The organism is Burkholderia sp. IDO3, assembly GCF_003366075.1.
In the GTDB taxonomy this organism is placed as follows: Bacteria; Pseudomonadota; Gammaproteobacteria; order Burkholderiales; family Burkholderiaceae; genus Burkholderia; species Burkholderia anthina.
Window position 1 is genome coordinate 683,874 of record NZ_CP028963.1, and the last position, 57,671, is coordinate 741,544.

Here is a 57,671-nt window from a genome sequence, read left to right on the forward strand (position 1 = left end):
CGCGCAGGACGCCGCGCACGATGCGCGCGGCGTGCGACTTCCACGCGGGATTGCGGTCGAGCACATGGAGCAGATAGCGCAGCCGCGCGTGCGCCGGATACGCGCGCGTGTCGATGTCGCGTTCGGCAGGCGCATCCTGCGCGGCCTGCATCGCACCGTTGCGGCGCAGCCAGTGCGCGAGCTCGATCAGCCATTCGCTGCGCTCGGCGTACGACGCATCCGCGTCGGCGTGCGCGAGCAGGGCGTCGAGCTGGTGGCCCGCATTGCGCGACGCGCGCCACTTCTTGATCAGGGTCGTCAGGGAACGAAACATAAACGGAATAGCGAAAGCCCTGGACGGGCGGGTTCGGGATGCCGGCCGGGAATGCGGCGCGGCGCCGGGGAGAACGGATGAGGCTGGTCGGGCTGCCGGGCGATGCGCGGCAATCCGCGATGCGGCTGCCCCGATGCGGTGCATGCGGACACGCGTGCATCGCATCGGGAGACGCGACGATCGGACCGGACGCGGCCCGATTGCCGCTGGCTGACGCGCACGACCGACGGGCGGTGCGAGCCTGAAAGTGCGTAGGATCGTCAATCGGGCGCGAAAACGCAAGCCGACCGCGTTGCGTGGTGCCGGTTCCGGCGGATTTTGACAAACAATGCAAAGCGGCCATTCGGCCGATGCGTGCGCGTCGACGCCGGCCGTGTCGACGAGAACAGGGCGCTCGCGTGTGCGGCTGGCCGCGGATGCCGCGCGATGCCGATGCGTGTTATCGGATGCGCCGCCAGGCCCGGGCGGCCACACGGACGAACGCATCGCACGTTCGTCCGTGTCGTGCGCTTACGCGCCGGACTTGCCCGTCGCGCCCGCGTCGCTGCCGGCCGTCGGGTTGGCCGGGCACGGCACGCCGGGCGCCGTGGCCGTCTTGCTGCCGGATGCGGTTGGCGTACCGCGCCGTGCCGCCATCGCGCGCACGCCGGCCGCGGCCTGCGATGCAATCACGTCGAGCGCGCGCCGGTGGCCGGCGACGAGCGCGTCGTAACCGTCGGCGACGGGTTCCGCGACGCTCGTGCGGCACGTCATCACCGCCTGCGTGGCGAGCGAACGCACGCTCCACACCGCATCGATCGCCGCCCGCTTGCCGGGCCACGATTCGAAGCGCTGCACGTTCACGCTGATGCGATAGACGGGCACGCCGGGCGGGTACGCGGCGTTCGCGACGTCGATCGTGCCGAGCTGCGCGGCGAGATCGTCCGACAGCGCGCGGCGGATCTCGTCGGCGGGCGGCGCGGCCCAGCGCTCCTGTTCGAGCACGTCGACCTGCGCGGTGTTCTTCTGCACGACCAGCTGGTTCTTCGCGACCTGTTCGGGCACGCCGACGGACGGCACCTCGATCAGGAACGCCGGATTGGCGGGCGCGGTGCGTACGGCCGCCGTGGCGTCGGCCGGGCTCAGCGTATAGAACCGCGCGGGCGGCGAGCTGCATGCGGCGAGCGCGAGCGCGGCGCAGAGTGCCGCCGCGCCGCTCGCGAGCGCGTTCATGCGGGTCGTCGTCATTGTTGATCTCCTGGCTTGCCCTTGATCAGCGATTCGGGATGGCGCTCCAGATAGTCGGCGAGCGCGTTCAGCGATTGCAGCGTGCGCGTGAGTTCCTTCAGCGCGCCGCGCACGTCGGACTGCAGCGGCGAATCCTGCTGCAGCGTCGCTTCGGCGGTCGAGAAGGTCTGCTTCGCGGCCGACAGCGTGTCGCGCGCTTCCGGCGCGACCTGCGTGTCGAGTTGCTTGAACAGCTTGTCGGCGTTCGACAGAGCGCTGTTCAGGTTCGCGCCGATCTGGTCGAACGGCACCTTGTCGAGCTTCTTCGCGATGTCGGCGACCTGCAGCTGCAGCTCGTCGAGCGTGTTCGGCACGGTCGGCAGCTCGAGCGGCTGGCGCGTCGCGTCGATCTTGGCGGCCGGCGCCTTCGGGAAGAAGTCGAGCGCGACGTACAACTGGCTCGTCAGCAGGTTGCCGGTGCGCAGCTGGCCGCGCAGCCCGTGCTGGACGAGCCGCTCGACGATCTCGCGGCGGGCCGGTTCGCCCTTGCTCTCGATCGTTTCGCGGAAACGTCGGCCAAGCCGCTCCGGATACACGTTCATCGTCACCGGCATCAGGAAGTTCTTCGTCTTCGGATCGAATTCGATGCCGATGTTCGTGACCTCGCCGAGCACGATGCCGCGGAAGTCGACCGGCGCACCGACGCCGAGCCCGCGCAGCGACTGATTGAAGTTCATCACGACCTGCAGCGGCTGGCCGTCCGGGTCGCGCATCGCGTCGGTCTCGTCGGAGCCGAGGCGGAACGTCGTGTTGTTCGGCGCGATGGCGCCGCTGTCCTGGTTCGGCGGCGTCTGGAACGCAATGCCGCCGAGGATCACCGTCGCGAGCGACTGCGTGTTCAGCTTCAGCCCGCTCGAATCGAGCCGCAAGTCGACGCCGCTCGCCTGCCACCAGCGCGAGTTCACGCCGACGTACTGGTCGTACGGCGCATTGACGAACACGTTGAACGTGACGCCCGTGCCGTCCTTGTCGAGCGAGAAGCCGACCACCTGGCCGACCTGCACGCGGCGGTAGTAGATCGGCGAGCCGATATCGACCGAGCCGAGCGAATCGCCGCGCAGCACGTACTGCGTGCCCTTCTGGTCGCCCGTCACGGCCGGCGGTGTCTCGAGGCCGGTGAAGTCGGTCTGCGAATCCTGCCCGTGGCCGGCGTCGACGCCGATGTACGCGCCCGACAGCAGCGTGCCGAGCCCCGACACGCCGGTCGCGCCGACGCGCGGACGCACGATCCAGAAGCGCGAGCCCTTGACCGCGAAGTCCTCGGCTTCCTTCTTCAGCTGCACCTGGACGAGCACGCGCGACAGGTCTTTCGACAGCTTGATCGTCTTGACCATGCCGATCTCGACGTCCTTGTACTTGACCTGGGTTTTGCCCGGTTCGAGTCCTTCGGCGCTGTGGAAGCTGATCGAGATTTCCGGGCCGCGCTCGCGCACGGACTTGATCACGAGGCCGATGCCGATCAGTGCGGCGATCAGCGGCACGAGCCAGACGAGCGACGGCAGCCAGCCGCTTTTCGTCGAGATCGTCGGATCGGGCGGCCGGGACGCGTCGTTCTGCGGGCCTTGCGGACTATTCATGGTGTTTCCCTGAGGTTTCGACTGGATCCCAGATCAGGCGGGGATCGAACTGCATCGACGCGAGCATCGTCAGGATCACGACCGAGCCGAACGCGAGCGCGCCGGGGCCGGCCGTGATGACGGCGAGCGAACGGAAATGGACGAGCGCGACGGTGAGCGTCACGACGAAGATGTCGAGCATCGACCAGCGGCCGATGCGCTCGACGATCCGGTACAGCCGCGTGCGCTGCAGCGGCCGCCACGCGGTACGCCGCTGCGCGCTGATCACGAGGATCGTCAGCACGCCGAGCTTGAGCATCGGCACGAGGATACTGGCGACGAACACGACGACCGCGAGCGGCCAGTCGCCCGAGGACCAGAACAGCACGACGCCGCTCATGATCGTGTCCTCCTGCGAACCGACGATCGACGACGTGCGCATGATCGGCAGCAGGTTTGCCGGAATGTACAGGATCACGGCCGCGAGCAGCAGCGCCCACGTGCGCATCAGGCTGTTCGGCGTGCGGAAATGGAGTGCGGCGCCGCAGCGCGTGCAGTGCGCGTGCGGTGCGTCGACCGTCTGCACGAGCCCGCAGACATGGCAGCTGGCGTAGCCCTCGCGGGCGGCGGTGGGCGTCGTCATCGGCGGGCGGCTTCCGGCAGCGGCGCGGCATCGTCGGGCGCGGCGGGCGAGCGGCCGGCGCGCAGGTCGTCGGCGATGTCCCACAGCGTGCGCGGATCGAACATCAGCACGACGGCGATCATCAGCGTGAGCGCGCCGAACGCGAACAGCGCGGCTTCCGGCACGACGCGCGCGAGGCTCACCATCTTCACGATGGTCACGAGGATGCCGAGCATGAACACCTCGATCATCCCCCACGGGCGCACGAGCTGGATCGCGCGCAGCACGGCATTGAAGCCGGGCGGCACGACGCCGCGGCGCATCGGCAGCAGCAGGTACAGCAGCGCGGCCATCTCGACGAGCGGAAACAGCACGGTCGAGCAGAACACCATCACGCCGACGATCGCCATGTCCTGGCGCCACAGCGAATCGATTGCGCCGATCAGCGTCGTCTGCACGCGATTGCCGTTCACGTCCATTTCGAGGATCGGAAACGTCTGCGCGATGACGAACGTGATCAGTGCGGCGAGTGCAAGTGCGCAGATGCGCTCGAGTTGCGCGGCGCTGTTGCGGTAAAGCAGCGCGTCGCAGCGCGGACAGCGCGCGATTTCACGGCCGGTGAGACGCGGTTTATGCAACAGTGCGTCGCATTCGTGACAGGCAATCAGGTCGTATCGTTGCATGGGAGAAGCGGTTGTGCGACGGGCGGGGGGACGCGTCGACGGGGCCGGAACCCGCGCCAATCTTACCAAAACGCCTTTTTCGGCGTGTCAACGTTCGGTTACCGGGTGACTGGTCGGTAACATGGCGTAAACATGGCGGCCCGCTGACCTGCCTGTTCTCAGAGTCCGCGCCCTTCAAAAGGTTGCGGTAGCATGGCGCCCTTGACAAGCGTCGGACGAATTTGCCGGCGCAGCCGTTCGCTCAACTGAGGAATCCAAGATGGCACCGAATCCGCTGTCGGCCAAGCCGGCACGTTACACGCAGACCGCGATCGCGTTGCACTGGCTGATCGCGCTGCTGATCGTCTGCGGCTTCGCGCTCGGCTGGGTGATGACGGACATTCCCGGTTTCACGCCGACGAAGCTGAAGTACTTCTCGTGGCACAAGTGGATCGGCGTGACGGCGTTCGCGCTGGCCGTCGTGCGCGTGCTGTGGCGCGCGACGCACGCGGCGCCGCCGCTGCCGGGCAGTACGCCGGCGTGGCAGCGTGCGGTGTCGCACGGCGTGCACATCCTGCTGTACGTGCTGATGCTCGTGATTCCGGTCACCGGTTACCTGTACAGCTCGGCATCGAACATCCCGGTCGTCTACCTCGGCATCGTGCCGCTGCCGCGCCTGATCGATCCCGATCCGGTGCTGAAGGAAACCTTCAAGACACTTCACGTGTCTTTGAATTACATTTTGCTTGCGCTCGTCTCGTTGCACGTGCTCGCGGCGATCAAGCACCAGCTGTTGGACCGCGACGGCCTGCTGTCGCGAATGCTTCCCTTTGCCAAATGAAGGATCTCATGAAAGTGTCTTTCTCCCGCTCCATGCTGACCGCGTTCGCCGCGGTGTCACTTGTCGCGTCGGCCGCGGCGCACGCCGACGTCGATCTCGCGAAGAGCAAGGTGTCCGCCGTGTCGAAGCAGATGAACGTGCCGACCGAAGGCGCGTTCAAGAAATTCTCCGCGCAGGTGAAGTTCGACCCGGCGAAGGCCGCGCAGGGCAGCGCGCAAATGACGATCGACGTGGCCAGCTACGACCTCGGCGACAAGATGTACAACGATCAGGTCGCGGGCAAGGACTGGTTCGACGCGAAGACGTATCCGCAGGCGACCTTCGTGTCGTCGGCGATCGCGCCGGCGGGCGGCAACAAGTACAACGTGACCGGCAAGCTGACGATCAAGGGCAAGGCCGAGACCGTCACGGTGCCCGTCACCGTCACGCAGAACGGCGCGACGCAGACCTTCGACGGCGTGCTGCCGATCAAGCGTTCGACGTTCAACGTCGGCACCGGCGAGTGGAAGGACACGTCGGTCGTCGCGGACGAAGTGCAGATCAAGTTCCATCTCGTCGCCACGAAGTAAGCGACGGGGTGCCGCATGACCCGAATGCCGCGCGAGGGCGCGGCACCGTTCCAAGGAGAAAGAGTTGAAAAAGCATCTGATCATCGCCGCGGGCGCGCTGGCCGCTTCGCTGTCGTTCTCGGCCTTCGCGGAGAGCGCGACGTACCAGTTCGATCCAAGCCACACGTACCCGAGCTTCGAGGCCGACCACTTCGGCGGCCTGTCGGTCTGGCGCGGCAAGTTCGACAAGTCGAGCGGCACCGTGACGCTCGACCGCGCGGCCAAGACCGGCACGGTCGACGTGACGACCGACATCGCATCGATCCACACCGGTAGCGCGAAGCTCGACGAGCACCTGCAGACGCCCGACTTCTTCGACGCGGCCAAGTACCCGCAGGCGAACTACAAGGGCACGATCAAGTTCGACGGCGACAAGCCGGTGGCGGTGGTCGGCAACCTGACGCTGCACGGCGTCACGAAGCCGCTGACGCTGAAGATCGATTCGCTCAAGTGCATGCCGCATCCGATGCTCAAGCGTGAAGTGTGCGGCGTCGACGCGGTTGGCGAATTCAGCCGCGACGATTTCGGCCTCGACTACGGCAAGCAGTACGGCTTCAAGATGAAGACGAAGCTGCTGATCACGGCAGAAGCGATCAAGCAGCAGTAACGCGCCCGGCCGGGCCGGCCGTTGCGTGGGTGCTTCGGTTCGTCGGCCCGTCGCGTGCCAGCCGCCGCGCTTCCTTTCAAGGAGCGCGGCGGCTTTTTTTTGCGCGCCTATAATCGTCGGCACAGTTCGCGGCGCGGCAACGGGCGCGTCGCACGGAACATACAACGACAAGGAGATCGCCGATGCACGCCGTCACGCAATCCAGCTCCGTTGCCTCGTCGCCGCGCGTGTGGCGCGCGGTGGTCGCCGCGTCGATCGGCAACGCGCTCGAGTGGTTCGATCTCGTCGTCTACGGCTTCTTCGCGGTCACGATCTCGAAGCTGTTCTTCCCGTCCGGCAACGACACCGTGTCGCTGCTGCTCACGCTCGGCACGTTCGGCGTGTCGTTCTTCATGCGCCCGCTCGGCGCGATCGTGCTCGGCGCGTATGCCGACCGCGCGGGCCGCAAGGCCGCGCTCACGCTGTCGATTTTGCTGATGATGGCCGGCACGCTGGTCATCGCGGTGCTGCCGACCTACGGGACGATCGGCGTCGCGGCGCCGTTGATCCTCGTCGTCGCGCGGCTGATGCAGGGCTTCTCGGCCGGCGGCGAGTTCGGCAGCGCGACCGCGTTCCTCGCCGAGCACGTGCCGGGCCGGCGCGGCTTCTTCGCGAGCTGGCAGGTCGCGAGCCAGGGGCTCACGACGCTGCTTGCCGCCGGCTTCGGCACCGTGCTGAACGCGCAGCTCACGGCCGACCAGATGGCCGCGTGGGGCTGGCGCGTGCCGTTCTTCTTCGGGCTGCTGCTCGGGCCCGTCGCGTACTACATCCGCTCGAAGGTCGACGAGACGCCCGAATTCCTCGCGGCCGAAAGCACCGCGAGCCCGCTGCGCGACACGTTCGCGTCGCACAAGGCGCGGCTCGTCGCCGCGATGGGCGTGGTGGTGCTCGGCACCGTCGCGACCTATCTCGTGCTGTTCATGCCGACCTACGGCGTGAAGCAGCTCGGCCTCGCGCCGTCCGCCGCGTTCGCGGCGATCCTCGTCGTCGGCGTGATCCAGATGGCGTTCGCGCCGCTCGTCGGCCACTGGTCCGATCGTTACGGCCGCGTGCGCGTGATGCTCGCGCCGGCGGTCGGCATTCTCGTGCTGATCTATCCGGCGTTCGCGTATCTGGTCGCGCATCCCGGCTTCGGCACGCTGATCGCGCTGCAGGTGCTGCTCGCGTTCCTGATGACCGGCTATTTCGCGGCGCTGCCGGGCTTGTTGTCCGAGGTGTTTCCGGTGCAGACGCGCACGACCGGGATGTCGCTCGCGTATAACGTCGCGGTGACGATCTTCGGCGGCTTCGGGCCGTTCATCATCGCGTGGCTGATCCGCGCGACCGGGATGAAGACCGCGCCGAGCTTCTACCTGATGTTCGCGGCCGTGCTGAGCCTCGCGGCGCTGATCGTGCTGCGCCGGCGGTTCGGATTCCGGTGAGCGGGCGCGCGGCGGCGCGTCAGCTGTCGCCGCGCTCGCAGACCGGCTGCGCCGGCATCAGTTGCGCGGGCGCGTCGATGGTCTGCACGGGCCCGCCGGCGAGTGCCGCGAGCGCCTGCCGCAACTGCCAGTCGGCGGCCGTGCCGAATTCGCGCTGCGGCAGCGCCGCGCTCTTCGACGTATCGACCTTCGCGCGCGTTCGCTCGTCGCGCAGCTTTTGCCGCGCCGTGCGCACCTGCGCGAACGGATCGGGCGCCAGCCGGTCCGCATACGGCGCGCGGGCGAGATCGACTTCCCGGTACCACAGCAGCACGCCGTCGACGTCCGCGTCGCGGCGCGGCGGCACGAGCCAGTCGGGTACGACACCGTAGCCGTCCATCGGGCAGCCGTTCGGCCGCAGGTTGCGCGCGAACGTGAAATTGAGCCGCGTGCCGTCGATCAGGTCGACGCCCGTCTGCGCCAGCCCCTTCCCGTAGGTCGGCATCCCGAGCAGCCGCGCGCGGCCGAGATCCTTCAGTGCGGCCGCGGTCGCTTCGGCGGCCGAGGCGCTCTGGCCGTCGACGAGCACGACGAGCGGCACGGTACGCCACCAGTCGTCGGCCTGCAGCGGCGCGAGCGGATCCTGGCCGTGCATTACCGGCAGCTCGTAGTCGGGCCAGTTGGTCGTGAAGCGGCGGCGTTTCGTCCCGTCGCGTTCGAGCGTCACCATCGCGGTACGGTCGCGTCCGGCGAACAGCGCGGTGATGCCGATCGCCGCATTCAGCGCGCCGCCGCCGTTGATGCGCAGGTCGAGGATCACGCCTTTCACCGGCGGCCCCGCGCGGCGCGCGGCCTGCACCGCGTCGATGTAGCTGCCGACCGCGGGCTCCGGGAAGCTCGACAGCCGCGTATAGAGGATATCGCCGTCGAGCCGCTTCGCGGTCGCCGGATGCGGCCTGACGATCGCGCGCACCGGCGCGAAGGTCAGCGTGGCAGCGTCCGGGCCGCGCCGGACCGTGAGCGTCAGCGGCACGCCCGCGTCGCCCTTCGCGAGCTTCACGACTTCGCTGCTGTCGATGCCGACCACGCTTCGGCCGTTCATCGCGACGACGAGATCGTCGGGCCGCACGCCGGCCTGCTCGGCGGGCGCATCGGGGATCACGTCGATGATGTGCAGTCCGTCGGGCCGCGTCTCGAACACGATGCCGATGCCCGGCGTGCCGTCGCGCGCGCGGCGCTCGTCTTCGCGCTGTTGCCGGTGCTCCTTGGCGTTGAAGAAGCGCGCGTACGGCAGCGTCTTGATCCCGTCGTGCACGGTGGCGTCGAGCAACGCGCCGATGTCGACGTCGGTCAGGTGCTGCTTCTTCAGCACCTCGACGGCGGCTTTCAGTTCGCAGAGCTGCGGTTCCCAGTCGGGCGGGCAGGGCGACGGTTGCGACGCGGCAGCAGGCGGGGAAGCGGGAGGCAGGGCGGCGGCGGGTGCGGACGCGGATTGCGCGCGGGCAGCCGATGCGCATGCAACGAACGCAGCCGCTGCGGCGGCACCGGTACTCCAGGCGACGATGCGACGAACGACACGTGTGGCAGGCATCATGAGGACCGCGGCTTCGACGGGTGGCGGGGCGGGAGGCTCATGCGATTGTAGCCGACGGCCCGTGCCGTCGCGCCCGGGGGGCAGCGGGCCGCGGCGCGCGCATGAAAAAAAGGCCGGTCCGCGAGGGACCGGCCTTGGGGTATCCGTCGAAACGGCGCGGCGCTTAAACCTGCGCGCCCGCGTTCGGATCGTCCGGATCGTGCGCGGCCTTCTTTTCCTTGAGCAGGTCTTCGCGCTTGATGCCGAGCCACATCGCGAGCGAGCCCGCGACGAACACCGACGAGTAGATACCGAACATGATGCCGACCGTCAGCGCGAGTGCGAAGTAGTGCAGCGTCGGGCCGCCGAAGAAGAACATCGACAGCACCATCATTTCCGTCGACGTGTGCGTGATGATCGTACGCGACATCGTGGTCGTGATCGCGTGGTTGATCACTTCCTGCACGTTCATCTTGCGTTCGCGGCGGAACGTTTCGCGGATCCGGTCGAAGATGACGACCGACTCGTTGACCGAGTAGCCGAGCACCGCGAGGACCGCCGCGAGCACCGCCAGCGAGAACTCCCACTGGAAGAACGCGAAGAAGCCGAGAATGATCACGACGTCGTGCAGGTTGGCGATCACGCCGGCGACCGCGTACTTCCATTCGAAGCGGAACGACAGGTAGATCACGATGCCGATCACGACGCACGCGAGCGCGAGCAGGCCGTCGGTCGCGAGTTCACGGCCGACCTGCGGGCCGACGAACTCGACGCGCTGCAGCGTGACGTCCGGGCTCTGCGCCTTCAGCGCGCTCATCACCTGGTCGCTCTGCTGCGCGGACGTGAGGCCCTGCTTCAGCTGCAGGCGGATCAGCACGTTGCGCGACGTGCCGAAGCTCTGCACCTGCGCATCGGCGTAGCCGAGCTTGCCGAGCGTATCGCGCACGGGTTCGAGCTGCGCGGCCTGCGGGTACTGCACCTCGATCACCGTACCGCCGGTGAATTCGACGGACAGGTGCAGCCCGCGGTGGAACAGGAAGAACACGGCGGCGAGGAACGTGACCAGCGAGATCACGTTGAACACCAGCGCGTGCCGCATGAACGGAATGTCTTTACGGATGCGGAAAAATTCCATGGCTTGTTCTCCGGGGCCTTATTGGGTCGAGCCCGGTTTCTTCGGCGACACGCCTTGCTGCGCACGGTTGCGCAGCTGCGGCTTGCCGGCGCGCGGCGCGTTGCCCTTCGCCGGAGCGGCGAGCTTCGCGGCGCGTGCCGTGTCGGTCGATTCGTCCGCCGCGGCGAACGATGCGCCGGCGGCGGCGCCTTCCGGCTTCCACACCTGGCCGATCGCGAGCGACTTCAGCTTCTTGCGGCCGCCGTACCAGAGGTTGATGATCCCGCGCGAGAAGAACACGGCGGAGAACATCGACGTCAGGATGCCGAGGCAGTGCACGATCGCGAACGCGCGAACCGGGCCCGAGCCGAATGCGAGCAGCGCGAGGCCGGCGATCAGCGTCGTGACGTTCGAGTCGAGAATCGTCGCCCACGCATGCGCGTAGCCGGCCTGGATCGCGAGCTGCGGCGGCTGGCCCGCGCGCAGTTCCTCGCGCACGCGCTCGTTGATCAGCACGTTCGAGTCGATCGCCATACCGAGCGCGAGCGCGATTGCCGCGATACCCGGCAGCGTCAGCGTCGCCTGCATCAGCGACAGCACCGCGACGAGCAGCAGCAGGTTCACCGACAGGCCGATCACCGAGACCACGCCGAACAGCATGTAGTACGCGATCATGAACACGGCGATCGCGCAGAAGCCCCAGATCACCGAGTGGACGCCCATCTTGATGTTGTCCGCGCCGAGGCTCGGGCCGATCGTGCGTTCCTCGATGATGTCCATCGGCGCGGCGAGCGAACCGGCGCGCAGCAGCAGCGCGAGGTCGGCGGCGGCCTGCGGCGTCGGCTGGCCCGTGATCTGGAAGCGGTCGCCGAGTTCGGACTGGATCGTCGCGACCGTCAGCACTTCGCCCTTGCCCTTCTCGAACAGCACCATCGCCATCGGCTTGCCGATGTTGTCGCGCGACACCGAGCGCACGGCGCGGCCGCCGGCCGAGTCGAGGCGGATGTTGACCGACGGACGCTGGTGTTCGTCGAAGCCGGCCGACGCATCGATGATGCGGTCGCCGGTGAAGATTACGTCCTTCTTCAGCAGCACGGGCACCTGGTTGCCCTGCGTGAACAGCTCGTCGCCCGGCGGCACCGGGTCGTTCGGGTTCGGGTGGGTGTTGAGCGGGTCGGCGAGACGCGCTTCGAGCGTGGCCGTACGGCCGATGATGTCCTTCGCCTTCGCGGTGTCCTGCACGCCCGGCAGTTCGACGACGATGCGGTCGTTGCCTTGCTGCTGCAGGATCGGCTCGGACACGCCGAGTTCGTTCACGCGGTTGTGGAGCGTCGTCAGGTTCTGCTTGAGCGCGGCGTCTTCGACGGCTTTCTGCACGGCCGGCGTGAACGTGCCGACGACTTGCGTGCCGCCGCCGCCGGGCTGCGTCGCCCATTGGAGTTCGGTGACCGATGCGGCGAGCACCTTGCGGGCGTCGTCAGCCGTTTGCGGGTCGCTGAAGTTGACGACGACGGACTGGTCGACGCGGCTCACGCCGCCGTCGCGGATGTTCTTGTCACGCAGCAGCGTGCGGGCGTCGGACGCGTCGGAGTCGAGCTTCTTCGTGAGCGCGCCCGTCATGTCGACCTGGAGCAGGAAGTGCACACCGCCGCGCAGGTCGAGGCCGAGATACATCGGCAGCGCGTGCAGTGCGGTCAGCCAGCGCGGCGACGCGCTCTGCAGGTTCAGTGCGACGACGTACTGCGGATCGTTCGGGTCGGCGTTCAGCGCTTTCTGCAGCAGATCCTTGACGCGCATCTGCGTATCGGTGTCCTTCACGCGCACGCGGATGTTCGCGTTGGACGCGGTGTTCTCGAAGGTGATGTCGTCCGGCTTGATCTGCCCGGATGCGAGCGCGGATTCGACCTGGGTCAGCGTGGTCGAGTCGAGCTTGACCGTGGCCTTGCCGCTCGACACCTGCACCGCCGGCGCTTCGCCGAAGAAGTTGGGCAATGTGTACAGAAAGCCGATGGCGAGCGCCACGACCATCACGACATATTTCCAGAGTGGGTAACGATTCATGAGGGGGCCGAACGGGTGGTTGGCGTGAAAGCGTCGCGTCCGGCGCCGCGGCGGCCTGCTCTCTCAGGCAGACACGGCGCGGGGAGCCGGACGCTCGGTGAAAGCCTTACAGCGACTTGATCGTGCCCTTCGGCAGAATGGTCGTGACGGCAGCCTTCTGCACGGTGATTTCGGTGCCTTCGGCGATTTCGACGCCGATGTAGCCTTCGGTGACCTTCGTCACCTTGCCGACGAGGCCGCCGCTCGTGACGACTTCGTCGCCCTTCGCCATGGCCGCGAGCATGTTGCGGTGTTCCTTCTGGCGCTTCATCTGCGGACGAATCATGATGAAGTACAGCACCGCGAACATCAGGATGAGCGGCAGGAAGCTCATCAGGCTCGATTCGGCGCCACCGGCACCTTGCGCGAAGGCATTGGAAATGAACGGCACGTTGGTCTCTCCGTAGGGGAAGATCGAAAAATAAGCCGGTTATTCTACCACCGGCCCCATGTGCAAACGGCGTGGCAAATGCGCTTTCGGATCAAGCTGTTAAAGCGCGAACCGGCACCGTCGCGACGCGTTTGGAAAGGCAATTGTAATATTTGGCGGTCGTGACCGGCACGTGGAACGCATTATTTAGTACGCGTCCTATGTGGCGGACCGCCGCGCGAGCCGCGGGCAGCCGGCCCGTCAGTCGACCCCTCTTGCGCGATCCTCCGCGAAGCGCTGGCGGAACGCGTCGAACGTGTGGGTTTCGATCGCGTCGCGCATGTCGCTCATCAGCTGCAGGTAGTAGTGCAGGTTGTGGATCGTGTTCAGCTGCGCGCCCAGGATTTCGCCGACGCGGTGCAGGTGGTGCAGGTAGCCGCGCGAGAAGTTCTGGCACGTGTAGCACGTGCAGGTGGAATCGAGCGGCTTCAGCGAGTTCTTGTGCGTCGCGTTGCGGATCTTCACGTCGCCGAAGCGCGTGAACAGCCAGCCGTTGCGCGCATTGCGGGTCGGCATCACGCAGTCGAACATGTCGACGCCGTTCGCGACGCCCTCGACCAGGTCTTCCGGCGTGCCGACGCCCATCAGGTAGTGCGGCTTGTTGGCCGGCAGCTTCGGGCCGACGTGCCGCAGCACGCGCATCATGTCTTCCTTCGGCTCGCCGACCGACAGCCCGCCGATCGCGAGGCCGTGGAAACCGAGTTCCGACAGGCCCGCGAGCGATTCGTCGCGCAGATCCTCGAACATCCCGCCCTGGACGATCCCGAACAGCGCGTTCGGGTTGCCGAGCCGGTCGAACTCGTCGAGCGAGCGCTTCGCCCAGCGCAGCGACATGCGCATCGAGTCGGCCGCTTCCTTGTGCGTCGTCGGCACGCCGTTGGTGGCGTACGGCGTGCATTCGTCGAACTGCATCACGATGTCGGAGTTCAGCACCTTCTGGATCTGCATCGACACTTCCGGCGACAGGAACAGCTTGTCGCCGTTGATCGGCGATGCGAACGTGACGCCGTCCTCGGTGATCTTGCGCAGGTCGCCGAGCGAGAACACCTGGAAGCCGCCCGAGTCGGTCAGGATCGGCTTGTTCCAGCCCATGAAGCCGTGCAGCCCGCCGTGCGCGTCGATCGTGTCGAGGCCCGGGCGCAGCCACAGGTGGAACGTGTTGCCGAGGATGATCTGGGCCTTGATCTCGTGCAGCTCGCGCGGCTGGATCGCCTTCACGGTGCCGTACGTGCCGACCGGCATGAAGATCGGCGTTTCGACCACGCCGTGGTTGAGCTTCACGCGGCCGCGGCGCGCATGGCCGTCGGTCGTCAGCAGTTCGAATTCGAGCCCGTTGGCGGGGCGGTCCTGCACGGGGGCGTGCGTAGCGTGGGATGAGCCTTCGGTCATCGCGTCATTCTCCTTGCTACCGGAAAACAGTCCGGCGCATGTTGGGACATGCCGCCGGGAGCCCGGCGGCGGCGGAAAGCGGGTGCGCGCGAGCGTCGCGCGCAACGTGAAAACGGGGCACGGCGGCCGTGCGGTGCGCCGGCTCTCGTGCGTGCGGTGCCGGTGGGGCCGGATGCGCTTACGCGCGCGGCGCCTCCGGCGTGTCGCGCCGCGTGAGCAGCATCGCGTCGCCGTAGCTGAAGAAGCGGTAGCGTGCGTCGATTGCGTGCCGGTAGGCGGCGCGGATCGTCTCGACGCCCGCGAACGCGGACACCAGCATCAGCAGCGTCGACTTCGGCAGGTGGAAGTTCGTGACGAGCCGGTCGACCACGCGGAAACGGTAGCCGGGCGTGATGAAGATGTCGGTCTCGGCCTGCGTCGCCGCGAGCGGGCGGCCCGCTTCGCCGGCGCTGCGCGCCGCGGCTTCGAGCGCGCGCATCGACGTCGTGCCGACCGCGATCACGTTGCCGCCGCGCGCGCGGGTCGCGGCGATCTTGTCGACGAGCGACTGCGGCAGGTCGTACCACTCGCTGTGCATCTTGTGCTCGGCGATGTTCTCGACGCGCACCGGCTGGAACGTGCCGGCGCCCACGTGCAGCGTGAGCGTCGCGCGCTCGACGCCCATCGCGTCGAGCTGCTCCAGCAGCGGCTGGTCGAAATGGAGCCCGGCCGTGGGCGCGGCGACCGCGCCCGGGTTGCTCGCATAGACCGTCTGGTAGCGTGTCTCGTCGTTCGCGTCGGCGTCGTGCGCGATGTACGGCGGCAGCGGCAGGCGGCCGTGCTGCTCGATCAGCGTGAGGCACGGCTCGGGGAAGTGCAGCGTGAAGAACGGCTCGACACGCTCGCCGACCGTCACGTCGAACGCGTCGGCGAGGCGCAGCGTCGTGCCGGCGCCGGGCGACTTGCTCGCGCGGATCTGCGCGAGCGCCGTGTGCGTGCCGGTCACGCGCTCGATCAGCACCTCGATCTTGCCGCCGCTGGCCTTCTGGCCGAAGAAGCGGGCCTTCAGCACCTTGGTATCGTTGAAGACGAGCAGGTCGCCGGGCGAGATGCACGACGGCAGCTCGGCGAAATGGCGGTCGACGAGGCGCGCGGGCTCGACGGCGCGATCCACGTCGAGCAGGCGGCTCGCGGTGCGATCGGGCAGCGCGGTTTGCGCAATCAGCTCGGGCGGCAGATTGAAATCGAAATCGGAAAGCGTGAACATGCGGGCTGGTTCGAAACGGCCGGCGGGCGCCGCCGACAGGGCGGAAACGCGTAAATGGGGCGCACGAGCCGCTATGATGGCGGGATGCGCGGCCTGGCCGGCGTCGTTCGTTCGGACGACGGAAAGCCGCTATTGTACTTGCCTTGCGAAGCACCCAGACGATCCGATGCCTGTGTCACCACGCCGTTCTACTGCCGCCGTTGCCGATTCCGCCGATCCGTTCGACGCGGAGGATGCCGCGCCACCCGCGCGAAGCGCGGGGGAGCGCGGTGCCAGGGAGCGCGGTGCGGCGTCGCGTCGCGCCGGCCCGAAGCGCGGCGCCGACGGGCGGCTCGCGCAGCCGGCCGCCGCCGCGCCCGACGTCGAACCGGGCGCGGGCGGCGACGAAGCGGACGCGTCCGGCGCATCCGCCACGAAACGCAAGAAGAAGCCGGCCGCCGACAAACCGGTGAAGACCGCCGACAAGCTCGCGAAGCTCGGCCTCACGCGCTCGATCGATCTCGTGCTGCATCTGCCGATGCGCTACGAGGACGAAACCACGCTCACGCCGATCGGCGAACTGCTGCCCGGCGGCATCGCGCAGACCGAAGGCGTCGTGTTCGACAACGAGGTCGCATACCGGCCGCGCCGCCAGCTCGTCGTGAAGATCCAGGACGACGACGGCGAGCATCTCGTGCTGCGTTTCCTGAATTTCTACGGCTCGCAGGTCAAGCAGATGGCCGTCGGCCAGCGGCTGCGCGTGCGCGGCGACGTGCGCGGCGGCTTCTTCGGGATGGAGATGGTGCATCCGGCGGTGCGCGTGGTCGAGGCCGACGCGCCGTTGCCGCAGGTGCTCACGCCCGTCTATCCGAGCACGGCGGGCGTGTCGCAGGCGTATCTGCGCAAGGCGATCGAGAATGCGGTCGAGCGCACGCCGCTGCCCGAGCTGCTGCCGCCCGAGATCGTGCGCGACTACCTGAAGCCGCTCGGCGTGCCGTCGCTCGAACAGGCCGTGCGGATCCTGCATCACCCGGGCGTCGATTCGGACGAAGCCGCGCTGATGGACGGCTCGCATCCGGCGTGGACCCGCATCAAGTTCGAGGAGCTGCTCGCGCAGCAGTTGTCGCTCAAGCGCGCCCACGAGGAGCGCCGCACGCGCGCCGCGCCCGCGATGCCGCGCCGCGCCGCGAGCGACGCCGATGCGCTCACCACGCGCCTCTACGCGGCGCTGCCGTTCACGCTGACGGGCGCGCAGGCGCGCGTCGTCGACGAGATCGCGCACGACCTCACGCTCGCGCACCCGATGCAGCGGCTGTTGCAGGGCGACGTCGGCAGCGGCAAGACGGTCGTCGCGGCGCTGGCCGCCACGCAGGCGATCGATGCCGGCTACCAGGCCGCGCTGATGGCGCCGACCGAAATCCTCGCGGAGCAGCACGCGCGCAAGCTGCGCGCATGGCTCGAGCCGCTCGGCGTGACGGTCGCGTGGCTCGCGGGCAGCCTGAAGGCGAAGGACAAGCGCGCGGCGATCGAGGCCGCGGCGCTCGGCACCGCGCAGCTCGTGATCGGCACGCACGCGATCATCCAGGACACCGTCGAATTCGCGCGGCTCGGCCTCGTGATCGTCGACGAGCAGCACCGCTTCGGCGTCGAGCAGCGTCTTGCGCTGCGCGCGAAGGCGGCGAATGCGGCCAACGGCGCACGCGATTTCCAGCCGCACCAGCTGATGATGTCGGCCACGCCGATTCCGCGCACGCTCGCGATGACGTATTACGCGGATCTCGAGGTGTCGACGATCGACGAGCTGCCGCCGGGCCGCACGCCGGTGCTGACGCGCCTCGTCGGCGACGCGCGGCGCGACGAGGTGATCGCCCGCGTGCACGAAGCCGCGCTGACCGGCCGCCAGGTGTACTGGGTGTGTCCGCTGATCGAGGAGAGCGAGACGCTGCAGCTGCAGACCGCCGTCGAGACCTACGAGACGCTGGCCGCCGCACTGCCCGAACTGAAGGTCGGCCTCGTGCACGGCCGCTTGTCGCCGGCCGACAAGGCGGCCGTGATGGAAGCGTTCACGCGCAACGAGGTCCAGCTGCTGGTCGCGACGACCGTGATCGAAGTCGGCGTCGACGTGCCGAACGCATCGTTGATGGTGATCGAGCACGCGGAGCGCTTCGGCCTCGCGCAGCTGCACCAGTTGCGCGGCCGCGTCGGGCGCGGCACCGCGGCGTCGGTGTGCGTGCTGCTGTACACCGGCCCGCTGTCGCTCACGGGCCGCGAACGGCTGAAGACGATGCGCGAGACGACCGACGGTTTCGAGATCGCGCGGCGCGACCTCGAAATCCGCGGCCCCGGCGAATTCCTCGGCGCGCGCCAGTCGGGCGCGGCGATGCTGCGCTTCGCGAACCTCGAAACCGATGGCTGGCTGATCGACCCGGCCCGCGATGCCGCGTCGCGGCTGATTGCCGCGTATCCCGACATCGTCACGCAGCATCTCGCACGCTGGCTCGGCGCGCGCGAGCAGTATCTGAAGGCTTGATCCGCCCATTCAGGGCCGGATTCCGAACCGTCGGCGAGCGTATCCCGATGCAGAGAAACTTGGCGAACCGGTGTCAGTCGGTGTATAAATTAAACCTATCGCCTGTATATCCCTGATTGACCCACAATGACGCTGACTGAATTGAAATACATCGTCGCGGTCGCGCGCGAGCGGCATTTCGGCCGCGCGGCCGAAGCATGCTTCGTGAGCCAGCCGACGCTGTCGGTGGCGATCAAGAAGCTGGAAGACGAGCTCAACGTGCAGATTTTCGAGCGCGGCGCGAGCGAGGTGAGCGTGACGCCGATCGGCGACCAGATCGTCACCCAGGCGCAGCGCGTGCTCGAGCAGACCTTCGCGATCAAGGAGATCGCGAAGCAGGGCAAGGACCCGCTCGTCGGCCCGTTCCGTCTCGGCGTGATCTATACGATCGGGCCGTACCTGCTGCCGACGCTCGTCAAGCAGATGATCCAGCGCGTGCCGCAGATGCCGCTGATGCTGCAGGAGAACTACACGCTGAAGCTGCTCGAACTGCTGAAGCAGGGCGAGATCGACGCCGCGATCATGGCGCTGCCGTTCCCCGAAACCGGCCTGATGGTGCGGCCGCTGTACGACGAGCCGTTCGTCGTCGCGCTGCCGGCGGGACACCCGTGGGAGAAGCGCGAAGAGATCGACGCCGAGGATCTGAAGCAGGAAACCATGCTGCTGCTCGGCAACGGCCACTGCTTCCGCGATCACGTGCTCGGCGTGTGCCCGGAGCTGATGCGTTTCTCGCAGACGGCCGACGGCATCCAGAAGACCTTCGAAGGCTCGTCGCTCGAGACGATTCGCCATATGGTTGCGAGCGGCGTCGGCATCACGGTGCTGCCGCGCATGTCGGTCGCCGAGATCGGCCCGCGCGCGAACGGCCCCGATGCCGAACTGCTGTCGTACGTGCCGTTCAACGAACCGGTGCCCGATCGCCGGGTCGTGCTGGTGTGGCGCAAGAGCTTCACGCGGATGCCGGCGATCGACGCGATCAGCGAGGCGATCGCCGCGTGCGATCTGCCGGGCGTCGCGAAGCTCGACATGCCGGCGACGATGAACTGACCGGGCATGACGCATACCGGTGCCGGACGATGAACGGGGTCTTGCGACCCCGTTTATTTTTCCCTATCGAATAGATAAAACTAATTAAATTCAAATATTTGATAGATGCACATAGAATCTTCTACACGGATCGGCGTCGCAGCGACGGCCGATCCGCACGCTGAATGCAAGCGTCAAAGGAGGATGTCATGATGCGGTCGGTATTGCAGCACGCGCAGCGGAACATCCCGTCGCGCGACGAGGTCGTAAATCGAGCCAGGGCCGCGGCCCGCAGCCTGCGCCCGATTGCGTTCGCGTATCTGGCGGATCGTGTGTACGGCGGATGAGTGCCGCCGCACGCCGGTCCCGTGTTCCCCCGATTCATCCGCTGTCCAGCCATGAGGGAGCCTTGCATGTCCGACGTCACGAAACCCGCACCGAAGGCCGCGCCTGACACCCCGTAGCACGACAGGGCCAACCTGTTCCGTTTCATCCCCCCGCAATGCTCCACGAACCGCGCCCGGCACGTGGGGGCCTACGAGCAAGTAAAGGAGAAAAGCATGTCGACCGAATCGAAATGTCCGTTCAACCATACGGCGGCCGGCGGCACGTCGAACAAGGACTGGTGGCCGAATCAGCTGAACCTGAACGTCCTGCACCGGCACTCGGCGCTGTCCGATCCGATGGACAAGGATTTCGACTACGCCGAGGCGTTCAGGAAGCTGGATCTCGCGGCGGTGAAGAAGGACCTGCACGCGCTGATGACCACGTCGCAGGACTGGTGGCCGGCCGACTTCGGCCACTACGGCGGCCTGTTCGTCCGGATGGCATGGCATAGCGCCGGCACGTACCGCACGGCAGACGGCCGCGGCGGCGCGGGCGGCGGGCAGCAGCGCTTCGCGCCGCTCAACAGCTGGCCGGACAACGTGAGCCTCGACAAGGCGCGTCGGCTGCTGTGGCCGATCAAGCAGAAGTACGGCCGCAACATCTCGTGGGCCGACCTGCTGATCCTGACCGGCAACGTCGCGCTCGAATCGATGGGCTTCAAGACGTTTGGCTACGCGGGCGGCCGCGTCGACACGTGGGAACCGGACGACGTGTACTGGGGCTCGGAAAAGATCTGGCTGGAACTGAGCGGCGGCCCGAACAGCCGCTACTCGGGCAAGCGTGACCTCGAAAGCCCGCTCGCGGCCGTGCAGATGGGCCTCATCTACGTGAACCCGGAAGGCCCGGACGGCAACCCCGACCCGGTCGCAGCCGCGCACGACATCCGCGAGACGTTCGCGCGGATGGCGATGAACGACGAAGAGACGGTCGCGCTGATCGCGGGCGGCCATACGTTCGGCAAGACGCACGGCGCCGGTCCGGCGTCGAACGTCGGCCCCGAGCCGGAAGCCGCGGGCCTCGAAGAGCAGGGTCTCGGCTGGAAGAGTACGTTTGGCACGGGCAAGGGCAAGGACGCGATCACGAGCGGTCTCGAAGTCACGTGGACGTCGACGCCGACGAAGTGGAGCAACGACTTCTTCAAGCATCTGTTCAGCTACGAATGGGAACTGACGAAGAGCCCGGCCGGCGCGCACCAGTGGGTCGCGAAGGATGCCGGCGACGTGATTCCGGATGCGTTCGACGCGTCGAAGAAGCACCGCCCGACGATGCTGACGACCGACCTGTCGCTGCGTTTCGACCCGGCGTACGAGAAGATCTCGCGCCGCTTCTACGAGAACCCGGCCGAGTTCGCCGACGCGTTCGCGCGCGCCTGGTTCAAGCTCACGCACCGCGACATGGGGCCGCGTGCGCGCTATCTCGGCCCGGAAGTGCCGGCCGAACATCTGCTGTGGCAAGACCCGGTCCCGGCCGTCGACCACAAGCTGATCGATGATGCCGACGTCGCGGCGCTGAAGGCGCAGGTTCTCGCAACGGGGCTGACCGTGTCGCAGCTCGTGTCGACCGCGTGGGCGTCGGCCTCGACGTTCCGCGGTTCGGACAAGCGCGGCGGCGCGAACGGTGCGCGCATCCGCCTCGCGCCGCAGAAGGACTGGGAAGTGAACCAGCCGGCTGCGCTCGCGACGGTGCTCGGGACGCTCGAAGGCGTGCAGAAGGCGTTCAACGACGCGCAGACGGGCGGCAAGAAGGTGTCGCTCGCCGACCTGATCGTGCTGGCCGGTGCGGCCGGCGTCGAACAGGCCGCGAAGCGTGCGGGCGTCGCGGTGACGGTGCCGTTCGCGGCGGGCCGGACGGACGCGTCGCAGGAGCAGACCGACGTCGAAGCGATGGCCGTGCTCGAGCCGGTGGCGGACGGTTTCCGCAACTACCTGAAGCACGCGTACAAGACGCCGGCCGAAGCGCTGCTGGTCGACAAGGCGCAGTTGCTGACGCTGAACGGGCCGGAGCTGACGGTGCTGGTCGGTGGCCTGCGTGTGCTCGGCGCGAACGTCGGCGACGCGAAGCATGGCGTGTTCACCGATCGTCCGGGCGCGCTGACCAACGACTTCTTCGTGAACCTGCTCGACATGGGCACGGAATGGAAGCCGGCGTCGGCCGCGAACGACGTGTTCGAGGGGCGCGACCGCGCGACGGGTCAGGTGAAGTGGACCGGCACGCGCGTCGACCTGATCTTCGGCTCGCACTCGCAACTGCGTGCGCTCGCCGAGGTGTACGGCAGCGCGGACGCGAACGAGAAGTTCGTGCGCGATTTCGTCGCGGCCTGGAACAAGGTGATGAACCTCGACCGCTTCGACCTCGCATGAATGTCGCGATGCGGTAGCGCAGTCACGTTGTAACGTGAAACGGCCGGTCGCACGACCGGCCGTTTTTTCTTCCGCTGTTTCTTGAAGGAGTGACGACCATGACGCAAATGATGCTGAACATGCGTGCCGCGGCCGCGGCGCCCATCCTGCGATCGCCGGGCGAGCTGGCGCGGCGCATCGTCGGTTTCGCGATCGTCATCGGCGGCGCCGCGGAGCTGGTCGCGCAGGCGCTGCATGCGATTGCGTCGCTGGCCGGCCGCTGAGCGCGGCGATCGGCCCGTACCGCGGACGGCCCCGCGCGCGGCGGCTTCAAGGGGCCTCATCAGGCCGCCGGCGGCGCATGCGGGCCCGGCGGCAACCGGGCGCGAGCCGTGTCGACATGACGGGAACCACCGCTCGGCTCTAAAATGCCGGGATTCTCTTCCCGGTGCTTCGCCATGCTTGCCCGCTTTCCCCTGTACCTGCGGCTCGTCCGGATGGACAAGCCGATCGGCAGCCTGCTGCTGCTGTGGCCGACGCTCAACGCACTGTGGATCGCATCGGACGGCCATCCGCGCTGGCCGCTGCTCGTGATCTTCGCGCTCGGCACGCTGCTGATGCGCTCGGCCGGCTGCGCGATGAACGACTACGCCGACCGCGATTTCGACCGCCACGTGAAGCGCACGGCCGACCGGCCGCTGACGTCGGGCAAGATTCGCGCGTGGGAAGCCGTCGCGATCGCGGTGGTGCTGTCGTTCCTCGCGTTCCTGCTGATCCTGCCGCTCAATACGCTGACGAAAGAGCTGTCGGTGGTCGCGCTGTTCGTCGCCGGCTCGTATCCGTTCATGAAGCGCTTCTTCGCGATTCCCCAGGCGTATCTCGGCATCGCGTTCGGCTTCGGCATCCCGATGGCGTTCGCGGCCGTGCAGGACACGGTACCCATGCTGGCGTGGGTGATGCTGATCGCGAACATTTTCTGGTCGGTCGCATACGACACCGAATACGCGATGGTCGATCGCGACGACGACATCAAGATCGGCATTCGCACGTCCGCGCTGACGTTCGGCCGCTTCGACGTCGCGGCCGTGATGGCCTGCTATGCGGTGACGCTCGGCATCTACGTGTGGATCGGCGTGACGCTCGGCTTCGGGCTCGCATACTGGGCCGGCTGGGCCGCGGCGGCCGGCTGCGCGCTGTATCACTACACGCTGATCAAGGATCGCGAGCGGATGCCGTGCTTCGCGGCGTTCCGGCACAACAACTGGCTCGGCGGCGTGCTGTTCGCGGGAATCGCCGCGCATTACCTGCTGGCGGGCATCGCCGGCAACTGATGCGGCCCCGCGCCGCGGCGCGTGCACGCGTGCAGTCAACAAAAAAGCAGCCCAGGGCTGCTTTTTTGTTGGCGCTGCCGGGCGAGCCCGGCGGGCGTCGTGACGCTTATGCGCGACCGAGTTCGTCGCCCATTTCCTTCGCGCGCGCTTCGGCCGCGAGCGCGCCGCGCACGATCGCTTCCTTCACGCCCTGCGCATCGAACGATGCGAGCGCGGCGGCCGTCGTGCCGCCCTTCGACGTCACGCGCTCGCGCAGCACGCTCGCCGGTTCGCCCGATTGCGCGGCGAGTTGCGCGGCGCCCGTGAACGTCGCGACCGCGAGCGCGCGGCCCTGTTCGTCGTTCATGCCGAGGCGGCGCGCGGCTTCCTGCAGCGCTTCGATGAAATAGAACACGTAGGCCGGGCCGCTGCCCGAGATCGCCGTGACCGCGTCGAGTTGCGCTTCGTCGTCGAACCATACGATCTCGCCGACCGCGCCGAGCACGTTCGATGCGAGTTCGCGACCGGCCGCATCGACGCCCGGCAGCGCGGCAAGACCCGTCACGCCCATGCCGACCAGCGCGGGCGTGTTCGGCATCGTGCGCACGACGCGGGCGTAGTCGCCGAGCCAGCGGGCGAGATCGGTGGCGCGGATGCCGGCTGCGATGCTGATCACGAGTTGCGACTTCAGATGCGGCGCGAGGGCCTGCGCGACGTCCTTCAGCACTTGCGGCTTCACCGCGAGCACGATCGCGTCGTATTCCGCGAGCGTCGCGTCGATGGCCGCGCCGGTGCGGATGCCGAATTGCTGCGCGGCGCGCGCGCGGACGTCTTCGTTGACGTCGATGGCATACAGGCCGTCGGCGGCGACACCGCGTTTGATCAGGCCGCCGATCAGGGCCGTGGCCATGTTGCCGCCGCCGATGAATGCGATTTTCATGATGTCGAATTGAGCGAGTAGGTGAACGGGAAAGAGCGTGGGGTTCAGTGCGAATAGTCGCGCGCGCCGAAGATCGCGGTGCCGACGCGCACGATCGTCGCGCCTTCGAGCACGGCCGCTTCGAGATCGGCGGACATGCCCATCGATAACGTGTCGAGCGGCAGCCCGTCGGCGCGCAGCGTGTCGAACAGCGCGCGTAGCGCGCGATGCGGTGCACGTTGCGCGTCGGTGTCGCCCGCCGGTTCGGGAATCGCCATCAGGCCGCGCAGGCGCAAGGCTGGCAGCGCGGCGACCGCGCGCGCGACCTCGGCGACCTCGGCCGGGGCGACGCCGCTCTTCGACGCCTCGCCGCTGATGTTCACCTGCACGCACACGTTCAGCGGCGGCAGGTGAGCGGGGCGCTGTTCGGCGAGGCGCTGCGCGATCTTCAGCCGGTCGACCGAATGCACCCAGTCGAAGCGCTCGGCCACGGGGCGCGTCTTGTTCGATTGCAGCGGCCCGATGAAATGCCATTCGAGCGCGGCGCGCAGGTCGGCGAGCGCGTCGATCTTGTCGATCGATTCCTGCACGTAGTTCTCGCCGAACGCGCGTTGTCCGGCCGCATGCGCGGCGCGCACGTCGTCGGCGGGAAACGTCTTCGATACGGCGAGCAGCGAGACGGTGGCGGGATCGCGGCCGGCCGCGCGGGCGGCGTCGGCGATGCGGCGATGAACGGATGCGAGACGGGCGGCGAAATCGGACATGACGGACACGGAAGCAGGCACAGGAAGCGAATGCGGCACGGCACGCACCGCATCGATCCGGTCATTATACGGACGGGGCGCCGTGCGGGGCCGTCCGTCCGCGTTAGCCGTACAGCAGATGCTCGACGAGCTGGATCCAGTGCGCGACCGGAATTTGCGTGCCGCTTTGCAGATGCGCGATGCAGCCGACGTTGCCGGACACGATCATCTGCGGCTCGAGCGCCTGCAGCTTCAGCAGCTTCTGCTTGCGCAGCCGGTACGACAGCGACGGCTGGGTCAACGAATACGTGCCCGCGGAGCCGCAGCACAGATGGCTGTCGGCCGGCAGCCGCACGTCGATGCCGAGCGTCTCGAGCAGGCGCTCGACCTTGCCGCGCGACTGCTGGCCGTGCTGCAGTGTGCACGGCGGATGGTACGCAACGGTGTGGATCGCGCGGCGCCGCGCGAGCGTCGCGATCTCGGCCTCGAACGCCAGCAGCACGTCCGAGATGTCGCGCGTGAGCGCGACGATGCGCTGCGCCTTCTCCGCGTAGGCCGGATCGTCGCGCAGCAGGTGCGCGTATTCGAGCACCGTCGCGCCGCAGCCCGATGCGTTCATCACGATCGCCTCGGCGCCTTGCTCGACATGCGGCCACCACGCGTCGATGTTGCGGCGCGCGTCGGCGAGCGCTTCGTCGTGATAGTTCAGGTGCAGGCGGATCGCGCCGCAGCAGCCCGCGTCGGGCGCGACGATCGTTTCGATGCCGAGCGCATCGAGCACGCGCGCGGTCGCGATGTTGATGTTCGGCAGCATCGACGGCTGCACGCAGCCGCCGAGCATCAGCATCTTGCGCGGATGCGTGCGCTGCGGCCATTCGAGCAGCCGCGCGCGCGGCGGCACCTTGTCGCGCAGCCGTTTCGGCAGCAGCGGCCGCACGTGCTGGCCGAGCCGCATCACGGGGGAGAACAGCGCCGCGTTCGGCACGAGGCTCGCGAGCACGCGGCGCACGAGCCGCTGCTGCACGGGGCGATGGACCTGCGCCTCGACGTGCTTGCGGCCGATTTCGACGAGGCGGCCGTACTGGACGCCCGACGGGCAGGTCGTTTCGCAACTGCGACACGTGAGGCAGCGATCGAGGTGCTGCTGTGTGCTGCGCGTGACGGGCGCGCCTTCGACCATCTGCTTGATCAGGTAGATGCGCCCGCGCGGGCCATCGAGTTCGTCGCCGAGCAACTGGTAGGTCGGGCAGGTCGCGGTGCAGAATCCGCAATGCACGCACTTGCGCAGGATCGCGTCGGCCTCGTCGCCGTCGGGCGTGTTGCGGATGAAATCGGCGAGGTTGGTTTGCATCTTGGAGATCTTAGAGATCGGGGTAGAGCCGGCCGCGGTTGAAGATGCGCGCGGGATCGAACGCGGCTTTCAGCCCGCGATGGATTTTCATCAGCGGCGCGGGCAGCGGCGTGAACACGCCCGCGCTACGGTCATACGAATCGCCGGCGCGGAACAGCGTCGCGTGGCCGCCGGCCTGCTTCGCGCTCATGCGTACCGTCTGCGCATCGGCGTCGGTGATCCACCAGCGCTGCGCGCCGCCCCATTCCATCAACTGGGTGCCGGGCAGGTGCATCGGTTCGGTGATCGACGGCAGCGACAGGCGCCACAGCGCGTAGCCGGGCGGAATGCCGTTGAAGAACGGATCGGTGTGCTCGCGCAGGCCGGCCCAGAAACGCTCGGCCTCGACCGCGTCGACGACTTCGCCGCCGAGCAGCGTCTTCGCGGATTTCACGGCGGCCTCGGCGCCCGACAGGCGCAGCACGAGGGTGCCGTTGCGCCAGCCGCTCGCGCTCACGGGCAGCGGATGGCCGCCCCATTCGTTGAGCTTGCGCACCGCGTCGGTCGCGGTCATCTCGAACTTCAGCGTGACTTCGGCGACCGGCACCGGCAGCACCTTGATCGACAGGTCGAGCATCAGCCCGAGCGTGCCGAGCGAGCCGGCCATCAGCCGCGATACGTCGTAGCCGGCGACGTTCTTCACGACCTGTCCGCCGAAGCGCAGCAGTTCGCCGCGCCCGTTCATCAGCGTGACGCCGAGCACGAAATCGCGCGGCGCGCCGCAGGTCGCACGGCGCGGGCCCGCGAGGCCGGCCGCGACGCAGCCGCCGACGGTGGCCGCGCGGCCGAAGTGCGGCGGCTCGAACGGCAGCATCTGGCCGCACTCGGCAAGGACGGTTTCAAGCTGTGCGAGCGGCGTGCCCGCGCGGACCGTGACGACGAGTTCGGCCGGGTCGTACGACACGATGCCCTGAAACGCACGCGTGTCGAGTATTTCGCCGTCCAGCGCCTGGCCGTACCAGTCCTTGGTGCCGCCGCCGCGAATCCGCAGCGGCCGGCCGTCGGCACTGGCCGCCCGGATGCGCTCGGCCCATCCGGCGACGATGTCGTCCTCTTCCATGTTCTGTTGCTGCCTCGTTGTTGTCCGGTCGATTGTACCGGGGTGGCGCGAATGCACATCGCGACTATCCCTAAGCTCCGTATCACGAAGGCATGCAGCCGCCGCTGCGCGCACGGCCGGCGCGGGCAGGGCGATCCGTCGCGGCCCGCGCGCCGGCACGGATCGCGCACCGCGTGGCGCTTTCGGGAAACCGCCGGGCCGCCCCAGGTTTTCCGCCCCGAAGGCAGTCCCCTCGGAGGATGACCCCCTCGGAGGCCCGGCCCGGCGCGACAGGTTCCGGGGCGCTTAGAAGCGCGGCAGGTCCGGATGCGGCAGCAGCCCGCCGCGCACGTGCTGCCGGCCATATTCGGCGCAGCGCGCGCGGGTCGGGATCCCCTTGTCGGGATTGAGCAGCCCGGCCGGATCGAAGGCGCGCTTGACCGCGAAGAACGCGTCGCGCTCCTGCGGCGAGAACTGTACGCACATCGAATTGAGCTTCTCGATGCCGACGCCGTGCTCGCCCGTCACGCTGCCGCCGAATTCCACGCAGCACTCGAGGATTTCGGCGCCGAACTGCTCGGCGCGGTGCAGCTCGTCCGGATCGTTGGCGTTGTAGAGGATCAGCGGATGCATGTTGCCGTCGCCGGCATGGAACACGTTGATGCAGCGCAGCCCGTAGCGTGTTTCGAGCTGTTCGATGCGCGCGAGCAGCGGGCCGATCGCGCGGCGCGGCACGGTGCCGTCCATGCAGTAATAGTCGGCGGAAATGCGCCCGGCGGCCGGGAACGCGTTCTTGCGGCCCGACCAGAAGCGCAGCCGCTCGCTTTCGTTGCGCGACACCTGGATGCGCGTCGCGCCGTGCTCGCGCAGCACGGCCATCATGCGGACGATCTCTTCGGCGACTTCTTCCGGCGTGCCGTCCGATTCGCACAGCAGGATCGCCTTCGCGTCGAGGTCGTAGCCCGCGTGCGTGAACGCCTCGACGGCCTGCGTGGCCGGCTTGTCCATCATTTCGAGCCCGGCCGGGATGATGCCCGACGCGATGATCGCGGCGACCGCCTCGCCGCCCTTGACGACGTCGTCGAAGCTCGCCATCACGAGCTGCGCGGTCTGCGGTTTCGGGATCAGCTTCACCGTCACCTCGGTGACGATCGCGAACATCCCTTCGCTGCCGATCATTACCGCGAGCAGGTCGAGGCCCGGCATGTCGAGCCCGAGCGAGCCGAATTCGACGATCTCGCCGTCGATCGTGACCGCGCGCACGCGCATCACGTTGTGCACGGTCAGCCCGTATTTCAGGCAGTGCACGCCGCCGGAATTTTCCGCGACGTTGCCGCCGATCGTGCAGGCGATCTGCGACGACGGATCGGGCGCGTAGTACAGCCCGTAAGGTGCGGAGGCTTCCGAAATCGCGAGGTTGCGCACGCCGGGCTGCACGGTCGCCGTGCGCGCGTACGGATCGACTTCGACGATGCGCGTGAAACGGGCGAGCGACAGCACGACGCCGTTCGCGATCGGCAGCGCGCCGCCCGACAGGCTCGTGCCCGCGCCGCGCGGCACGATCGGCACTTCCATGCGGCGGCAGATCTGCACGATCCGCTGCACCTGCGATTCGGTTTCCGGCAGCGCGACCGCGAGCGGCAGCCGGCGGTAGGCGGACAGGCCGTCGCATTCGTACGGCGCGGTGTCTTCGTTGCGATACAGCAGGCAATGCGTCGGCAGCACGGCCATCAGCGCCTGCACGACTTCGCGCTGGCGCTGCGCGCGCGTCGCGCTCGACAGTTCGACGGAAGCGTTCATGGAGTCTCCTGCGGGCAGCGCAGCGTCACGCTGCGCTGCCGTCTCAACACGTGAAGATCTTGCCGGGATTCATCAGATTGCGCGGATCGAGCGCGAGCTTGATCGCGCGCATGACGTCGATCGCGTTGTCGCCGTGCTCCTTCGGCAGGAAGCGCATCTTGTGCAGCCCGACGCCGTGTTCGCCGGTGCAGGTGCCGCCCAGACGCAGCGCGCGCTCGACGATCCGGTCGTTGATGCGTTCGGCTTCGTCGATTTCCTCGGGTTTGTCGGGATCGATCAGGATCGCCACGTGGAAATTGCCGTCGCCGACGTGGCCGACGATCGGGCAGGGCAGCGACGATGCGCGCAGGTCGGCTTCGGTTTCCTCGACGCACGCGGCGAGCTGCGAGATCGGCACGCACACGTCGGTCGTCACCGCGCGGCAGCCGGGTTTGAGCTGCAGCATCGCGAAGTATGCGTTGTGACGCGCGGCCCAGAGCCGCGTGCGATCTTCGGGCCGGGTCGCCCATTCGAAGCCCTGACCGTTGTTCTGGCCCGCGAGCGCCTGGACGAGTTCGGCCTGCTCCTTCACGCCGGCTTCGGTGCCGTGGAATTCGAAGAACAGCGTCGGCGCTTCGGTGAGCGTGAGGTTCGAGTGGCGGTTGATCGAGCGCACGGCGAGCGCGTCGACGAATTCGACGCGCGCGATCGGCACGCCGATCTGGATCGTCTCGATCACGGTGCGCACCGCGTCGCCCATCGTCGGGAACGTGCAGATCGCGGCCGACACGGCTTCGGGCAGCGGATGCAGGCGCAGCGTGATCTCGGCGATCACGCCGAGCGTGCCTTCGGAGCCGACGAACAGGCGCGTGAGGTCGTAGCCGGCCGACGACTTGCGCGCGCGCGAACCCGTCTTCACGACGCGGCCGTCGGCGAGCACGGCGCTCAGCCCGAGCACGTTCTCGCGCATCGTTCCGTAGCGCACGGCGTTGGTGCCCGATGCGCGGGTCGCGGTCATCCCGCCGATGCTGGCGTCGGCGCCCGGATCGATCGGGAAGAACAGGCCGGTGTCGCGCAGCGCCTCGTTGAGCGCCTTGCGCGTGATGCCCGGTTCGACCGTCACGGTCAGGTCTTCGGCGTTGATCGACAGCACGCGGTTCATTTCCGACAGGTCGAGCGATACGCCGCCGCGCACGGCGAGCAGGTGGCCCTCGAGCGACGAGCCGGCGCCGTACGGGATCAGCGGCACGCTGTAGAGCGCGCACAGCGACACGACCTGGCGGATTTCGTCGGCGTTGTGCGCGAACACGACGGCGTCGGGCAGTTGCGGATCGAACGGCGATTCGTCGCGGCCGTGATGGGCGCGGACGGCGTCGGCGGTCGACACGCGCTCGCCGAAGGCGGCGCGCAGCGCATCGAGCATCGCGGGCGGGAGGGGGCGGCGCGTGGCGGCCGGCGTGGCGGGATGATTCATGTATGTCTCCTTGGCGGGGCGCAGTTGGCGCTGTTGCGCCGGCCACGCGCCCATGCTTTGCGATCGACCGGACCCGGCGCATCGCGCCTGCCCGATCCCGCACATCGATCGCTTGTATGACGGATGCCGCTGCGACGCGGCGTCGGCTCATTCTACGCTGCAACGTCCGCTGCGGCCCCCGCCGCGGGCTGCGATAATCGCGTTCCAACGCAACCGGGCCGCGTCGCGGCCGCGCACGAGAGGACATTCGCATGGGCAACCGCTTGAGCAAGATCGCCACGCGCACGGGCGACGATGGCACCACCGGCCTCGGCGACGGGCGCCGCATCGGCAAGGACGACGCGCGGATCGCCGCGATCGGCGACGTCGACGAACTGAACTCGAACCTCGGCGTGCTGCTCGCCGAGCCGCTGCCGGACGACGTGCGCACGGCGCTCGTCACGATCCAGCACGACCTGTTCGATCTGGGCGGCGAGCTGTGCATTCCCGGCCATACGGTGCTGGACGACACGCATCTTGCACGCCTCGACCGGTGGCTGGCCGACTACAACGCGACGCTGCCGCCGCTGAAGGAATTCATCCTGCCGGCCGGCGCGCGCGCGGCGTCGCTCGCGCACGTGTGCCGGACAGTGTGCCGCCGCGCGGAGCGCTCGATCGTCGCGCTCGGTCGCATCGACACGCTCAATGATGCGCCGCGGCGTTACGTGAACCGGCTGTCGGATCTGCTGTTCGTGCTGGCGCGCGTGCTGAACCGCGCGGGTGGCGGCTCGGACGTGCTGTGGGAGCGCGGACGCGTGCGCTGACGCGCGATGTCGTTTTTCCGCACTGCGACAATTTGTCCGAGGGGCGTCGATTTTTAAACATGTATTGTATGTGCATGTTTAACGGAGAACGAACATGACCCACATCACCGCTGACCAGATGGCCCGTGTGAAGGCCACCGCCCCCGTCCTCGCCGAGCACGGTGCGACGATCACGAAGCATTTCTACCAGCGCATGTTCGCGCGTCATCCGGAACTGAAGAACCTGTTCAACCAGACGCACCAGAAGACCGGCAGCCAGCCCGAAACGCTCGCGAAGGCCGTCTATGCGTATGCGGCGAACATCGACAACCTCGGCGCGCTGGGCGGCGCGGTGTCGCGCATCTCGCACAAGCACGCAAGCCTCAACATCCGTCCGGAGCATTACCCGATCGTCGGCGAGAACCTGCTCGCCTCGATCGTCGAGGTGCTCGGCGACGCGGTCGACGCGGAAACGCTCGAAGCATGGCGCGTCGCATACGGCCAGCTCGCGCGGATCATGATCGGCGCCGAAGCCGACCTGTACGCGAACGCGGCGTGGAGCGGCTTCCGCCCGTTCAAGGTCGCGCGCAAGGTGCGTGAAAGCGACGAGATCACGTCGTTCTACCTGACGCCGGCCGACGGCGGCGCGGCGCCGAAATTCGAACCGGGCCAGTACATCTCGGTGAAGCGCTTCGTCGGCGATCTGGGTGTCGACCAGCCGCGCCAGTACAGCCTGTCCGACGCGCCGCACGGCAAGTGGCTGCGCATCTCGGTGAAGCGCGAATCGGGCAAGGCCGAAGCGGTGCCGGCCGGCAAGGTGTCGACGCTGATGCATGACGGCGTCGAAGAGGGCGCGATCGTCGAAGTGACGGCCCCGATGGGCGACTTCTCGCTGAAGCGCGATGTCGATACGCCGGTCGTGCTGATCTCGGGCGGCGTCGGCATCACGCCGATGATGTCGATGGCGTCGACGCTGGTTGCGGAAGGCAGCAAGCGCGAAGTGCGGTTCGTCCACGCATGCCGTTCGGGCGCGGTGCATGCGTTCCGCGACTGGCTGAACGACACGGCGCGCGAGCATGCGAACGTCAAGCGTACGGTGCTGTACGAACTGGTCGGCCCGAACGACCGCGTGGGCGTCGACCACGATCTGGAAGGGCGCCTGACGCTGGAGCGCGTGCAGCAATACGCGCTGGTGCCGGATGCCGACTATTACATCTGCGGCCCGATCGCGTTCATGAAGGCGCAGCGCGATGCGCTTGTCGCGCTCGGCGTCGCGCCGGAGCGTGTGAATACGGAGATCTTCGGCTCGGGCGCGCTCGAGTGATGGCTTGACGACTGTTTTCCGGCCTATGAGCAAAGCCCGGCGCGAGCCGGGCTTTGCTTTTTGTCGGGGGCAGCTGCCGCCAGGCGGCCAACCTGTTTGCGTCCGTCAGTTCCCGCTGCCGCGCGCGACGCGGCGTGCCTTCACCGATTCCGCGAGGCCTTCGAGCACCTTCACGCTGTCGTCCCACGCGATGCATGCGTCGGTGATGCTCTGGCCGTAGGTCAGCGGGCAGCCTTCCTTCAGGTCCTGACGCCCCTCGACCAGGTGCGACTCGATCATCACGCCGACGATGCGCGAATCGCCGGCCGCGACCTGGCGGCCGATGTCCGCGCACACGGGGATCTGGTTCTCGTGCTTCTTCGAGCTGTTCGCGTGGCTCGCGTCGATCATCAGGCGCGCGGCGAGGCCGGCCTTGCCGATGTCCGCGCAGGCGGCGTTCACGCTTTCCGCGTCGTAGTTCGGCGTCTTGCCGCCGCGCAGGATCACGTGGCAGTCCTCGTTGCCGGCCGTCGACACGATCGCCGAGTGGCCGCCCTTCGTCACCGACAGGAAATGGTGCGGCTGCGACGCGGCCTTGATCGCGTCGACCGCGATCTTCACGTTGCCGTCGGTGCCGTTCTTGAAGCCGACCGGGCACGACAGCCCCGATGCCAGCTCGCGGTGCACCTGCGACTCGGTCGTGCGCGCACCGATCGCGCCCCACGAGATCAGGTCGGCGATGTACTGCGGGCTGATCATGTCGAGGTATTCGGTCGCGGCCGGCAGCCCCATCTCGTTGATCTGCAGCAGCAGTTCGCGCGCCGTGCGCAGCCCGTCGTTGATCTTGAAGCTGTTGTCCAGGTGCGGATCGTTGATGAGCCCCTTCCAGCCGACCGTCGTGCGCGGCTTCTCGAAGTACACGCGCATCACGATTTCCAGCTCGCCCGCGAAGCGCTCGCGCTCCTTCACGAGCCGCCCCGCGTACTCGACCGCCGCCTTCGTATCGTGGATCGAGCACGGCCCGATCACGACGATCAGCCGGTCGTCCATCCCGTGCAGGATGCGGTGCATCGACTGGCGCGAGTTGTAGATCAGCTCGGATGCGGCTTCGGAGCACGCGAATTCGCGGATCAGGTGGGCGGGCGGCGTCAGTTCCTTGAGTTCGCGAATGCGGACGTCGTCGGTATTGTGCGGGGGCATGCTGTTTCTCCTAATGTTCCGGGGCGCCGTTCGGTCAGTGCGCGTGCGGCAGATTCATCAATTCAAGCGATTCAGTGGTTTCGGTCGGGGCCGCGGAATCCACTGCGGCGGCGACCGGCTGGCGAAGGGCGAAAAAAAACCGCCGGGTTCGCCGGCGGTTTTTTCGGGAATTTCGGTTGCGCTTTACGCGCCATCAACCCTCTCGATCCGCCAGCGGTCTGAGATGCCAAAAAAAGTAAAAATAAAACTTGGCGGACATGACGGAGATTTGGTTCGTCAAAAAAGTTGATTCGGAATTTATACCCCGTCGCCGCGCGGCTGGCAACTAGGGATGCTCGAAAATGCGGACAATCCGCGCATTTTCTTCAAAATGCGCGGATTGTCTGCGCCGTGATGCGGTTATGCCGTGCCGCCGACGGTCATCTTGTCGATCCGCAGAGTCGGCTGGCCGACGCCGACCGGCACGCTCTGGCCTTCCTTGCCGCACACGCCGACGCCCGAGTCGAGCGACATGTCGTTGCCGATCATGCTCACGTACTTCAGCGATTCCGGGCCGCTGCCGATCAGCGTCGCGCCCTTCACCGGGTAGGTGATCTTGCCGTTTTCGATCATGTACGCCTCGGACGCCGAGAACACGAACTTGCCGTTCGTGATGTCGACCTGGCCGCCGCCGAAGTTCACCGCGTACAGGCCGTTCTTCACCGACGCGATGATTTCCTGCGGATCCTTGTCGCCGTTCAGCATGTACGTGTTGGTCATGCGCGGCATCGGCAGCGCCGCGTACGACTCGCGCCGCGCATTGCCGGTGACGGGCATCTTCATCAGGCGCGCGTTCAGCGTGTCCTGGATGTAGCCCTTCAGAATGCCGTCCTCGATCAGCGTCGTGCACTGCGTCGGGTTGCCTTCGTCGTCGATGTTCAGCGAGCCGCGGCGGTTCGGCAGCGTGCCGTCGTCGACCACCGTCACGCCCTTCGCGGCGACCTGCTCGCCGATCCGGCCGGCGAACGCCGACGAACCCTTGCGGTTGAAGTCGCCTTCGAGGCCGTGGCCGATCGCTTCGTGCAGCAGCACGCCCGGCCAGCCCGGCCCGAGCACCACCGTCATCGCGCCGGCCGGCGCGGGGCGGGCGTCGAGGTTGACCAGTGCCGCGTGCACGGCGTCGTCGACGTAGCGCGACAGCACGTCGTCGGTGAAGTAGCCGTAGTCGAAGCGGCCGCCGCCGCCGCCGGAGCCGATTTCGCGGCGGCCGTTCTGTTCGGCGATCACCGTGACCGACACGCGCACGAGCGGGCGGATGTCGGCGGCCAGCGCGCCGTCGCTGCGCGCGACCAGCACGACGTCGTATTCGCCCGCGAGGCCTGCCATCACCTGCGTGACGCGCGGGTCGCGGCCGCGCGCCATCTGCTCGATGCGCTCGAGCAGCTTGACCTTGGCGGTCGCGTCGAGCGACGCGAGCGGATCGGACGGCAGGTACAGGTCGCGGCCCGAGATGCCCTTGAGCGACGCGGCCGCCTTGATCTTCTGGCGGCCGCCGCCGGCCGCCGCGATCGCCTTGGTGGCCGCGGCCGCCTGGGCGATGGCTTCCGGCGACAGGTCGTCGGAGTAAGCGAACGCGGTGCGCTCGCCCGCGACCGCGCGCACGCCGACGCCCTGGTCGATGCTGAAGCTGCCCGACTTCACGATGCCTTCCTCGAGGCTCCACGCTTCGCTGCGGGTCGCCTGGAAGTACAGGTCCGCGTAGTCGACGCGATGCGTGAAGATGTCGGCGATCGTGCGCGTGAGCAGGCTCTCGTCGAGGCCGTACGGCGTGAGGAGGATGTCCTTCGCCAGCGCAAGGTTGCGGATGCCGGGTTCGATGATGTTCATGCGGGTATCGAGGGTTCTCAAAAAGTTGTCGGGTGCGTTCTGGGCAGATGGGTTTGGCCGGGCGTCGTTTCAAGCGCCGCGGCGCTTCGGCGGTTCAGGCCAGCACGCGATGCCGCCACGCGGGCAGGCTCTGGCGCACGTCGGCGATGCGTTGCGGATCGATGACGCCGGTCACGACGCTCGCGCCTTCGTCGCGAACCGCGACGATCTCGCCCCATGGGTCGATCAGCATGCTGTGGCCCCAGGTGCGCCGGCCGTTCTCGTGCTTGCCGCCCTGGGCGGCTGCCAGCACGTAGCATTGATTCTCGACGGCCCGCGCGCGCAGCAGCATTTCCCAGTGCGCGCGGCCCGTCGTATACGTAAACGCCGACGGCACGACGATCAGCGCGCAGTCGCCCATCCTGCGGTACAGCTCCGGAAAGCGCAGATCGTAACAGACCGACAGGCCGACCCGCCCGAACGGCGCGTCGAACGCGACGACCGTGCTGCCCGCGCGGATCGTGCGCGCCTCGTCGAACGATTCGTCGCCTTTCTCGAAGTTGAACAGGTGGATCTTGTCGTAGCGGGCCGCTTCGTGGCCGCTCGGGTCGAACACGAGCGTGGTGTTCAGCACGCGATCGGGCTCCGGCGCCTTCAGCGGCAACGTGCCGCCGATCACCCAGACGCCGTGTTGCTGCGCGGCCTCTGCGAGAAAGCGCTGGATCGGGCCGTCGCGGTAGGGTTCGGCGAGCGCGAGCTTGTCGGTGTCGCGATAGCCCATGAAGCAGAAATACTCGGGCAGCAGCACGAGTTGCGCGCCTTCGCCGGCGGCTTCCGCGATCAGGCGGCGTGCCTCGGCGAGATTGCTCGCGACGTCCGGCGTGCTCACCATCTGCAGCGCGGCGACCCGCAAGGGCGTGGCGGAACGGGTGTGATCGGTCATCGCAGGATCGATTGCGTAATAAATGGGGTGCGGCCCGGCACCATGCGCGGATCAGTGGCTCGCCGCATTGGCCGGCCCGTGGTTCATCTTACCCTGATCGCCCTGCACCCGCTCGATGTGCGGATGCGCCCACGAGCCGGTGATCGAGTAGTCGAGCGCGAACGCGTGCGACAGCGTTTCCGACAGCGCGTAGTTCGCGGCCAACACGCCGACGCCGAGCAGCGGGTTGATGATCGCGGCCGCGATCGCCGCCGTGCCGGCGCCGATCTTCGGCGCGACGTGCGCGTGCAGGTCCTGCGTCTCGGTGCCGAGGTCGACCGCGCCGCGCACCGTCACGTTCGCCGGCGCCGTCGTCATCGAGAAGTCGTCGGTGCGCGCGATCCCGTTCGAGATCCGGCCGGTACCCGTGATCTTGTCGAACGGCAGCCCCTTGCCGACCACGTCGCGGAAATTCAGCGTCAGGAAGCGTGCGAGGCTTTGCAGGCTCAGCACGCCGAGCAGTTTCGCGGCGCCCGGATCGACCTTCAGGATCTGGCCGTGCTCGAGATCGAGCGCGACCTGGCCGCCGAACGACGGGAAGTCGACCGCGGTCGGGCCGCCGCGCCAGCCGACCTTGCCCGTTATCGTGCCGTGGCCGTCCGCCAGCGTGCGCGGCAGGCCGACGCGGTCGAGCAGCGCGCCCGCATTGCCGATGTCGAGCTTGAAGTCGAACACGCTGCGGCGCGGCGCGTCGGTTTCGTCGACGCCGCGGGCGAGCGCGCGGCGCGACGTGCGCCAGTTGCCGGTTGCCGTCAGCTTCGCGGCCGGGTTCGCCAGTTCGAGCTTGTCGAGCTGCCACACCGGCGCGCCGTCCTCGTCGATGTTGCGTGCATTGACGACGAGCCGGCCGATGTCGTGATCGTGCGCGACGACCTGGTCGACGATCAGGTCGACCGACGGCATCGGTCGGTCGGTCGGCGTCGGCAGGTTCATCGCGCGGCCGACGAGGTCGTGCTGCGCGCTTTGCGGAATCACGAGTTTCGCGAGCCGCGCGTTCAGCACGCCCGCGCCGTTGTGGCCGCCGCCCGGCGCCCACGACAGATAGCCCGATACCTGGTTCGACGCGACGTTCGCCTGCCACAGCTCGTCGACGTGCGACGCGCCGACGATCACGTTCTCCCAGTTGCGCTTGAGCAGCTTCAGCGTGCCGAAGTGGAGCGCGAAGCGCTTGGGCGTGAAGCTCGCGAAGTCGACGCGCGGGGTGCCCTGCGGCTGCGGTTGCGGCGTGCGCGCCGCGTCCGGCTGCAGCGTGCGGGCCAGCGCGAGCCACGCGTCGGCATCGAGTTCGTCGACGTCGACGGCCGCGCTCACGCCATCCTGCGGCATGTCGGGCATCCGGTGGATGCCCATCGCGCCGCGCACCGCGCGCAACGGCTCGCCGGGCGTCGCGTCGAGCAGGTAGCTCGCGGACACCGGGCCGAGCGTCAGGTCGGCGTGCTCGAGGCGCTTGCCGTCCGTCCGGGCCGCCGGCTGCAGCGTGAAGTGGAACGGCATCGGCGTGCCGGCCGCCTTCGCGAACGGCGCCGGGAAGTTCAGGGCGACGCCCGTCAGGTCGGAATGCGCGGTGACTTCGGGCAGCCGGCCCGGCGCGCCGCGCACGGCGAGCTGGTACGGCGCGTCGCCGACCACGTGCTCGAGCAGCGCCGCGGCCGGGCCGCGCAGGTTCAGGCCGCGCGCGGCGTCGAGCGCGAGTTTGCCGTCGACGTCCACCGCGTACGGGCCGTGCGACTGGAATTTGCCGCTCGCGCGCACCGGTCCGCCGAGGAAGCGCCCCGACAGGCCGTGCAGCGATGCGCCGGCCTCGGTGAAGCGCACGCTGCCGCGCAGCGCGGACAGCGGCGGCACGCCGTCGGTCGACAGCGTGTTGCCGCCGAACGCGAGCGCGCCTTCGACGTGCGTATGCGGATGCGGCACGTGCTGCGGAATCGTGATCTTCAGCGCGAGCGACGCCGGGCCCTGCGCATCGATCCGCTGGCCGATGTGCCCGCTCATCGTGCCGAGCGAGCTGTTGTCCGCGTAGTCGATCAGGTCGGCGAGCGGGCCTTGCGCATGGCCGTCGATGATGAGCGGCGACTTCGGCGGATTGCCGAGATCGTCGATGCGGCCCATGACCTTCGTCAGCACGACGCGCTTGTAGTGCGCACGCGCGATGTCGAAGTGCAGCTTGTTCTGCGCGAGCTCGAACACGCCGTCGATCCCGTCGAGCGCCGGCCAGACGCTCGGCGTGCCGTTCGCGAGCTTGCGCGGCGGGTAGGGCGTCGGCTCGAAGCGCCCGCCGGTGAACGGCGCGACGATGTGGAACACGCCGGCATCCGGCTCGTGTTCGAACGGGAATTTGTCGAGCGGGCCGCGGGCGACGATCGACGCGCCCTTGGTCACCTGGCCGCCCTGCAACGCATGGCCGAGATAGTCGCGCAGGTGATCGGACATCCCGGTCGGCAGGTAGCGCGGAATGCGCGCCACCGACGCGCGCGCGAAATCCGCGCGCAGGTTGAGCGAGCCGCGCCCGTGGCCGGGGTTCGTGTACGTGCCCGACACGGCGATCTCGGCATCGGGGTTCGAGACGAGCAGGTCGGGCAACGTCACGTCGACGCGCGCGTGCTTGTCGCCCGGCGCCGGCGTGACGACCCATTTCGCGTTGCCGCGCAGCCGGTCGAAGGTCAGGCGCGGTTCGTCGAATTCGCCGGGCACCGTGACGGCCGCATTGACCGTGTCGAAGTGCGCGGTGCCGCCCGTCTCGTTCGCGTCGATGCGGCCCCACAGATTCTCGACGCCCGGCCAGCCGGCGCGCGGGTGGCCGCGCGGCGACAGCCCCGGCGGCGGTTCCTGCGCGGCGACGCTGATGCCCTGCAGGTCGCCGAGAAAGCGGTAGCGCACGATCGGCGCGGCGCCGGTGCGCCGCTCCTCGTCGGCGAGGTCGGCCCGCGCCGGCTTCGCGCGTTCCACCTCGATGTGATAGTTCGACACCATCCCGCGCGGATCGAGCTTGATCAGCTCGTTGCGCAGGCGCGCCGGCAGCGGCAGCCCGCGAATGAACTCGCTGAGGATGCCCAGATCGACGCGATCGCCCACGACGCTCAGCAACTGCCCCTGGTCGACGGCCGGCACGCGATAGCGGGCGGTCAGCGTCGACAGCGCGAGCGAGCGGGCGAGCGGCGTGCCGTCCGGAAGCGGCGGCTGGTCGAGCTCCGCGTTGAAGCGTGTGAGGTGCAGCGTGTAATCGCGCCCGGCGTCGAGCGCCATGTCCCAGCCGAAACCGACCGTCGGCACGTTGAGGCGCGGCTGGGTCGGCCGCACCTGCAGCACGACGTCGGCGCCTTGCAGGTCGCCGCCCGCCGAGCGCAGGTGGCCGTCCTGGAAGGTCGCCCAGATCGCGTTGTCGATGCGGCCCGCATGGGCCGTCAGCGGCAGGTCGAGATAGCGGCCGAGCGTTTGCAGGTCGACGGGGCCCGTCGACAGATACGCGTCGCCCGTCCAGTTCGACGGCTTGCCGATCGGCGCGAGCCGCTTGTGCGTGAAGCGTGCGCGGAAATCGAGCGGGCCGAGCAGCAGCGTGCCGTTCGCGGGCGCCTGCAGCGCGGCTTTGTGGATGCGGCCGTCGTTGAGCACCGCGAGCCGGATGCCCGACAGCGCGAGTACGGGCGCATCGTGCTGCGCGTCGCGCCAGCGCAGCGTGCCGTTGCGCAGCACGATCGCTTCCTGTTTCAGCAGCCAGGTGCCGAAGGTGTCGCTGCCGCCGTGGGTGGTTGCGACGCCGACACCCGCGACGCTCAGCGAGCCGTCGGCCGCGCGCGCGATCACCAGATCGGGGTGGTCGACGATCAGGCTCGACAGCGCGGGCGACAGCCGCAGCAGCGACATCCACGACAGCGCGGCGGTCGCATGCGGAACCGACAGCGCGATCCGGCCGTCACGGCCACGGATGGTGAGGTTGGCGACTTCGACGCCCGGCTGCATGCCGGACCAGTGCGGAGACAGTTTGCCGATCGAAAGCTGCGCGTGGAGCTTGTCGGACACCGCGCGCTCGATGCGCGGGCGGAATTCGTCGATGCGCGGCAGCAGCACGTAGCGCAGCCCGAGGAACGCGCCCGACGCGACGAAGTAAGCGCCGACCCCGACCGCCAGCGTCACCCTGAACACGCGACGCAGGACCGGATGATCGTGCTTCGGAGGTCCCGCTTCGGGCGCAGCTACGGCGGATTCCTGACGGTCGGACATGCGGCGGACGGGCGGCGATATGGTAGTTTTGCAGACTGACGTTGAAATGTATCACACGGGTTCGTGCCGGCGGCCGTTGCGGCAGCTCGGCACGGGCTTTCCGGCGCGCGGTTTCGCGGCGGCGCACGTGCGTCGCGCGACACCGCGCCGAGTCCATGGGGCCTGTCGGCAGCGGGGCGCGCACGCGTTTCCCGGCGCGGCGGGCCTTACCGCCAGGCCCACTTCTCGATGACCGACGCTTCCGCCCTGATCAGCCCGTCCTACTCCCGCTATATCGCCCGTGCGGCTGCCGCGCGTCCCGCGCTGTCCGACCAGATCGCCGCATGGGCCGCCGCGCCGCTCGGCCGTCCGCAGATCGACGCGCGCCTGACCGAGCTGCTCGTGCCGCCGGCCGGCTCGGCCGCGCCGAGCGACGAGCAACTGAAGCGCGCGCTGCGGCAGTTGCGCGCCGAGGTGTTCGGCGCGGTCGCGGAGCGCGACCTGCGCGGCGTCGCGGACGTCGCCGAGGTGACGTCCGCGATGACCGATCTCGCCGAAGCGGCCGTGCAGCGCTCGCTCGCGCTGCTGTCGGCCGAACTCGAGGCGATGTACGGCGAGCCGCGCGGCGCCGACGGCCAGCGCGTGGTGCTCGGCGTGGTCGGGATGGGCAAGCTCGGCGGGCGCGAGCTGAACGTGTCGTCGGACATCGACCTGATCTTCGTCTACGAGGACGACGGCGAGACGACCGGCGGCACGCGCGCGCCGCTGTCCACGCAGGAATACTTCACGCGGCTCGGCCGGCGCCTGATCGGCGTACTGTCCGAGGTCACGGCCGACGGCTACGTGTTTCGCGTCGACATGCGGCTGCGCCCCAACGGCGATTCGGGGCCGCTCGTCTGCAGCCTCGGGATGCTCGAGGAATATTTCTACGTGCAGGGGCGCGAATGGGAGCGCTACGCGTGGATCAAGGGGCGGCTCGTGTCGGAAGGCGACAGCGACGCCGCGCAGCGGCTCGAGTCGCAGCTCGAGGCGATCGTCAAGCCGTTCGTGTACCGCCGCTACCTCGATTTCGGCGTGATCGGCGCGATCCGTTCGCTGCATCAGCAGATTCGCCAGGAAGCCGCGCGCCGCGCGTCGATGCGGCCCGACAAGGCCGACGACATCAAGCTCGGGCGCGGCGGGATCCGCGAGATCGAATTCAGCGCGCAGGTGTTCCAGTTGATCCGCGGCGGTCAGGACGCGGAGTTCCGCGTGCGGCCGACGCTCGCGGTGCTGCGCCATGCGCAGGCGCGCGGGCTGATCGGCGAGGACGTGCGCGAGCGCCTGACCGATGCGTACAACTTCCTGCGCACGCTCGAGCACCGGCTGCAGTACCGCGACGACGCGCAGACGCATGCGATGCCGGTCGACCCGGACGAGCGCGCGGCGCTGGCCGCGTCGCTCGGCTTTGCCGACTACGCGGCGCTGATGACGGTGCTGGATGGCCATCGCACGTTCGTCGAAGCGCAGTTCGACCAGATATTCGCCGACAAGGTGAACGGCGGCGGCCCCTGTGCGGCGGGCGAAGATACGGCGGCCGCGTGGATCTGGAGCAGCGCGCTCGCCGACGACGGCGAGGACGACACGCTGCTCGCCCGCCTCGGCGGGCTGGGCTTCGCCGATCCGGCCACGGTGCTCGCGCGGCTGCGTGCGATCTGGCAGTCGTCACGCTACTCGGGCCTGCCGGAAAAGAGCCGGCAGCGCTTCGACAGCGTCGCGCAGCGCGCGCTCGAAGCCGCGCCACGGATCGACGCCGCGCGCCGTGACGACACCGTCGTCCGGTTGTTCGACCTGCTCGAGACGGTCAGCCGGCGCGGCGTCTATCTGGCGCTGCTGACCGAATATCCGGCCGCGCTCGACCGCGTGCTGTCCGTGCTCGGCGCGACGCGCTGGGGCGGCGGCTACCTGATCCGCCACCCGCAACTGCTCGATGAGCTGCTCGACGACGAAGCGATCGCGAGCCCGTTCGACTGGCCCGCGTTCAAGGATGCGTTGCGTGCGCGCCTCGCGGCGGCCGACGGCCCCGAGCAGCAGATGGACCTGCTGCGGCACGCGCAGCACGCGGAGGTGTTCCGCATCCTGCTGATCGACCTGGCCGGGCAGTTGTCGGTCGAGCATGTCAGCGACCGCCTGTCCGAGCTGGCCGATGCGGTGCTCGACGTGACGATCGAAGTGGTCTGGTCGCAGCTGGCGAAGCGCCATCGCGACGTGCCGAAGTTCGCGGTGATCGCGTACGGCAAGCTCGGCGGCAAGGAGCTTGGCTATGCCTCGGATCTCGACCTGATCTTCCTGTACGACGATCCCGACGAGCGCTCGGCGGACGTCTACACGACGTTCACGCGCCGGCTGATCACGTGGCTCACGACGGCGACCGGCGCGGGCGCGCTGTTCGACATCGACCTGCGGCTGCGGCCGAACGGCGAGGCCGGGCTGCTCGTCACCGATCTCGACGCGTTCCGCCGCTACCAGTTGCGCGAGGGCGATGCGGCGAACACCGCGTGGGTGTGGGAGCACCAGGCGCTGACGCGCGCGCGCTACAGCGCGGGCGACGCGCAGATCGGCACGGACTTCGAGGCGATCCGCCACCAGGTGCTGACGACGCCGCGCGACGGGAGCGTGCTCGCAAAGGAAATCGTCGACATGCGCGGCAAGGTGTTTGCCGGTCATCCGAACCAGACCGAGTTGTTCGATTTGAAGCACGATCGCGGCGGGATGGTCGACATCGAGTTCATCGTCCAGTACTGGGTGCTGCTGCATGCATCGAGCGATGCCGAGCTGATCCGCAACACCGGCAACATCGCGCTGTTGCGCGAGGTCGCGCGCTTCGGGCTGATGGGCGAGGACGAGGCCGAGCGCGTCGGCGCGGCGTACCGCAAGTACCGGAAGCTGCAGCACAAGCTGCGGCTCGACGGGATGGAGAAGGCGCGGGTCGATCCGGCCGTGGTGGCCGACGAGCGGGCGGCCGTGACGGCGCTGTGGGCGCGCGTGTTCGGGGCGGTTGAAACGAACGTTTGAGTCAGGTGTTTGAGGCGGTCGTTCGAATCAACGGGGCGGGCAGGGCGGACGCGATCGCGTGCCGCTTCCCGCAAAAAGACCGGCACATGCGCCGGTCTTTTTGCATTCGGCCGATGGGTGCCGGTGTCAGGCCGCCAGCATTTCCTTCGCGTGCTTGCGCGTCGTCGCGGTGATCTCGAGGCCGCCGAGCATCCGCGCGACTTCCTCGACGCGGCTTGCCTTGTCGAGCGGGTTGACCGACGACACGGTGCCGCCGCGGTCGTCGGCGCCCTTCGCGACCTGGAAGTGATGGTCGCCGCGCGCGGCGACCTGCGGCAGGTGCGTCACGCACAGCACCTGGCGGTCGCGCCCGAGCTGGTGCAGCAGGCGCCCGACCACTTCGGCGACGCCGCCGCCGATCCCCGTGTCGACTTCGTCGAAAATCAGCGTCGGCGTCGGGCTGGCCGCGCTGGCGATCACCGCGAGCGCGAGGCTGATCCGTGCGAGTTCGCCGCCGGACGCGACTTTCGCGAGCGGCCGCAGCGGCACGCCGGGGTGCCCGGCGACGCGGAATTCGACCTGCTCGAGCCCGTGCGGGCCGCCGTCGGCGAGCGGGACGAGCGCGACTTCGAAGCTGCCGCCCGCCATCGACAGTTCCTGCATGCCGGCCGTGACGGCCGTGCCGAGCGCCTTGGCTGCGTGCGTGCGCGCCTTCGACAGGCGGTTCGCGTCGTCGAGATAGGTTTCCCGGGCCTTTGCCTGCGCGGCTTCGAGCGCGCCGAGGTCGGCGGCTGCGTCGAGCGCGGCGAGCTGTGCGCGGCGGGCCGCGTGTTCCTCGTGCAGCGTGTCGGGCGGCAGCCGGAACTTGCGGGCGGTCGAGTGCAGCGCATCGAGGCGCGTTTCGACCTGCGCGAGCCGGGCCGGGTCGAGATCGAGACGCTGCGCGTAGTGCGACAGCGAATAGACGGCTTCCTGCAACTGGATCTCGGCCGGTTCGAGCGACGCGAGGGCATCGCCGAGCCCCGTGTCGTAGTCGGCGAGGCTGCGCAGCTTCGACACGATCGCGCCGAGCTGCGGCAGCATCGCGTCGTCGGCCTCGGACAGCGCATTGAGCGCGCCCTGCACGCCGGCGATCAGGTTTGCCGAATGCGACAGCCGTTTGTGCTCGCTGCCGACTTCGTCCCATTCGCCCGGCTGCGGCGCGAGCTTGTCGAGTTCGGCGAGCTGCCACGCGAGCTTTTCGCGCTCGAGCTGCAGTTCGCGCTCGTGCGCCTTCGCGGCGTCGATCGCCTGCGTCGCGTCGCGCCATACGCGCCACGCGCGGGCGACGTTCGCGGCATCGGCGACGAGCCCCGCGTGCGTGTCGAACAGTTCGCGCTGCGCGTCGGGGCGCATCAGCAACTGGTGCGCATGCTGGCCGTGGATGTCGACCAGCATCTCGCCGAGTTCGCGCAACTGCGCGAGCGTCGCGCTGGTGCCGTTGATGAACGCGCGCGAGCGGCCGTTCGCGTCGATCACGCGGCGCAGCATCACGGTGTCGTCGGCGTCGAATGCATGTTCGTCGAGCCAGCGCGCGACACGGTCGTGCGGCGTGAATTCGGCGGTGATGTCGGCGCGGCCGCAGCCGGCGCGCACGACGCTCGCGTCGGCGCGTTCGCCGAGTGCGAGCGCAAGGGCGTCGATCAGGATCGATTTGCCGGCGCCGGTTTCGCCGGAAAAGACGGTAAAGCCGCTGTCGAATTCGAGATCGAGCGCGGCGACGATGACGAAGTCGCGAATCGAGAGGTGGCGGAGCATGGTGTCGGGCGTGGGTGCGTCAGGACGCCTTGTCGTCTTCGTTCGATGCGTGTTCGTTCCAGTGCAGCTTCTTGCGCAGCGTCGCGTAGTAGCTGTAGCCGATCGGGTGCAGGAACGGCACCGTGTGCTTCGAGCGGCGCACTTCGATCGTGTCGTTCAGTTCGAGCGCGGTAAACGACTGCATGTCGAAGTTCACGTTGACGTCGCGGCCGCCGACGATCTGGATCGCGATCTTCGAATCGTCGGGCAGCACGATCGGCCGGTTCGACAGCGCGTGCGGCGCGATCGGCACGAGCACGATGCCCTGGAGTTGCGGATGCAGGATCGGGCCGGCCGACGACAGCGCGTAGGCGGTCGAGCCGGTCGGCGTCGCGACGATCAGGCCGTCCGAGCGCTGGTTGTACATGTACCGGCCGTCGACCGACGCGCGCAGCTCGACCATCCCGGAGAAGCCGCTGCGGTTCACGACGACGTCGTTGAACGCGATCGCATGGTAGATCGGTTCGCCGTCGCGCATGATCCGCGCTTCGAGCAGCGAGCGTTCCTCGCGCTCGAACTTGCCCGACAGGATCACCGGAACGAGCGCCTGCATGTCGGCAGCCGCGATGTCCGTGATGAAGCCGAGCCGCCCGTGGTTGATCCCGATCAACGGCGTCTTGTACGGCGCGAGCTGGCGGCCGATGCCGAGCATCGTGCCGTCGCCGCCCAGCACGACCGCCACGTCGGCGCGCGCCCCGATTTCGGCCGGGGTGAGCGCCGGATAGCCGGTGATGCCGATTTCGCGCGCGGTTTCGCCTTCGAAGACGACCTCGAAGCCCAGCTTCGCGATGCAGCCAGCCAGCGTGGCGAGCGGCTCGGCGATGCCGGGCGTGTTGCTGCGGCCGACGAGCGCGACAGTGTTGAACTGATTACCGGTTTTCATGCCGGCATTACACCATAGCTCGTTGACGAAAAGAACCGGCTGTGCGCCGGCGGGGCCGGATCGGCCAGCCCGCCCGACGCAGGCCGCGGCCACTCGCCGTGGTCGCGCGGTTGCGCTAAAATTTTCCACCATGCTAGATCCTCGCGCACGAACCCTCCTGAAAACCCTGATCGAACGGTATATCGCCGACGGTCAGCCGGTCGGCTCGCGTACGTTGTCCCGTTACTCCGGGCTCGAGCTGAGCCCGGCAACGATCCGCAACGTGATGTCCGACCTGGAGGAGCTCGGCCTCGTGTCGAGCCCGCACACGTCGGCCGGCCGCGTGCCGACGCCACGCGGCTACCGGCTGTTCGTCGACACGATGCTGACGGTCGAGGCGCCGATCGACGCCGAGGCCGTGGCGCGCCAGGTGCAGAACACGCTGCAGGCCGGCGAGCCGCAGCAGCGGGTGGTGGCGGCCGCGGCGAGCGTGCTGTCGAACCTGTCGCAGTTCGCGGGTGTCGTGCTGACACCGCGCCGCAGCCACGTGTTCAAGCAGATCGAGTTCATGCGCCTGTCGGACAAGCGCATCCTGCTGATCATCGTCACCCCCGAGGGCGACGTGCAGAACCGGATGCTCGCGACGCCGCGCGATTATTCGCCGTCGCAGCTCACCGAGGCGTCGAATTACATCAACGCGCACTTTGCCGGCCTGTCGTTCGACGAGGTGCGCCGCCGCCTGCGCGACGAGATCGACCAGTTGCGCGGCGACATGACCACGCTGATGCATGCGGCCGTGACGGCCAGCACCGAGGTGCCCGACACCGAGGACACCGTGCTCATTTCCGGCGAGCGCAACCTGCTCGAAGTGGCGGACCTGTCGTCCGACATGGCGCGGCTGCGCAAGCTGTTCGACGTTTTCGACCAAAAGACGGGCCTCCTGCAACTGCTCGACGTGTCGAGCCACGCCCAGGGCGTGCAGATTTTCATCGGCGGCGAATCGACGCTCGTGCCGATCGAGGAAATGAGCGTCGTCACCGCGCCTTACGAGGTGAACGGCCAGATCGTCGGCACGCTCGGCGTGATCGGGCCGACCCGCATGGCGTACAACCGCGTGATCCCGATCGTCGACATCACCGCGCGCCTGCTGTCGCTCACGCTGAGCCAGCAGTAACCGGCGCCGATACCGTTCCGCAATCGTGCCGCGGCGCCGTGCGCGCCGCCAGTCGGCCGAACGGCCAGCCGACCGGAGCGAGGCGGCCCGCTATAATTGAGGGCCGTTCGACTGCGTGCCCCGAGCACGTTCCTGCCCATGCGTTTCGATCTTGAGCCGCCTTCGAGTACCGCGGCCGCCCATCGCATCGGCGTGCTGCTGATCAACCTCGGCACGCCCGACGCCCCGACGCCGCGCGCGGTGCGGCGCTATCTGGCCGAATTCCTGTCGGATCCGCGTGTCGTCGAAATCCCGCAGGCCGTCTGGCAGGTGCTGCTGCGCACGCTGATCCTGCCGCTGCGCGGGCGCGCGTCCGCGAAGAAATACGCGGCCGTCTGGATGCCCGAAGGCTCGCCGCTGCGCGTGTACACCGAGCGCCAGGCCGAAGGCGTGCGGCACCTGCTCGCATCGAACGGCTATCAGGTGAAGCTCGACTACGCGATGCGCTACGGCAGCCCGAACATTGCGCACGCGCTCGCGCAGTTCAAGCGGGCGGGCGTCGAGCGCGTGCTGCTGATGCCGATGTATCCGCAATACTCCGCGTCCACCACCGCGACGGCGTTCGATGCCGCGTTCGCGGCGCTCGCGCGGATGCGCAACCAGCCGGAAGTGCGCACGGTGCGGCATTACGCCGACCATCCGGCCTATATCCACGCGCTGGCCGAGCAGGTGCGCCAGTATTGGGCGCAGCACGGCCGGCCCGATTTCGCGGCCGGCGACAAGCTCGTGCTGAGCTTTCACGGCGTGCCGAAGCGCACGCTCGACCTCGGCGATCCCTATCACGACCAGTGCCAGCAGACGGGCGCGCTGCTGATGGCCGCGCTCGGACTGTCGACGCTCGAATGCCGCGTAACCTTCCAGTCGCGCTTCGGCAAGGCCGAATGGCTGCAGCCGTACACGGCGCCGACGCTGCGCGAGCTTGGCGAGGCCGGCGTGCGGCGGGTCGATGTGTTCTGTCCCGGTTTCACGGCCGATTGCCTGGAGACGATCGAGGAGATCGGAATGGAAGTGCGCGACGAGTTCATCGCGGGCGGCGGCCAGGCGTTTCACCGGATTCCGTGCCTGAACGGCGCGCCCGCGTGGATCGGCGCGATCGGCGAGATCGTCGCCGAGAATCTGCGGGGCTGGCCCGTGAAGGCGGCGCAACCCGAGGCGGTGAACTGAAATGACGGCTCGGCCGCGGCTCGCACGGCGTTCGCTACGCCGCGAGTGGGCGGCCCGGCGGAGGCTGACATGAATTACAGGATTTCGACGGAACCCGGCGCGAAGCTGCGCATCGACAAATGGCTATGGTCGGCCCGCTTCTTCAAGACCCGTTCGCTCGCGTCCGACGCGGTCGACAAGGGGCACGTGAAGATCGGCGGGGCGTCGGTGAAGCCGGCGAAGGAAGTGCGTGTGGGCGACGAGGTCGAGATTGCGATCGACGGTATCGTCTGGCACATTGCCGTGCTCGGCATCTGCGACGTGCGCGGGCCTGCCAGCGTCGCGCAGACGCTTTACGAGGAAACGGAAGCGGGGCGCACGGCGCGGCTCGCCGAACTCGAGCGGCGCCGCACGTATCGGGAGCCGGCGGCGGAGCTGCACGGCCGCCCGACCAAGCGCGACCGGCGCATCATCGACAGATTTTCTGGTGAGCGCTGAACATGTGATCGAACGTCGCCAGCGCGCTTCCGTACTCGGTTGTGCGGTCGGTGACGGCTCCGGACAGGCAGATGGTGGTGGTGCCGGCAATCAGTACCAGCGCGACCACCGATATGGCAAAGGTCAGTTTCACGGTACTCGCCTCGAGAAGACAATGACTGCGGCGCCAGGTGGGTGTCAGGCGGCGGTCAGCTAGGGTAAACGCGCTTTTTCCGACGCGTGAGTGCAGTGTAGTGCAGCCCCCTGTGCCCAGCTAGTACTTGCCGGGTAAGGGTTGTTACAGGCCGTTTCGTCCGATTTGGCGGCAAATGCGTGCAATCTGGCGACTTGTCGCGCGGTTGTTTCGCGGCGGTGGCGAATGCCGGCGAATAACCTTCTTGAAATCGCAGTTTTCGCCCCTATCTGCATCTGCAATGTGCGGTGCCGCCGGCATACGATCCGGCGGTTGCCGATTTGGCTTCAACCTCTAATCGACTTTCAGCGACATGGAAAACACGCAAGAGAACCCGGCTACCCCATCGGCCGAAGACATCGGCAGCGAGAAGCAGGCGGCGCAAGGCGCCGCACCCGCCGCCGAAGCCGCCGACGCGGCGCTCGCGGAGGCTCAAGCCAAGGTCGCCGAGCTGCAGGAGAGCTTCCTCCGGGCGAAGGCCGAGACCGAGAACGTCCGCCGCCGCGCGCAGGACGACGTCTCGAAGGCACACAAGTTTGCGATCGAGAGCTTCGCCGAGCACCTGCTGCCCGTGCTGGACAGCCTCGAAGCAGCGGTCAGCGACACGTCCGGCGACATCGCGAAGGTGCGCGAAGGCGTCGAATTGACGCTGCGCCAGCTGACGAGCGCGCTCGAGAAGGGCCGTGTCGTCGCGATCAACCCGGTTGGTGAGAAGTTCGATCCGCACCAGCACCAGGCCATTTCGATGGTGCCGGCCGAGCAGGAGCCGAACACCGTCGTCACCGTGCTGCAAAAGGGCTACACGATCGCCGACCGCGTGCTGCGCCCGGCGCTCGTCACGGTCGCCCAGCCGAAGTAAGGCTGCCGCGATGGTTCCCGCCGGCGTCGACCCGGCCGCGTTCGACGCGTTCGGCATGCAGGCGCTGGCGCCCGACACGTTCGATGCCGGCATCGCCGGCGACGCGCTCGCCGTGGTGTTCTTCTGGGGCGTCGACTGCTTCAACTGCGAGATCGCGAAGAAGGCGATGCTCGCGCAGTCCGATGCGATCCGTGCACTGAACCTGAAGTGGTTCCATTGCAACGTGTACGAACACCCTGAGCTGGGGCGCCGCTTCGGCCTGCACGGTGTGCCGACGTGGTTCTTCTTCCACCGCGGCAAGCGGCTCGGGCGCGCGACCGGCTGGCATGGCCTCGCGCAGTTCCAGGCGGCGGTGTCGGCGGCGCGCGCGAAGGTCGCCGCGGCGGCCGGCGAGCCGCGCGATCCGGCTGCCGGCGGCGATTGAAAAAATTTAATACCCGCATCGCTTGCCGGGTCTTGAAAACGGATCGGCCGGACGCATTTCGGGAACAGAGTTGAATTCTGGCGCGCGAAACTGCCCAAAAAAGTGGCGTTTCGCGCAGCAAACAAGCATTTCTGGAGATTAGGAAAAATGGGAAAGATCATCGGTATTGACCTCGGCACCACGAACTCGTGCGTCGCCATCATGGAAGGCAACCAGGTCAAGGTCATCGAGAACTCGGAAGGCACGCGCACGACGCCGTCGATCATCGCCTACATGGACGACAACGAAGTGCTCGTCGGCGCGCCGGCCAAGCGCCAGTCGGTGACGAACCCGAAGAACACGCTGTTCGCGGTGAAGCGCCTGATCGGCCGCCGCTTCGAAGAGAAGGAAGTCCAGAAGGACATCGGCCTGATGCCGTACGCGATCGTCAAGGCCGAGAACGGCGACGCATGGGTCGAAGCGCACGGCGAGAAGCTCGCGCCGCCGCAGGTGTCGGCTGAAGTGCTGCGCAAGATGAAGAAGACGGCCGAAGATTACCTCGGCGAGCCGGTCACGGAAGCCGTGATTACGGTGCCGGCGTACTTCAACGACAGCCAGCGTCAGGCGACCAAGGACGCCGGCCGCATCGCGGGCCTCGAAGTCAAGCGGATCATCAACGAGCCGACCGCAGCCGCGCTCGCGTTCGGTCTCGACAAGGTCGAGAAGGGCGACCGCAAGATCGCCGTGTATGACCTCGGCGGCGGCACGTTCGACGTGTCGATCATCGAGATCGCGGACGTCGACGGCGAAATGCAGTTCGAAGTGCTGTCGACCAACGGCGACACGTTCCTCGGCGGCGAGGACTTCGACCAGCGCATCATCGATTACATCATCGGCGAGTTCAAGAAGGAGCAGGGCGTCGACCTGTCGAAGGACGTGCTCGCGCTGCAGCGCCTGAAGGAAGCGGCCGAAAAGGCGAAGATCGAGCTGTCGTCGAGCCAGCAGACTGAAATCAACCTGCCGTACATCACGGCGGATGCGTCGGGTCCGAAGCACTTGAACCTGAAGATCACCCGCGCGAAGCTGGAAGCGCTGGTCGAAGATCTCGTCGAGCGCACGATCGAACCGTGCCGCATCGCGATCAAGGACGCCGGCGTCAAGGTGTCGGACATCGACGACGTGATCCTGGTCGGCGGCCAGACCCGCATGCCGAAGGTCCTGGAGAAGGTGAAGGAGTTCTTCGGCAAGGATCCGCGCCGTGATGTGAACCCGGACGAAGCCGTCGCAGTCGGCGCGGCGATCCAGGGCCAGGTGCTGTCGGGCGACCGCAAGGACGTGCTGCTGCTCGACGTGACCCCGCTGTCGCTCGGCATCGAGACGCTCGGCGGCGTGATGACGAAGATGATCAACAAGAACACGACGATCCCGACGAAGCACGCACAGGTGTATTCGACGGCGGACGACAACCAGTCGGCCGTGACGATCAAGGTGTTCCAGGGCGAACGCGAGATGGCGGCAGGCAACAAGCTGCTCGGCGAGTTCAACCTCGAAGGCATCCCGCCGTCGCCGCGCGGCGTGCCGCAGATCGAAGTGACCTTCGACATCGACGCGAACGGCATCCTGCACGTCGGCGCGAAGGACAAGGCGACCGGCAAGGAAAACAAGATCACGATCAAGGCGAACTCGGGCCTGTCCGACGCTGAAATCGATCAGATGATCAAGGACGCGGAAGCGAACGCAGCGGAAGACCACAAGCTGCGCGAGCTGGCTGATTCGCGCAACCAGGGCGACGCGCTGGTCCACAGCACGAAGAAGGCGCTCACCGAGTACGGTGACAAGCTGGACGCGGGCGAGAAGGAAAAGATCGAAGCGGCGCTGAAGTCGCTCGAGGACGTCCTGAAGGACACGTCGGCCGACAAGGCGGCGATCGACGCGAAGGTCGAGGAACTCGGTCAGGCTTCGCAGAAGCTCGGCGAAAAGATGTACGCCGACATGCAGGCCCAGCAGGCAGGTGCGGCCGGCGCGGCGGGTGCAGCGGAAGGCGCGGCCCAAGCGGGCGGTGCGCAGCAGGCTGCCGACGACGTCGTCGACGCCGAGTTCAAGGAAGTGAAGAAGGACTAAGCCGGGTTGCCATGGCACCGCACGCCGCGCGCGAGACGCGCGCGGCGCGGCTGAACAGCGGTCTGTCTTTCCTTCCGGATGGCCGGATCGACTCCACGCCTGGCGGGCTTCGCGGCCCTCCGGGCACATTTGTTTTTTGGCGGGTGCTGCGCGAGCCGTCCGCGGACGGCGCAGCGCCAGACGAGTCGAGAGACTTTACTGCGGGCGAAAGGAGCCGCCGCGTGCGTGACGCGCGACGGCACAGTGAATCGATATGGCGAAACGGGATTACTACGAGGTTCTGGGCGTCGCAAAGAATGCGAGCGACGACGAAATCAAGAAGGCGTATCGCAAGCTTGCGATGAAGTACCACCCTGACCGCAATCCTGACAGCAAGGATGCGGAAGAGCATTTCAAGGAAGTGAAGGAAGCCTATGAAATGCTGTCGGACGGCCAGAAGCGCGCGGCGTACGATCAGTACGGCCATGCGGGCGTCGATCCGAACATGGGCGGTGCCGGCGGGCAGGGCTTCGGCGGCTTCGCGGATGCGTTCGGCGACATCTTCGGCGACATCTTCGGCCAGGCTGCGGGCGGCGCCGCGCGCGGCGGCCGTGGCGGCCCGCAGGTGTATCGCGGCGCCGATCTGCGCTACAGCATGGAGATCACGCTCGAGCAGGCCGCGCACGGCTACGACACGCAGATCCGCGTGCCGAGCTGGGTATCGTGCGAAGTCTGTCACGGGTCGGGCGCGAAGCCCGGCACGAAGCCCGAAACCTGCCCGACCTGTCACGGCCAGGGCACGGTGCGCATGTCGCAGGGCTTCTTCAGCATCCAGCAGACCTGCCCGAAGTGCCACGGCACCGGCACCTACATCCCGGAACCGTGCGCGCACTGCCACGGCTCGGGCAAGGTGAAGGAAACCAAGACGCTCGAAGTGAAGATCCCCGCCGGCATCGACGACGGGATGCGGATCCGCTCGGCCGGCAACGGCGAGCCGGGCATCAACGGCGGGCCGCCGGGCGACCTGTACGTCGAAATCCACATCAAGCCGCACTCGGTATTCGAGCGCGACGGCGACGATCTGCACTGCCAGATGCCGATCCCGTTCACGACCGCCGCGCTCGGCGGCGAGATCGAGGTGCCGACGCTGGCCGGCCGTGCGTCGTTCCCGGTGCCGGAAGGCACGCAGTCGGGCAAGACGTTCCGTCTGCGCGGCAAGGGTATCAAGGGTCTGCGTTCGAGCATCGCGGGCGATCTGTATGTGCACGTGCAGGTCGAGACGCCCGTGAAGCTGACCGACCAGCAGCGCGATCTGCTCAAGCAGTTCGAGAAGTCGCTGGCCGAGGGCGGTGCGCGTCACAGCCCGCAGAGCAAGAGCTGGTTCGACCGCGTGAAGAGCTTCTTCGAGTAACGGCATGACTGAAGGCAACGAGAGCGCGTCGTTCGCGCTCTTGGACGATTGCGACTCGACCGCGTCCGCGCGGTCGAGTCGTTTGTATTCGGGTTTCGTGCGCGAACGCGTGTGTACGGATCCCGCGCGGCTCGACGAACTCGATGCGATCGTCGCGCAGGACTTGCGCGACGGGCTGCATGCGGTTGTCGTCGGCGATTACGAATTCGGACGCAATCTGGAAAGAGCGCAGCCGGGCGATGCCCCGCTGCGCTTTTTGCTGTATGCGCGCTGCGAGCGCCTGTCGCGCGACGAAGTCGACGCATGGCTCGCGCAGCAGGACGGCGGCGGCGCGCCGTCGATCGCGGGCGTCGCGCACGTCGCGAAGAGCGTGTCGCGCGATGCGTTCGATGCGGCGATCGCCGCGGTGCACGACACGTTGCGCGCGGGCGACTCGTATCAGATCAACTACACGTACCGGCTGAATTTCGACATGTTCGGCCCGCCGCCCGCGCTGTACCGGCGGCTGCGCGCGCGCCAGCCCGTGCGCTACGGTGCGCTGATCGCGCTGCCCGACGGTGCGTGGGTCGTGTCGTGCTCGCCGGAGCTGTTCGTCGAAAAGCACGGCGACGTGCTGCGCGCACGGCCGATGAAGGGCACCGCGCCGCGTTCGGCCGATCCGCGCGAGGATGCAGCCGCCGCCGCGTTCCTCGCGAGCGATCCGAAGAATCGCGCGGAAAACGTGATGATCGTCGACCTGCTGCGCAACGACGTGTCACGGATTGCGCGCACGGGCACCGTCAAGGTGCCGGCGCTGTTCTCGGTCGAGCCGTATGCATCGGTGTGGCAGATGACGTCGACGGTCGAGGCCGGCTGGCGTGACGGCACGACCTTCGCGCAGATGCTGCGCGCGCTGTTTCCGTGTGGATCGATCACCGGTGCGCCGAAGCACAAGACGATGGAACTGATCGATGCGATCGAGTCGACGCCGCGCGGGCTCTATACAGGCGCGATCGGCTGGCTCGACGCGTCGCACGACGGCGCGGCCGGCTGCGGCGATTTCTGCCTGTCGGTGGCGATCCGGACGCTGACGCTCGCTCCGGCCGGTGCCGACAGCAGCATGGGCGACGCGGCCATTGCCGATGCCGATGCAGGCCGGCGACGCGGCAGGATGGGCGTCGGCGCGGGCATCGTGCTCGACAGCGTCGCGGCCGACGAATATGCGGAGTGCGAATTGAAGGCACGCTTCCTGACCGATGCCGATCCCGGCTTCCAGCTGTTCGAAACGACCGCCGCGACGCGCGCGGACGGCATCCGGTATCTCGAACGTCATCTCGCGCGGCTGCAACGCAGCGCGGACGCGTTCGGCTTCCGCGTCGACACCGATGCGCTGCGCCGCGAGATCGACGCACGCTGCGCGGTGCTCGACGGCGATGGCCCGTACCGGATGAAGCTCGCGCTCGCGAAGGACGGCGCGGTCGAGATCATTGCTGCGCCGCTGAAGCCGCTGCCCGCAGGGCCGGTCGGCGTGATGCTCGCGTCGGCTCACGGCTTCGCGCCGACCCGCACCGACGACGCGCTGCTGCTTCACAAGACGACGCGCCGTGCCGAATACGATCGCGCGTGGCAGGCGGCCGAGGCGCTCGGCGGCTTCGACATGCTGTTCTTCAACGAGCGCGGCGAGCTGACCGAAGGCGGGCGCTCGAATGTGTTCGTGAAGATTGGCGGTGCGTGGGTGACGCCGCCGCTGTCGTGCGGCGTGTTGCCGGGCGTGATGCGTGGCGTGCTGCTCGACGATCCGGCAGTAGGCGCACAAGCGCGTGTGCTGACGCTCGACGATGTGCTGAACGCGGATGAGTTGATGATCTGCAATGCGTTGCGCGGGCCGATGGCAGCGCGGCTGATTCACGGCAGCGCGCCGGCCTGAACGCGGATTACTGCCGCGGCGTACATTGCCAGCTTTGTACGATGGCGTGCCCGCGTCGGTAGCGCGCGACGCAAGTCTGTGCCTGTTTGCCCAGTGGCCGTGCGATCACGACGCTCGTATTACCGTAGTCACACGAGACCCAGTAGTCTTCACGGTTTTCGGCGAGCGACCAGGTATCAATATCGCTTTTGGATTCGGAGCGCGAGCGGTTCGGCAGCAATGACATCATCCGGTCCGGCGGCCCTGACCAGAAGGTGACGCTGGTAAGCGGATAGGTGCTTTGCGTATCGAAGTTTTTCCAGCCATCGGGCGGTTGACCGTCGAGCTGCTGGGTAACGGCGAGGCGTGCGGGGCAATCTGCTGTCGCAGCGGACGCGGGGAATGCGAAGAGCGAACTGTATGCGAGTGCGGCGATGACGAGCAGTCGATACGGTGTCTGGCGGATGAACATCGTCATTTCACGACCGAAACAACGGCCGTTTTTGTCCTTGCCCTTGAACGGAATGCCTCTTCTCTGAATGGCTTTGAGTGAGCACCATTGTTCAACGACATGGATACCGCGCACATCCTGGCCCGGATAGAACGCCGCATGATTGCCATGCGATCGGCCGGGTAGCGATCGTTCTCGAACGTTGCAATGACGTTCCTGCGCGCATACTCCGCCGCCGGCCAGCTGTTGCCCGACGAGTTCAGCCGCCTTCTCATGCACGTGAGCCATCTTTGACTACGCCTTCGATTGACGAAGGCTTGATGGTCGCAGTGACGAAGGCGAGAAGAAATAGGACGAGTTAGAAAGTACGTGTTGTCCGGCAATGCGGTACGAGAAACTGCGTGCCGTATTGCCGGCCGCGCCAGCGAGTGTGCCGCAGCGACCGGCGGCAGCGCGCCACGGCGCTGCCCGCCCGATCAGAACGTGTGTTCCGGGCCCGGGAACGAGCCGTCCTTCACCGCACCCACGTAAGCTTCGACAGCCGCCTGGATGTTCGGCTGGCCCTGCATGAAGTCCTTCACGAAGCGCGGACGCTTGCCGGGGAAGATGCCGAGCATGTCGTGCAGTACCAGCACCTGGCCCGAGCAATCGAGGCCCGCGCCGATGCCGATCGTCGGAATCTTCAGCATGTGCGTGACTTCGGATGCGACCAGCGTCGGCACCGCTTCGAGCACGACGAGCTGCGCGCCCGCATCCTCGATCGCGCGCGCATCGTG

The 57,671-nt window shown here is 67.9% G+C and carries 47 protein-coding genes (2 of these 47 cut by a window edge); 21 read left to right on the plus strand and 26 right to left on the minus strand.

The annotated features are described in order from the left end of the window. The 5 genes from DCN14_RS17715 to DCN14_RS17735 all read right to left on the minus strand — a co-directional run. Positions 1 to 313: the 5' end (the start) of a site-specific recombinase gene (locus DCN14_RS17715; protein ID WP_096505107.1), read on the minus strand. Its footprint begins 1,811 nt before the window's first position; the window shows 313 of its 2,124 coding nt (coding positions 1-313); the start codon lies at positions 311 to 313; its stop codon lies beyond the left edge, outside the window. Between the two features lie 510 nt (positions 314 to 823). Continuing rightward, on the minus strand, positions 824 to 1,540 hold the full coding sequence (locus DCN14_RS17720) for a PqiC family protein (protein ID WP_096505105.1): 717 nt from the start codon (positions 1,538 to 1,540) through the stop codon (positions 824 to 826). After that, positions 1,537 to 3,156, minus strand: a complete 1,620-nt coding sequence (locus DCN14_RS17725) for an MlaD family protein (RefSeq protein ID WP_096505103.1) — start codon at positions 3,154 to 3,156, stop codon at positions 1,537 to 1,539. Before DCN14_RS17725 ends, DCN14_RS17720 begins: the two co-directional genes overlap by 4 nt. Beyond that, positions 3,149 to 3,778, minus strand: a complete 630-nt coding sequence (locus DCN14_RS17730) for a paraquat-inducible protein A (protein WP_096505101.1) — start codon at positions 3,776 to 3,778, stop codon at positions 3,149 to 3,151. The genes DCN14_RS17725 and DCN14_RS17730 overlap by 8 nt, the downstream gene beginning before the upstream one ends. Further along, positions 3,775 to 4,440, minus strand: a complete 666-nt coding sequence (locus DCN14_RS17735) for a paraquat-inducible protein A (protein WP_096505099.1) — start codon at positions 4,438 to 4,440, stop codon at positions 3,775 to 3,777. Before DCN14_RS17735 ends, DCN14_RS17730 begins: the two co-directional genes overlap by 4 nt. Before the next feature lie 259 nt (positions 4,441 to 4,699). Between DCN14_RS17735 and DCN14_RS17740 the strand changes: the two genes are divergently transcribed. From DCN14_RS17740 to DCN14_RS17755, 4 genes are all read left to right on the plus strand, one after another. After that, on the plus strand, positions 4,700 to 5,260 hold the full coding sequence (locus DCN14_RS17740) for a cytochrome b (protein ID WP_096505097.1): 561 nt from the start codon (positions 4,700 to 4,702) through the stop codon (positions 5,258 to 5,260). Positions 5,261 to 5,268: 8 nt separating this feature from the next. Continuing rightward, the gene (locus DCN14_RS17745) at positions 5,269 to 5,829 is read left to right on the plus strand and encodes a YceI family protein (RefSeq protein ID WP_096505095.1); all 561 of its coding nucleotides are present in this window, start codon (positions 5,269 to 5,271) and stop codon (positions 5,827 to 5,829) included. A gap of 64 nt (positions 5,830 to 5,893) precedes the next feature. Next, positions 5,894 to 6,475 carry a YceI family protein gene (locus tag DCN14_RS17750; RefSeq protein ID WP_096505093.1) on the plus strand — a complete coding sequence of 194 codons (582 nt, stop codon included), beginning with the start codon at positions 5,894 to 5,896 and terminating at the stop codon, positions 6,473 to 6,475. A gap of 182 nt (positions 6,476 to 6,657) precedes the next feature. After that, complete coding sequence (locus DCN14_RS17755; protein WP_096505091.1) at positions 6,658 to 7,935, plus strand: MFS transporter; 1,278 nt, start codon at positions 6,658 to 6,660, stop codon at positions 7,933 to 7,935. 19 nt (positions 7,936 to 7,954) lie between these two features. Here the strand turns inward: DCN14_RS17755 and DCN14_RS17760 are convergent, their stop codons facing one another. From DCN14_RS17760 to queA, 6 genes are all read right to left on the minus strand, one after another. Next, entirely contained in the window at positions 7,955 to 9,508 is a 1,554-nt protein-coding gene (locus tag DCN14_RS17760; RefSeq protein WP_172441906.1) for a S41 family peptidase, read from the minus strand. 163 nt (positions 9,509 to 9,671) lie between these two features. Next, positions 9,672 to 10,622: a protein translocase subunit SecF gene (secF, locus tag DCN14_RS17765; RefSeq protein ID WP_096505089.1), complete on the minus strand. Its 951-nt coding sequence runs from the start codon at positions 10,620 to 10,622 to the stop codon at positions 9,672 to 9,674. A gap of 18 nt (positions 10,623 to 10,640) precedes the next feature. After that, a complete protein-coding gene (secD, locus tag DCN14_RS17770) occupies positions 10,641 to 12,662 on the minus strand; it encodes a protein translocase subunit SecD (protein ID WP_096505087.1) in 2,022 nt (673 codons plus the stop codon). Positions 12,663 to 12,768: 106 nt separating this feature from the next. Then, positions 12,769 to 13,092 carry a preprotein translocase subunit YajC gene (gene yajC / locus DCN14_RS17775; protein WP_006476868.1) on the minus strand — a complete coding sequence of 108 codons (324 nt, stop codon included), beginning with the start codon at positions 13,090 to 13,092 and terminating at the stop codon, positions 12,769 to 12,771. Positions 13,093 to 13,332: 240 nt separating this feature from the next. Beyond that, the gene (tgt, locus tag DCN14_RS17780) at positions 13,333 to 14,520 is read right to left on the minus strand and encodes a tRNA guanosine(34) transglycosylase Tgt (protein ID WP_096505085.1); all 1,188 of its coding nucleotides are present in this window, start codon (positions 14,518 to 14,520) and stop codon (positions 13,333 to 13,335) included. 178 nt (positions 14,521 to 14,698) lie between these two features. After that, positions 14,699 to 15,766 carry a tRNA preQ1(34) S-adenosylmethionine ribosyltransferase-isomerase QueA gene (queA, locus tag DCN14_RS17785; protein WP_096505083.1) on the minus strand — a complete coding sequence of 356 codons (1,068 nt, stop codon included), beginning with the start codon at positions 15,764 to 15,766 and terminating at the stop codon, positions 14,699 to 14,701. 166 nt (positions 15,767 to 15,932) lie between these two features. Between queA and recG the strand changes: the two genes are divergently transcribed. The 5 genes from recG (at position 15,933) to ubiA (ending at position 23,397) form a co-directional block, all read left to right on the plus strand. Then, a complete protein-coding gene (recG, locus tag DCN14_RS17790; RefSeq protein WP_096505080.1) occupies positions 15,933 to 18,275 on the plus strand; it encodes an ATP-dependent DNA helicase RecG in 2,343 nt (780 codons plus the stop codon). A 126-nt stretch (positions 18,276 to 18,401) separates the two neighbouring features. Further along, positions 18,402 to 19,361: a hydrogen peroxide-inducible genes activator gene (locus tag DCN14_RS17795; protein ID WP_096505078.1), complete on the plus strand. Its 960-nt coding sequence runs from the start codon at positions 18,402 to 18,404 to the stop codon at positions 19,359 to 19,361. Positions 19,362 to 19,900: 539 nt separating this feature from the next. Beyond that, positions 19,901 to 22,087, plus strand: coding sequence for a catalase/peroxidase HPI (gene katG, locus DCN14_RS17800; RefSeq protein ID WP_096505076.1), 2,187 nt, complete (start codon positions 19,901 to 19,903; stop codon positions 22,085 to 22,087). 98 nt (positions 22,088 to 22,185) lie between these two features. Next, entirely contained in the window at positions 22,186 to 22,350 is a 165-nt protein-coding gene (locus tag DCN14_RS38430) for a hypothetical protein (RefSeq protein ID WP_172441905.1), read from the plus strand. A 174-nt stretch (positions 22,351 to 22,524) separates the two neighbouring features. Continuing rightward, on the plus strand, positions 22,525 to 23,397 hold the full coding sequence (gene ubiA / locus DCN14_RS17805) for a 4-hydroxybenzoate octaprenyltransferase (protein ID WP_096505074.1): 873 nt from the start codon (positions 22,525 to 22,527) through the stop codon (positions 23,395 to 23,397). Positions 23,398 to 23,503: 106 nt separating this feature from the next. Here ubiA and proC read toward each other — a convergent pair whose 3' ends face one another. The 6 genes from proC to DCN14_RS17835 all read right to left on the minus strand — a co-directional run bounded on the left by proC (position 23,504) and on the right by DCN14_RS17835 (position 30,720). Then, entirely contained in the window at positions 23,504 to 24,316 is an 813-nt protein-coding gene (gene proC / locus DCN14_RS17810) for a pyrroline-5-carboxylate reductase (RefSeq protein ID WP_096505072.1), read from the minus strand. Positions 24,317 to 24,360: 44 nt separating this feature from the next. Next, positions 24,361 to 25,059: a YggS family pyridoxal phosphate-dependent enzyme gene (locus tag DCN14_RS17815; RefSeq protein ID WP_096505070.1), complete on the minus strand. Its 699-nt coding sequence runs from the start codon at positions 25,057 to 25,059 to the stop codon at positions 24,361 to 24,363. A gap of 103 nt (positions 25,060 to 25,162) precedes the next feature. After that, positions 25,163 to 26,389: a glycolate oxidase subunit GlcF gene (gene glcF, locus DCN14_RS17820; RefSeq protein WP_096505068.1), complete on the minus strand. Its 1,227-nt coding sequence runs from the start codon at positions 26,387 to 26,389 to the stop codon at positions 25,163 to 25,165. A gap of 10 nt (positions 26,390 to 26,399) precedes the next feature. Beyond that, positions 26,400 to 27,488, minus strand: coding sequence for a glycolate oxidase subunit GlcE (glcE, locus tag DCN14_RS17825; RefSeq protein WP_096505066.1), 1,089 nt, complete (start codon positions 27,486 to 27,488; stop codon positions 26,400 to 26,402). Positions 27,489 to 27,773: 285 nt separating this feature from the next. Further along, a complete protein-coding gene (locus DCN14_RS17830; RefSeq protein ID WP_096505065.1) occupies positions 27,774 to 29,267 on the minus strand; it encodes an FAD-linked oxidase C-terminal domain-containing protein in 1,494 nt (497 codons plus the stop codon). A 43-nt stretch (positions 29,268 to 29,310) separates the two neighbouring features. Beyond that, entirely contained in the window at positions 29,311 to 30,720 is a 1,410-nt protein-coding gene (locus DCN14_RS17835) for an FAD-linked oxidase C-terminal domain-containing protein (protein WP_096505137.1), read from the minus strand. A gap of 251 nt (positions 30,721 to 30,971) precedes the next feature. On the opposite strand from DCN14_RS17835, the gene DCN14_RS17840 reads away from it, so the two are divergent. Both DCN14_RS17840 and hmpA read left to right on the plus strand, forming a co-directional pair. Beyond that, positions 30,972 to 31,523: a cob(I)yrinic acid a,c-diamide adenosyltransferase gene (locus DCN14_RS17840; protein WP_096505063.1), complete on the plus strand. Its 552-nt coding sequence runs from the start codon at positions 30,972 to 30,974 to the stop codon at positions 31,521 to 31,523. Between the two features lie 94 nt (positions 31,524 to 31,617). Beyond that, a complete protein-coding gene (gene hmpA / locus DCN14_RS17845) occupies positions 31,618 to 32,826 on the plus strand; it encodes an NO-inducible flavohemoprotein (protein ID WP_096505061.1) in 1,209 nt (402 codons plus the stop codon). 105 nt (positions 32,827 to 32,931) lie between these two features. Here hmpA and aroG read toward each other — a convergent pair whose 3' ends face one another. Next, the gene (gene aroG / locus DCN14_RS17850) at positions 32,932 to 34,005 is read right to left on the minus strand and encodes a 3-deoxy-7-phosphoheptulonate synthase AroG (protein ID WP_096505059.1); all 1,074 of its coding nucleotides are present in this window, start codon (positions 34,003 to 34,005) and stop codon (positions 32,932 to 32,934) included. Between the two features lie 43 nt (positions 34,006 to 34,048). On the opposite strand from aroG, the gene DCN14_RS17855 reads away from it, so the two are divergent. Then, positions 34,049 to 34,294, plus strand: a complete 246-nt coding sequence (locus DCN14_RS17855; protein WP_162826209.1) for a hypothetical protein — start codon at positions 34,049 to 34,051, stop codon at positions 34,292 to 34,294. Between the two features lie 110 nt (positions 34,295 to 34,404). Here DCN14_RS17855 and tldD read toward each other — a convergent pair whose 3' ends face one another. From tldD to DCN14_RS17870, 3 genes are all read right to left on the minus strand, one after another. Continuing rightward, positions 34,405 to 35,871: a metalloprotease TldD gene (gene tldD, locus DCN14_RS17860; RefSeq protein ID WP_096505057.1), complete on the minus strand. Its 1,467-nt coding sequence runs from the start codon at positions 35,869 to 35,871 to the stop codon at positions 34,405 to 34,407. Positions 35,872 to 35,965: 94 nt separating this feature from the next. Then, positions 35,966 to 36,793: a carbon-nitrogen hydrolase family protein gene (locus DCN14_RS17865; RefSeq protein ID WP_096505055.1), complete on the minus strand. Its 828-nt coding sequence runs from the start codon at positions 36,791 to 36,793 to the stop codon at positions 35,966 to 35,968. 51 nt (positions 36,794 to 36,844) lie between these two features. Beyond that, positions 36,845 to 41,050, minus strand: a complete 4,206-nt coding sequence (locus DCN14_RS17870) for an AsmA-like C-terminal region-containing protein (protein WP_096505053.1) — start codon at positions 41,048 to 41,050, stop codon at positions 36,845 to 36,847. A gap of 228 nt (positions 41,051 to 41,278) precedes the next feature. Between DCN14_RS17870 and glnE the strand changes: the two genes are divergently transcribed. Further along, entirely contained in the window at positions 41,279 to 44,083 is a 2,805-nt protein-coding gene (glnE, locus tag DCN14_RS17875; RefSeq protein ID WP_096505051.1) for a bifunctional [glutamate--ammonia ligase]-adenylyl-L-tyrosine phosphorylase/[glutamate--ammonia-ligase] adenylyltransferase, read from the plus strand. 126 nt (positions 44,084 to 44,209) lie between these two features. On the opposite strand, the gene recN is transcribed toward glnE, so the two are convergent. Together recN and DCN14_RS17885 are read right to left on the minus strand one after the other, a co-directional pair. Continuing rightward, entirely contained in the window at positions 44,210 to 45,859 is a 1,650-nt protein-coding gene (gene recN / locus DCN14_RS17880; protein WP_096505049.1) for a DNA repair protein RecN, read from the minus strand. Positions 45,860 to 45,878: 19 nt separating this feature from the next. Continuing rightward, a complete protein-coding gene (locus DCN14_RS17885; protein ID WP_096505047.1) occupies positions 45,879 to 46,781 on the minus strand; it encodes an NAD kinase in 903 nt (300 codons plus the stop codon). Between the two features lie 130 nt (positions 46,782 to 46,911). Between DCN14_RS17885 and hrcA the strand changes: the two genes are divergently transcribed. The 3 genes from hrcA (at position 46,912) to DCN14_RS17900 (ending at position 49,614) form a co-directional block, all read left to right on the plus strand. Next, positions 46,912 to 47,934 (plus strand): heat-inducible transcriptional repressor HrcA, encoded by a 1,023-nt coding sequence (gene hrcA, locus DCN14_RS17890; protein ID WP_011544637.1) that lies wholly within the window; start codon positions 46,912 to 46,914, stop codon positions 47,932 to 47,934. Positions 47,935 to 48,072: 138 nt separating this feature from the next. Next, complete coding sequence (gene hemH / locus DCN14_RS17895; protein ID WP_096505045.1) at positions 48,073 to 49,137, plus strand: ferrochelatase; 1,065 nt, start codon at positions 48,073 to 48,075, stop codon at positions 49,135 to 49,137. Between the two features lie 69 nt (positions 49,138 to 49,206). Next, positions 49,207 to 49,614: an RNA-binding S4 domain-containing protein gene (locus DCN14_RS17900; RefSeq protein ID WP_096505043.1), complete on the plus strand. Its 408-nt coding sequence runs from the start codon at positions 49,207 to 49,209 to the stop codon at positions 49,612 to 49,614. Here DCN14_RS17900 and DCN14_RS38435 read toward each other — a convergent pair. Beyond that, the gene (locus tag DCN14_RS38435; RefSeq protein ID WP_172441904.1) at positions 49,586 to 49,747 is read right to left on the minus strand and encodes a hypothetical protein; all 162 of its coding nucleotides are present in this window, start codon (positions 49,745 to 49,747) and stop codon (positions 49,586 to 49,588) included. The two genes, DCN14_RS17900 and DCN14_RS38435, sit on opposite strands and share 29 nt — an antisense overlap. Positions 49,748 to 50,099: 352 nt before the next feature. Between DCN14_RS38435 and grpE the strand changes: the two genes are divergently transcribed. From grpE to DCN14_RS17930, 5 genes are all read left to right on the plus strand, one after another. Then, a complete protein-coding gene (grpE, locus tag DCN14_RS17910) occupies positions 50,100 to 50,645 on the plus strand; it encodes a nucleotide exchange factor GrpE (RefSeq protein WP_096505041.1) in 546 nt (181 codons plus the stop codon). 10 nt (positions 50,646 to 50,655) lie between these two features. Then, positions 50,656 to 51,069 (plus strand): thioredoxin family protein, encoded by a 414-nt coding sequence (locus tag DCN14_RS17915; protein WP_096505039.1) that lies wholly within the window; start codon positions 50,656 to 50,658, stop codon positions 51,067 to 51,069. Between the two features lie 147 nt (positions 51,070 to 51,216). After that, positions 51,217 to 53,169, plus strand: a complete 1,953-nt coding sequence (dnaK, locus tag DCN14_RS17920) for a molecular chaperone DnaK (protein WP_096505037.1) — start codon at positions 51,217 to 51,219, stop codon at positions 53,167 to 53,169. Positions 53,170 to 53,422: 253 nt separating this feature from the next. Further along, positions 53,423 to 54,559 carry a molecular chaperone DnaJ gene (gene dnaJ, locus DCN14_RS17925; RefSeq protein ID WP_096505035.1) on the plus strand — a complete coding sequence of 379 codons (1,137 nt, stop codon included), beginning with the start codon at positions 53,423 to 53,425 and terminating at the stop codon, positions 54,557 to 54,559. A gap of 4 nt (positions 54,560 to 54,563) precedes the next feature. Beyond that, the gene (locus DCN14_RS17930) at positions 54,564 to 56,465 is read left to right on the plus strand and encodes a bifunctional anthranilate synthase component I family protein/class IV aminotransferase (protein ID WP_096505033.1); all 1,902 of its coding nucleotides are present in this window, start codon (positions 54,564 to 54,566) and stop codon (positions 56,463 to 56,465) included. Positions 56,466 to 56,472: 7 nt separating this feature from the next. Here DCN14_RS17930 and DCN14_RS38020 read toward each other — a convergent pair whose 3' ends face one another. Both DCN14_RS38020 and panB read right to left on the minus strand, forming a co-directional pair. Next, a complete protein-coding gene (locus tag DCN14_RS38020; RefSeq protein WP_143331679.1) occupies positions 56,473 to 57,183 on the minus strand; it encodes an STY0301 family protein in 711 nt (236 codons plus the stop codon). 188 nt (positions 57,184 to 57,371) lie between these two features. After that, positions 57,372 to 57,671, minus strand: the final stretch of a protein-coding gene (gene panB, locus DCN14_RS17935; protein WP_096505031.1) for a 3-methyl-2-oxobutanoate hydroxymethyltransferase. It continues 516 nt past the right edge of the window; 300 of the gene's 816 nt are visible here — the last part of the coding sequence; the start codon falls outside the window, past its right edge; it ends in the stop codon at positions 57,372 to 57,374.

Coding starts and splice junctions, on each gene's coding strand:
- DCN14_RS17720 (WP_096505105.1), bottom strand. CDS start 1,540: ATGACGACGACCCGCATGAACGCGCTCGCGAGCGGCGCGGCGGCACTC.
- DCN14_RS17725 (WP_096505103.1), bottom strand. CDS start 3,156: ATGAATAGTCCGCAAGGCCCGCAGAACGACGCGTCCCGGCCGCCCGAT.
- DCN14_RS17730 (WP_096505101.1), bottom strand. CDS start 3,778: ATGACGACGCCCACCGCCGCCCGCGAGGGCTACGCCAGCTGCCATGTC.
- DCN14_RS17735 (WP_096505099.1), bottom strand. CDS start 4,440: ATGCAACGATACGACCTGATTGCCTGTCACGAATGCGACGCACTGTTG.
- DCN14_RS17740 (WP_096505097.1), top strand. CDS start 4,700: ATGGCACCGAATCCGCTGTCGGCCAAGCCGGCACGTTACACGCAGACC.
- DCN14_RS17745 (WP_096505095.1), top strand. CDS start 5,269: ATGAAAGTGTCTTTCTCCCGCTCCATGCTGACCGCGTTCGCCGCGGTG.
- DCN14_RS17755 (WP_096505091.1), top strand. CDS start 6,658: ATGCACGCCGTCACGCAATCCAGCTCCGTTGCCTCGTCGCCGCGCGTG.
- DCN14_RS17760 (WP_172441906.1), bottom strand. CDS start 9,508: ATGATGCCTGCCACACGTGTCGTTCGTCGCATCGTCGCCTGGAGTACC.
- secF (WP_096505089.1), bottom strand. CDS start 10,622: ATGGAATTTTTCCGCATCCGTAAAGACATTCCGTTCATGCGGCACGCG.
- secD (WP_096505087.1), bottom strand. CDS start 12,662: ATGAATCGTTACCCACTCTGGAAATATGTCGTGATGGTCGTGGCGCTC.
- tgt (WP_096505085.1), bottom strand. CDS start 14,520: ATGACCGAAGGCTCATCCCACGCTACGCACGCCCCCGTGCAGGACCGC.
- queA (WP_096505083.1), bottom strand. CDS start 15,766: ATGTTCACGCTTTCCGATTTCGATTTCAATCTGCCGCCCGAGCTGATT.
- recG (WP_096505080.1), top strand. CDS start 15,933: ATGCCTGTGTCACCACGCCGTTCTACTGCCGCCGTTGCCGATTCCGCC.
- DCN14_RS17795 (WP_096505078.1), top strand. CDS start 18,402: ATGACGCTGACTGAATTGAAATACATCGTCGCGGTCGCGCGCGAGCGG.
- katG (WP_096505076.1), top strand. CDS start 19,901: ATGTCGACCGAATCGAAATGTCCGTTCAACCATACGGCGGCCGGCGGC.
- DCN14_RS38430 (WP_172441905.1), top strand. CDS start 22,186: ATGACGCAAATGATGCTGAACATGCGTGCCGCGGCCGCGGCGCCCATC.
- ubiA (WP_096505074.1), top strand. CDS start 22,525: ATGCTTGCCCGCTTTCCCCTGTACCTGCGGCTCGTCCGGATGGACAAG.
- proC (WP_096505072.1), bottom strand. CDS start 24,316: ATGAAAATCGCATTCATCGGCGGCGGCAACATGGCCACGGCCCTGATC.
- DCN14_RS17815 (WP_096505070.1), bottom strand. CDS start 25,059: ATGTCCGATTTCGCCGCCCGTCTCGCATCCGTTCATCGCCGCATCGCC.
- glcF (WP_096505068.1), bottom strand. CDS start 26,389: ATGCAAACCAACCTCGCCGATTTCATCCGCAACACGCCCGACGGCGAC.
- glcE (WP_096505066.1), bottom strand. CDS start 27,488: ATGGAAGAGGACGACATCGTCGCCGGATGGGCCGAGCGCATCCGGGCG.
- DCN14_RS17830 (WP_096505065.1), bottom strand. CDS start 29,267: ATGAACGCTTCCGTCGAACTGTCGAGCGCGACGCGCGCGCAGCGCCAG.
- DCN14_RS17835 (WP_096505137.1), bottom strand. CDS start 30,720: ATGAATCATCCCGCCACGCCGGCCGCCACGCGCCGCCCCCTCCCGCCC.
- DCN14_RS17840 (WP_096505063.1), top strand. CDS start 30,972: ATGGGCAACCGCTTGAGCAAGATCGCCACGCGCACGGGCGACGATGGC.
- hmpA (WP_096505061.1), top strand. CDS start 31,618: ATGACCCACATCACCGCTGACCAGATGGCCCGTGTGAAGGCCACCGCC.
- aroG (WP_096505059.1), bottom strand. CDS start 34,005: ATGCCCCCGCACAATACCGACGACGTCCGCATTCGCGAACTCAAGGAA.
- tldD (WP_096505057.1), bottom strand. CDS start 35,871: ATGAACATCATCGAACCCGGCATCCGCAACCTTGCGCTGGCGAAGGAC.
- DCN14_RS17865 (WP_096505055.1), bottom strand. CDS start 36,793: ATGACCGATCACACCCGTTCCGCCACGCCCTTGCGGGTCGCCGCGCTG.
- DCN14_RS17870 (WP_096505053.1), bottom strand. CDS start 41,050: ATGTCCGACCGTCAGGAATCCGCCGTAGCTGCGCCCGAAGCGGGACCT.
- glnE (WP_096505051.1), top strand. CDS start 41,279: ATGACCGACGCTTCCGCCCTGATCAGCCCGTCCTACTCCCGCTATATC.
- recN (WP_096505049.1), bottom strand. CDS start 45,859: ATGCTCCGCCACCTCTCGATTCGCGACTTCGTCATCGTCGCCGCGCTC.
- DCN14_RS17885 (WP_096505047.1), bottom strand. CDS start 46,781: ATGAAAACCGGTAATCAGTTCAACACTGTCGCGCTCGTCGGCCGCAGC.
- hrcA (WP_011544637.1), top strand. CDS start 46,912: ATGCTAGATCCTCGCGCACGAACCCTCCTGAAAACCCTGATCGAACGG.
- hemH (WP_096505045.1), top strand. CDS start 48,073: ATGCGTTTCGATCTTGAGCCGCCTTCGAGTACCGCGGCCGCCCATCGC.
- DCN14_RS17900 (WP_096505043.1), top strand. CDS start 49,207: ATGAATTACAGGATTTCGACGGAACCCGGCGCGAAGCTGCGCATCGAC.
- grpE (WP_096505041.1), top strand. CDS start 50,100: ATGGAAAACACGCAAGAGAACCCGGCTACCCCATCGGCCGAAGACATC.
- DCN14_RS17915 (WP_096505039.1), top strand. CDS start 50,656: ATGGTTCCCGCCGGCGTCGACCCGGCCGCGTTCGACGCGTTCGGCATG.
- dnaK (WP_096505037.1), top strand. CDS start 51,217: ATGGGAAAGATCATCGGTATTGACCTCGGCACCACGAACTCGTGCGTC.
- dnaJ (WP_096505035.1), top strand. CDS start 53,423: ATGGCGAAACGGGATTACTACGAGGTTCTGGGCGTCGCAAAGAATGCG.
- DCN14_RS17930 (WP_096505033.1), top strand. CDS start 54,564: ATGACTGAAGGCAACGAGAGCGCGTCGTTCGCGCTCTTGGACGATTGC.
- DCN14_RS38020 (WP_143331679.1), bottom strand. CDS start 57,183: ATGGCTCACGTGCATGAGAAGGCGGCTGAACTCGTCGGGCAACAGCTG.